This window comes from Polaromonas sp. UBA4122, assembly GCA_002381615.1.
In the GTDB taxonomy this organism is placed as follows: domain Bacteria; phylum Pseudomonadota; class Gammaproteobacteria; order Burkholderiales; family Burkholderiaceae_C; genus Polaromonas.
Window position 1 is genome coordinate 1 of record DFWY01000019.1, and the last position, 56155, is coordinate 56155.

The following is a 56155-nucleotide window of genomic DNA, read 5'->3' on the forward strand; positions in this document are numbered from 1 at the left end:
TGTTTTACGGAAACATCAATAGTAAGAATGGTGCCAACCAAGCGGCGATCGATGAGATTGATGCCAGCCGGGAACTCCTGATCGTGGTTCGTCATGCCACATAGCTCGACAACAGCGCCCAACAAGACCATCGTACGGTCAGGCGCGTGAGTTGACCGATGCGCAACTTTCAAGCATCTCGCTTGGCTAGAAATGTGGTGACCGAGATGTGGCGATTAGTGCGAGAGAAGCGCTGAATTGCCTTAACGAAACGCGGATCAAATCAGCTTTGACCACCCTGTGGCGTAGCGCGTATTTTTTGTTCACGCTACGCCAAGTTTTGGAGCCTGTCAGGAATTTTGTGTGTGAGGCCACCACTTGTTCCATCTTCTCCAGAAAGACTTCGCGCCGCGTACGCTTTTTCTTCTTCTCGTACTCGGCCTGAGAAAAACTGACTTGGCGGTCACGATCTGTCGGAATCAAACTGCAGCGTATGGTGCTGCGCATATTTCCTCCTCAACCGATACGGGTAGTCTTCCCAGCTTTTTACTGGAGCCGACATGCCCGATACCCGAAGAATCACTATGCGTAAGATCAAAGATGTCCTGCGTCTCAAACTCGAGTCCAAACTATCCCACGAGCGCATCGCCGCCTCGCTAAAAATCTCCAAAGGCGTCATTGGGCCTTGCACCAGAGAAACGTATTTCCTCGCTTGGAGGTGTTGCCAGTCACGATTCTCTACCGAGTTAGGGCTTCCGGTTCGATGCTGCCATTGACAGCCAACTCTGAATGTCCGCTGTCGAGCCTGTGTGAAAACTCAAAAACAGGCATCAGGGTCAAAAAATTGGGTGTGCCAAAACCATTCCCGACCATACGATCGTAGCTTGTGGGTCGTTCTACGAGGTCGATTTTTGCTACGCGTTTGCAATCGACATTGCCGAAGACGTTTTCACACAGCATCTCCGTCTTTTGCAGGCATAGGTTGGCTCACGGTTGGCCGTCTGCTGTTGGTCGAATCCGGCCAATTCAAGCTGTATTCAAGCCCGTCAACTGACAAAGCAACAGAACTACCGGGGAAGTGCTAAGTTCAATTGCGCTTTATTGGACTGCGCTTGAAAAATCAAGGTGATGCCTATTCTGTGGCGATAGGCGCAGTGTCGTGCCTCACTTGCAGAAAGCTGGCTTGCACCCGCGTCAATCGGCCAGCACGAAGTCGATAAACCCGCGTTCCACGTCCGTGGAGATGAGCTTGACTCGAAGCTGTTGACCCACTTTGAGCCCAGGAACGCCATGCACCAGCTTGCCCTCTGCCGGGGGCGTGAAAATGCGAACCCAGGTGTTGCCCGATGAGATGCCGGTGACGATCGCATCAAAGCGCTGGCCGATGTGCGAATCGAGGAGCAATGCCGCTTCTGATTTACGCACCTTGCGTTCGACTTTTTGCGCGGCGTCTTCCTGCGTGGTGCAGTGCGCCGCCAGTTTGCCCAGCTCGGCATTCGTATAGGGCGCTGGCGCCGCCGTCAGCACCGCCTTGAGCATGCGCGAGGTGATCAGGTCGGGGAAGCGGCGATTCGGCGCTGTGGAGTGGGTGTAGTCGCGCACCGCCAGGCCGAAGTGGCCCACCGGCTCGCCACCGGGCAGCTCGACCACATACTCACCGGAGCCCATCAGCTTCACAATCACCAGAGAGAGATCCGGGAAGCGCAATGGATCGGCCTTGCGCCGTTTCGCCAGAAAAATCTCCAGCGCCTTCGAGTCCGGCTCCGTCGGCAGCGATTCGCCCAGGCTCGTGGCCACCTCGACGATCCGCAGCCAGCGCTCGGGAGAGCGCACGACACGCCGCAGCGAGGCACCACCCCTGGCCGCCAGAAAGCGGGCCGTGCACTCATTGGTGAGGATCATCAATTCCTCGATCAGCTGGCGCGCCCGGTTTTGCACTTGCTGGCGAATGTCCACCACCCTGTCGCCTTCAAAAATCGCCTGGGGCTGGAAGGTCTCGAATTCGAGCGCGCCCAGGGCATGCCGTCGGGTGCGCAAGGTCTGTGCGACAGCGTCCTGCGTGCGCAACTGCGCGTCCATGCCACGAACTACTCTGGCCGCAGCCGGCAGTTCGGCCTGGCCCTCAATCCAGTCCGACAAAGCGTCATAAGCAAGCTTGGCCTTGTTGCGTACCCTGGCCCGGTACACCGACGAGCCGGCCAGCGTGCCATCGGAATTGACAATCATCTCGGTCACCAGGGCGAGCCGGTCCTGGTCCGGGTTGAGCGAGGTCAGATCGGTCGACAGTTGTTCGGGCAGCATCGGAAACAGACGTGCCGCGGTGTAGACCGATGTCGTGTTGGTTCGCGCATGCTCGTCAATGGCTGTGCCTTTCTTGACGAGGACATCAACGTCGGCAATGGCCACCAGGATCTTGACCGCGCCACGGGGCAGCAGCTCGCAGGCCGTGAGTTGATCGAGATCGCGCGAGTCGTCGTTGTCAATCGAGCACCAAAGCAGCGCCGTGAGATCGTGTATGTCTGCGCCAGCCTCGATACCGGGGCCGGTGATCTGCGCAAGTTGCTGCTGGACGTCTGCTGAAAATTCAGGCTCCAGCCCCCGTTCGGTCATGGCATCTGTTGCGATGCGGGCGAGGTCAGCCCGGGTATAGAAGCGCTTTGATTTCATGCGTGGCATGCGCTCACGTCGCGCCGTGGCACTTCTTGTATTTTTTGCCGCTGCCGCAGAGGCACAGGTCATTGCGGCCGGGCGTGGCCTCCTTGCGCACGGCTTCTACGCGTGGCCCCATCGTTGTCCACAGTTCGCGCAGGTCATACACCGCCCAGATCGCCTCGCCAAAGGCATTGAGCCGGGCGATGCTGGTGCTGGGGGTGCCGTCTTCGCTGAGGGGAGACAGTTCAGGCTCAGCTTCGTCATCTTCGGTCATGGCCACCACGGCCTGCAGGGCGCCGTCCAGCCATTTGGCTGCGTCCTTGTCGCGGGGTGCTGCCCATTCCTCGGGCCAGCTTTCCACGGCATACATGAACCCCAGCGCCCACACCTGCGCAAACGCGGGCAGGTCTTCACCCTTGAAAGCGGCTTGCTCGTCGGGTGGCATGTCGGCGACGGCACCGCGAATGTCCATCACTTCAGGGTGGTAGCAGTGCTCGTCTTCCAGCGAGTTCACCTCGGCATCAAGCGCCGTGACGACCTCGTTCCAGCGCTGGTTCCAGAGCGCGAGGAAGCGCTCGCGCTGCGCTTCGCTGGCGAATGAGCCGCTTTCAGCGTCAGGCTCCTCGCCCTCGGCGGGCGTGCCCAGCAGCACGGGCAGATATTCATTGGCGGCGATGGGGCGGCGCGAACAAATCACGGCAGCCATGAAGCCTTCACAAAACTCCCACTGCGGCGTTTCGTCATGGCGGGTGCGTAGGTCGTCAAGGATGGCCTCGAGTTCGTCAAAGTCCTCGATCTCCAACAAGGGCGTATCAGGCGTTGGGGGAACAGGCGCGTTGGAAGATGGGGGAGAGGATGGAGATGGGGTCTTCATAAGAATACAGTCTTGAGCCTCCCGTGAGGCTCTTATGATGCAAAGTGTATCTGCTACGCCGCAGCCAGGTTTGGTTTTTACCCGATCACGACGGTCGGCTGGCCAAGCGGCCAGGTCCAACGCCTCAACCCAAGCAATACGCTATCAATTAAATAGCTATTTGCGCCCGTACTCCTTGAGCAAGGAGCCTTTTTTCCATTGAAATCACGGCCCGGTCCTTGCTGAGCAACAAAGCTTGCCGGGCGACTGCCAGGTCGATGAATTTCTGGTCGTCCGGGTCGCTGCAGGTCACGCTGGCTTTGGCGGCTACCGCTGTCAGCCGGGCGTGCTGGTCAAAGGCCGCCAGCACGTCCAGCGCGCTCAGCTGGTAAAAAGCCAGGCGCGGGACGATTTTGGGGTAAGCCAGCACGCGTACCAATTCATCGCGCATGGCTTGCGTGGCCATCCAGTCGAGCTCGCCGGCTTCCAGCGCGCCCTTTAGCGGGCGCGCCGCCACATCGTTGAAGACAAACACATCGAGAACGATGTTGGTGTCCAGAACGATGGGTTGAAGCGCTTTAATCGTCATGGGGTCCAGCCGCCTGATCCGTCGGCCGCTCGCCGGGCTTTCCCCGTGCAGAACCGGCCACCATGTCAAAACGGAACAAGCGGCATTCAATCGGGCCGTTCCACATGGGCACACGGCGCGATTCCTTGAGGCGCATCTTGCCGGGCAGCTTCAGGTCGGGCGTCAGGATATATGCCGTCCAGCCGGCGTAATTTTTCTTCCAGTGCGCCGCCAGCCGTGGAAAGAAGTCGGAAGCCTCTTCGCCGCTGGCCGTCTGCGCCTGCTCGCGCCCCGGGTTGGCGGAGCGGTCGCGCGGGGTGTCGGCCGCAGCCTCGTAACGAGGTAGCGGCTGGCCAAACTCGTCAACGCCCTGGCGCCGCTCATCCCTTTGATTGCGGCCCTGAACACCAGAAATGCCGGCCACGCCCGCGACATCGATCCGCTCGCCATACGGCGGGTTGACCAGCATGATGCCCGCGGGAGCGGGGGGCATGCGCTGCAGTGCATCGCCGCCGCGCAACTGCACGGCGTGGGCGACACCCGCGCGCTCGGCATTGCGCTCGGCAAAATCCACCATCCGGAACGAGACATCGCTGCCAAACACGGGCGCGGTGGGCTCGGTGATGGCGGCCTCGGCCTGATCCAGCAAGCCGTCCCACACATGGCCCTGGAACGGCAGATATTTCTGGAAGGCAAAGCGGCGGTTGATGCCGGGCGCCATGTTGCAGGCAATTTGCGCGGCCTCGATCACGATGGTGCCGGAACCGCAGCACGGGTCGTACAGCGGCACGCCTTCCTTGCAGGCCAAGTCCCAGCCGCTGGCGGCAATCATGGCGGCCGCCAGGGTTTCCTTCAAAGGGGCGTCACCCTTGTCTTCGCGCCAGCCGCGCTTGAACAACGGCTCGCCCGAGGTGTCGATGTAAAGGGTGACGGTGTCGGTGGTCAGGTGCGCATACACGCGCACGTCGGGCCAGTGGGTATCCACATCGGGGCGCACGTCAAACTTGGCCCGAAAGCGGTCGGCAATCGCATCCTTGATCTTGAGCGCTGCAAAATTCAGGCTGGTCAGCGGGCTGTGCTGCGCCGTGATCTCGACCTTGAAGGTCTGCTTGGGCGTGAACCAGATCTCCCACGCCACGTTGGCGGCGGCGTTGTACAAGTCCTGCTCACTGCGGTATTGACTGTGCTGCAGCTCGATCAGCACGCGCTGGGCCAGGCGGCTGTGCAGGTTGAGCTGCAGGGCGTCGCGCCACGAGCCTTGCAACTGCACACCGGCGCGCCAGGCCTTGCCCTGAATACCGGTGACGCGCTGGACCTCGGTGGCCAGCAGGGCCTCAACACCGGCGGCGCAAGGCAGAAATAATTGAAGTTGATTCATAAGTGAGTTTTGAGATTTTTTTTGCGTGACGCCTGGCTTGAATCCTGCGTGGCGGTGACGTGAAGAGTAAAAAGGGCGTCGCCGCTTAAAGTGATTTGCGCAGGCTGGTGGGCGCTATGCGCAGGGCCTCGCGGTACTTGGCGACGGTGCGGCGGGCGCATTCAATGCCCTGCTCCTTGAGCATTTCGGAAATCTGGTTGTCGCTGAGCGGCTTTTTAGGGCTCTCGGACGAGACAAACTGCTTGATGAGCGCGCGTACCGCCGTGCTGGAGGCATTGCCGCCGGTTTCGGTTCCCAGAGCAGAACCGAAAAAGTATTTCAGCTCAAAGGTGCCGAAAGGCGTGCTCATGTACTTGGCCGTTGTCACCCGCGAGATGGTGGACTCGTGCAGGCCCAGCTCATCGGCAATCTCGCGCAGCACCAGCGGGCGCATGGCCAGTTCGCCATGCGTGAAGAAATTCTTCTGCCGCTCCACAATCGCGCTGCTGACGCGCAATATCGTGTCAAAACGCTGCTGGATGTTCTTGATGAACCAGCGCGCTTCCTGCAACCGCTGCTGCAGCGCCTGACCGCCCTGGCCTCCACCTTTACCGTTATGCTGCTTGAGGACGCTGGCATACAGGTCATGCACGCGCAGGCGGGGCATGACGTCGCGGTTGAGCGACACCTTGAATCCCCGGCCCGATTTCACGACGATGACGTCGGGCACGATGAGGTTACGTTCGACATTCACAAAGCGGCGACCGGGCTTGGGGTCCAGCCGTCCAATCACGCCAATGGCACCCTTGATCACGTCTTCAGGAAACCCGCACAGGTGTGACAGGCGCTTGACATCCCGCTTGGCCAGCAGTTCCATGGACTGCTGGCAGATGGCCATGGCCGCGCGGGTTTCTTCGCAGTCCTTGCAATCGAGCAACTGCAGGCCCAGGCACTCGGCCAGGTTGCGCGCGCCGACGCCGGCAGGCTCCATGTGGTGCAGCAGCTTCAAGGCCATGGCGAAGTGCTGTTCCAGCTCTTCGACTTGCTCCAGGTCGTCACCTGCAAGGCCTGCTGCCAGCGAGGACAGGCTGTCTTCGAGGTAGCCGTCGTCATTGAGCGATTCGATCAGGAAGTGCAGGGCCGCGCGGTCTTCGTCCGACAAGCGCAGGCCGAGCGACTGCCGGTGCAAATGGTCCTGCAGCGATTCGTGGCTGCCCGCCAGATCGGAAGCCTCGGCATCGCTGTCGTCCAGGTTGTTTTTGCGGGCTGGCGCGTCGCCGCCCCATTCGCTGTCGTCAGGCGCGGACTCGACCGTGCCGTCGCCGTCCCAACTTTCCTCCAGCTTGGGCTCCGAGCTTATTTCAGGGCCGGTTTCAGAGTCATTTTGGCTTGTAGTGCCCGTTATATCTGCATTATCAGCTATTGAATTTGTAGCAGACTCGAACTCCCGGTTGTCCTGACTGACCGGCGTGTTGGTGTACTCCAGGCCAAATTCTTCGCGCGCCGCGGCATCTTCGGCCACTTCCAGAAACGGGTTGTCATCGAGCATCTGCTCGACTTCCTGGCTCAACTCCAGCGTGGACAGCTGCAGCAGGCGAATCGACTGCTGCAGTTGTGGCGTGAGTGCCAGATGCTGCGAGACGCGAAGAGAAAGGCCTTGCTTCATCTCAGCAACCCGATCCGGACGCCGCCGTCTGCAAGGCGTCTCGCAGAGTATGCGGCGACAAGCGTGGGGGCCAACGAACGCAGCGCCGGGCCGCCCCAAGCAAGTTCAGCCCCCTCGGGAGGCAGCGCAGTACACGAAGTGAAAAGCGTGGGCGCCACATTCACATCTTGAAGTTTTCGCCGAGATAGACGCGGCGCACATCGGCGTTGTTCACGATTTCGGACGGCGCGCCGGCAGCCAGCACATGGCCGTCGCTGATGATGTAGGCGTGATCGCAAATGCCCAGCGTTTCGCGCACGTTGTGGTCGGTGATCAGCACGCCAATGCCGCGCGATTTCAGGTAGCCGATGATGCGCTGGATCTCGATCACGGCAATCGGGTCAATCCCGGCAAAGGGCTCGTCGAGCAAGATGAAACGCGGCTGGGTGGCCAGGGCCCGGGCTATCTCGACGCGGCGGCGTTCGCCACCCGACAGCGCCGGCGCCGGCGAGTCGCGCAGATGGTCAACCCGCAAATCCTTCAGCAGGGCATCCAGCCGCGATTGGATTTCGGCACGACCCAGCGGCTTGCCGGCTTTGTCCAGCTGCAACTCCAGCACGGCGCGCACGTTTTCTTCAACAGTGAGCTTGCGGAAAATCGACGCCTCCTGCGGCAGGTAGCTCAGCCCCAAGCGGGCGCGCCGATGAATCGGCATGTGCTCGACGGGCTGGCCTTCGATGGAGATTTCGCCCGCGTCGGCACGCACCAGGCCCACGATCATGTAAAACGACGTGGTTTTGCCCGCCCCATTGGGGCCCAGCAAGCCGACCACCTCGCCCTTTTGCACGCATAGCGAGACATCCTGAACCACCCTGCGGCTGCCGTAGGATTTTTGCAACCCCTGCGCGACAAGGCAGCTGGACGATGCGGCCCCGAACCGGGCCGTTAAAGTGTCGATCACCGCATTCATCTGTTGCAGGTTCTTTCTAGTTTTTGACATTGCCCAGCGTGGTGCTGGGACGCAGGCTGGGCGCGGGCCCAGCGGCTGGTGATACTGCGGCGCCCGGTGCCGACGCGGCGGCGCGCGGTGACAGCATGGCGCGAACCCGCCCTGTCGGGTTGGCGGCCGTGCGGTTTTCCGCTCCACCATCCACGGTGAACACATCGGTGTTGTTGTTGTAAACAATCAGCGCGCCCGTGGTTTCGTCGACCAGCGTTGCGCCGTTGTAGCGGCGCACCACGGCGCGCTTGATGAATTTGACGGTATCGGCGCGGCTGTCGTATTCAATACGTTCACCTTCGCCCTCAATATACTCATCGACCCCATCGCGTTTTTTGCGGTAAAAGGCCAGCTTGCCGGGCGCAGCAATGGCAACGGCCTGCTGGTAACCCTCGGGATCCTGGACCACATCCACCCGCTCACCGCGGACGATGGTGGTGCCCTTGGTGATGACCACGTTGCCGGTGAACACGCTGGTCTGCTTCAGGTCGTCGTAGCGCAAGGCATCGGCCTCGGCGTTCATGGGCTTGTCGCGATCGGCTGTTTCAGCCGCGACCGGAAACACCGTCCCCGCCGCCAGGGCGGCCATCACGATCAGGGAGAAAAAAGGGTGTTTCATAAGGCACGAATCTTGCTGCTTAAAGGGTCCTGTCATTGTAGCCATGCTGGCTGGGGAATGGCCCTGGTGGAAAAATTTTGATATTTTCCCGCACCCATCACAAACTTTTAGCCCCTTGGGCGGCGCTTCTGCCGGACCAGAATTTGAAAAATCCGGTCTGCGATCCGGTGAAAACGGCTGGAGAAGCCTGAAAAATTGAACGTATCCGAATTTTTCTGGCGTCCGGAAGGGCGCGCGTCTGGGCGCGACGGCCCATGAGCGGAAACTTACGCGTTCGAGAGACGGGGCGTCAGGTCCGTCATCACTTCGCAATATGGGTGCCAGATTGAGATACAACCAGCGCGGACAAAGGCGGGCTCGCAGTCTGCAGCCGCTCGCGCTCGTCGACGTCATACGACGCGAAGACTTTTTGCGCCGAGCGGGTTTCCGGCAGCACGTAGACAATGCCGTACGTCCCGGTAAAACCGTTCGTCCCGGTAAAAGCCGGGTGCACTACGCTCTTGAAGAATTCCGCCGGAACATTGATGCATCCATAGGAAATACGGTGGTCCAGCGGCGCCGGACTGTCCAGACGCTGCAGACGGCGCTCCTGAACGTTGCTCGTGATCACCGGATGCAGAGAAATCGCGGCTTTGTAGTCGACCCAGAGCACTTCCTCTCCGTGGAGATCGGGGTTCAGCGCGGCCACAAAGCGGCCCGCCGGCGTCGTGCGCTCTTCGGGGCGAATGGTTGCTAACTTTCGATCGCCGATGCCGGGGACGGAGTCGTCGCCCACCGCCAGGCCGAGCAGCGCGGGGGCTGCGCCGCGGAGGCGACCGTCCGCATGGAATACAAACACTTTGGCGTCTGTTTTGTCGACAATCACGAACGGCAAGCCGCGGTTGTCGCCCGAATCGACGACCCAGTCTGCCACGTGCCGAGCGTCCTGGGACGCGCGCTCCCGCTCGAAGTTCGCCCGTTTGGCACGATATTCCGACGCGGTCGTGGCGGGGGCTGCTGCGCCTTGATGCGCGGACAATGAGCGGCTCGGGTTGGCCAATGGCGCAACGTCGTTTGCCGCGAACGCTGGGTGCGCGCTAAAACTGGCGGCCAGCAGGCCCAAGCAAATTCCTTTGGCCAGGATCGCCGCGATCAAGCGCACGCTCCCTGAGCGCCTTGCGCACCGCATCGTCACCGAAACGCGCAGCCCGATCCTTTTTCTATTGCTTGTCATAGGATTGCCTTGGCACATGACTGCAAGTGGCCCCGGCGCGTATGTTTCATCCATCGGCGCAGAGGGCCTGCGGCTCTCAGTTGCGGCCTTGTTTGCGCGGACCAGGGGGCACCACGTAGATCATTGGCGGCGTCTTGGCAGGTGGCACGACAATCGGCGTTTGCTCGGGCACGACAACCGGCGTTTCAACTGGCACTGCGGCTGGTACAAGGGTCAGCAGCTTGGGCGGCGTCTGAGCCAGTACTACGGTGGGCCAGGCGACCGGCGTCACGGGCGGGACGATCTCCGGCGGTGTGAAGGGGGGCACTACAAGCAGCAGCGTCTCAGGGGGCGGTGGTGTTGGTGTTGGTGTTGGTGTTGGTGTTGGTGTCGGAGTCGGAGTCGGAGTCGGAGTCGGAGTCGGAGTTGGAGTCGGTGTCGGAGTTGGAGTCGGTGTCGGAGTTGGAGTCGGTGTCGGCACCACCGTCCATGTCGCCGGGACCAGGCAAACCTGCAGGCTGGGATAAGTCACTCCATTGGTGACCATGGTCCAGATGCTGGTGAAGTCCCAGGTCGGGCTCAAAGGCGCGTTGGCCGGCGTGGCAGAAGTGAAATTGAGCTGCTGTTTCATGTCGGCGGTGGGCATGCCCTTGACGCCGGCGCCGCCGGCGCTGAGGCCTTGAAGGGAGGTCGTGGTATCCCAGAAGCTGTTGCTGGCGGTGCCACCGTTCATGAACCCCACCAGCCCGCCGACGGGAACGGCGCCGCTCACGGCGCCTGCAGAGAAGCTGTTGCTGATGTTCCCGTCATTCCATCCAATGAGCCCGCCGACGTTGCCGCCTGCCGTCGTCACCGACCCGGTGGCGTAGCTGTTGCTGGTGGCGCCGGTGACCCATCCCGCCAGCCCGCCGACATAGAGCGCGGCGGCGTTCACCGTGCCGGTGGCGTAGCTCCTCGTGATGTTGCCGGTGATCCAGCCCGCCAGTCCGCCGGTGTAGCCGCCGGTGCCGGTCACTGGCCCGGTGGCGTAACAGCAGTCGATGTTGCCGGTGATCCAGCCCACCAGCCCGCCGACGTAATCGGCGCCGTTCACCGCGGCCGTGGCGGAGCTGTTGCTGATATTGCCCGTGTCCCATCCGACGAGTCCGCCGACGTAGCTGCCGGCACCCGTCACCGCCTGAGTGCTGTGGCTGTTGGTGATGTCGCCGTTGATGTGTCCGGCCAACGTGCCGGTGTACAGGCCGCCCGACACGCTGCCGCCTGCCAGCGTAACGTTTCTGAGCATGGCGCCGACGGGACTGACGACGTAACCGAACAAGCCCACATTGTTCGTCAGAGGCCGCGCGATCGTGAGCCCGTTGATGGTGTGGCCCAGCCCGTCGAAGTTGCCGGTGAAGGGGTTCGCAATCGTGTTGCCAACCGGGTTGAAGCCCGCGCCCGCGTTCCAGGGAATGGTCGGGCTGGCATCGATGTTGCCGCCCATGGCATAGTTTCCAGCCAGGTTGCCGGCCATGCCCTGCAGGTCGGTGCCGGTGATGCTGGTTGCCGCGCCCAGGCTGGTGATCACGGTGTAGTTGACAGGCACGCCATTCGAACCCAGCTGGGTGCTGAAATTAGGGCCGGCGGGAAGATTCACCGGTGCCAGCACGTTGTAGGTACTCGTATTACCTGCGGCCACGGCACCCTGGCCGTACAGTAGCGACAGGCTGGCTGTGCCCGAGCCCATCATGGCGCTGCTGATGTTGATGTTGTTCTGGGCGTTGAGGGTGAGCTTGTTGGCTGACCAGGTGACGACATCGGCGACGTTGATGTTGCCGTTGACGCCGACCGCGCCGGAGCTGCTGAGGATGGTGACGTTGCTGGTGGCAAGGTTGGCGCTGAGTTGGGCGCCAGTGATATCACCACCCGTCGCAGCGATGGTGTAATCCACCGGGTCGATCAGCCAGGTGCCTGACTTGCCTTGTGCGGATTGAGTGGTAACGATGGTGTTGTCGGCGACTTTGACGTGCGCCGCCGAGGTTTCGATGAAGCCGCCGTTGCCGCCAGTGGGCGCCGACGCATCAAGCGTGCCGCCCACGTTCACGGTGCCGCTTTGCATGTCGCCCATCAGCTTGATGCTGCCGTCTTTGCCGGTGACCAGCGTCTGCGCCCGGATCACACCGGTGTTGTTCACGGCGCTTGGCAGCAGACCACTGGCCGACCGCGCGGTCAGCAAGACCTGGCCGCCGTCGGCTTGGATCAAGCCGCCGTTTTGCACCAGCGCGTTCACCGCGCCCTGGTTCACTGTCACATTGAGCAGTCCGTCACCGGCGACGTCCAGCGTGATGGCGTTGCCAGCGGCGAGCGCCACCGTGCCGAGTCGGGCCGCAATGACGCCGTCGTTGCGGACGTTGGCACCCAGCAGCGCCACATAGCCGCCGTCGGCGTTGATCGTTCCCTGATTGAGGACCGTGCCATTACCCGCGCCAGAAAATTTGTAGCTGCCTGCCATGAAATCACTGTCAGTGATATTCAGGGTGGAGGCAACCAGCCCGCCGACATTGACCGATGCACCTTGGCCAAACAGGATGCCGTTTGGATTCACCAGAAACACTTTGCCGTTGGCCGACAGACTGCCCAGGATGCTCGAAGGATCCGAACCCAGCACCCGGTTGAGCGCTACCGAGTTGCTGTTGGGCTGCACGAACCGGACCGCTTCTCCCGGTGCGATGTTGAAGCTCTGCCAGTTGATCGCCGCGTTCTGCGTCGACTGGGTGATGGTCGTGCTGCCCGCTCCGCTGCTGATGCTGGCGCCACCTGCCGCTACGACGCCGCCTGCGGGTAGGGCAAAGACATTCGCGCCAAATGACAGCATCACGGAAACTGCCAGGGCTTGCAGGGTAAAACGTGCACTCGCATGCTTGGCACTTGTGCAGGACGAGGTTTTTTTGCCCGCGCTTTTGGCGTTTTCGGAAACGGCGACAAAGGTGCCGGTCGTGTCGTTCCAGATTGATCGGTAGGTACAGTTCATGGGGTCACTCCATTTCAGAAATATTTAACGGCTTGTATCCAGAATCGGCCCGACGCGTCCGGGGCTGACGTGGCCGCTTCATCGCCTAGCTTGAAGGCGTAATACGCCCTCACCATAAAATTGTTGGCGTCCGACCAGTTGAGTCCAACGCCGGCACCGCTCAGGGTTCTGCGGTTCGGCCCGGCCCCCGGCCAAGGGTTCTTGTTGATAGTCACACTGCCGGTATCGACAAAGCCGACCAACTGCACCTGCCCAAGCTGTCGTTCGGAAAACTTCGGCAGTTGCATTCTGGCTTCCAGAGTCAGTACATAGCCCTGGTCCGCATAGGCTTCTCCTTCCGGATAGGCTCGCACGGCGTACATGCCGCCGAGTTCCATCTTCTCCGAAATGTCCAGGTTCTTCGAGGCGACTTGCCCGTTGATAGCTGCGTAAAGCGAGATCGAGTCGGTCACGCTCTGGAGGCGGCTGACGCTGTATCCGAGCTTGTTGTAATGGCCGTTGCTTTGCGCCGTGGCCGCATCGCGATCCCGCGCTTCAGGAGTTTGTATGTCGAGGTTGCCAGCAAACCAGGTGAGCGAATAACTGGTCAGTCCACTGCCGCCAAAATTGTCACGGTGGTTGCCGTACAGGCTGGGCATCAACACCTGCGCCTTCTTGTCGGTGACGGACGGAGGCGAAGTCGCGTCTATCCTGTCTTGAAACGTCTTGGCATCAAAGGCAAGACCGGCGTAGAGATTGCTATTGCGCGACCGGATCAGGGGATAACTGCCATAGATGCTCGCAATCTTTGCCGTGCCGTTGGCATCCAGAGGTTCGAATTCATGACCCAGTTTGTATTTCAGATAGCTGTAGGCGACCCCGGCCGTCGCTTTACCGAATTGCATCTGGTACGAGGCGCGGGCATAGTTCAGCCCGGAGCCCGAAGTCATTGCGCGCAGCGAGGCGACGTCGCCGTGGCCCGCCAGATTGTTGAGGTTAACCGTCGCTCCCAAGCGGTATTCGCCAGTGTAATAGTTCCCAGCGTTGTCGGCATCGACTTCACCCGAGACGCGCGGCCCCGGTGTAACGTCAACGATCAGGTCGGATGCCCCCACGGAGGCACCTGGTACCAGGGTCGATTTGACGTTCACGCCGGGAAGGTCGGAAAGCAGCAGAAGACGGCTCTCGAGCGGAGCGGAGGTGACCGGGTCGCCGCTGTTGATACCCTCAAGCTGGCTATACACCAGCCCATCGGACAAGTTGCTCTGGTTGCGCACGGCAACCTTACCGTACTGGCCTTCGAGCACGGCGATGGTGACAGCACCGTCCTTGATGTCCTGCGCGGGCAGGTAAGCCTGCGCCACGAAATAACCATCATTGCGATAACGCTCGGTAATTTTCAAAGCCATGCCGCGCAGGTCGGCAAGGGTCTGCTCGCTGCCGGGCTTGAAGCCCGTGAGCGCGATCAGGTCGGCCTCCGGGTAGACGCGCGCGCCCGTCACTCTCAAACTGTTGACGGTTATTTTCACCGCGTCGGACGCTGCAGTAGCTGGCTCACTGCTGGGCTCGATGCCGATTTTTGGCGCAGCTTTTTGCGGAATGGGCAACGGGGGAATCTGCTGAAGCTGGCTGCCGGCACTGGGAGGCTGCTGGGCAAACACGCTTTGACTAAGCGCCAGGATCGCAAACGGCAATACTTTATTTTTAAACACCAGGTGACTCCTATGACATGAATAATTTATCGCTTCTAACCGCGCCGGTTAAGGCACGAAACGATGCTGGCAGGGATGAACAGACCGGGTGCTGGTACGTACGAGGGTCGTACTTTTGAGGTCTGTTCAGGCCTTGAGCCTTGCATTCATTAGGCGCGTAAAAGTTGTAACTGTCTGAAAGACGCCGTAGGACGCAGCGCCATGTCGGAGCGGGAAAAGAACGCGTCTGTCATGACACATAGCTGCACAAGGCGCGGTGCGAACGCCGCTCCTGTTGCCGTATTCAAGGTGCTGGAGGGTGACGGGGTGAGCGTGTGCGCCAATCAGGGCGTCAGGAAAGCCGAAAAATGACGGTTTTTATGCTGGCTTGATAGACTGCATGCCAAATAATGACAGGCATGAGCAGCTATGTAATTAGTAGCAATATTCAAAGCCCGACCTGCCGCTGGTCAGGGCTTTGAGGGGCTCAGGGTGTTCCCGTCGCCCGACTTGGCCTTACTTGGCTTTGCCGCGGGATTGCCCGATCAGGTAATCAGTAACCTGCAGCGCACGTTCCATGGTTTGAGTCAGTTCGGCGGAGGTGTAATAACGGCCGGCGATGCCCAGTGCCGGCACGCCGTCCACCTTGTAGCTGTCCATCAGCTGTGTGGACTTGCGCACCTTGGTGCTCACCGAAAACGAGTTGTACATCTCGACGAACTTGGGCTTGCTGATGCCCTGCTTTTCAGCCCAGGCCGCCACCTGATCTGCCGTATTGAGCGCCTGCCTTTCCACATGAATGGCGTTAAACACCTTTTTTTGGAGTTCATCAACCTTGCCCATTCCTTCGAGCACATAGTAAAGACGCTGCTGCGGCTCCAGATCGGGGCGGAAGGCCACCGGAGCGCGCCTGAGCGTCACGTCCTTGGGTAATTTTTTGCTCCAGGCTTCAAGTTGCGGCTCAAAGGCGTTGCAATGCGGGCAGCCGTAAAAGAAGAAGTCCACCACCTCAACCTGCCCTGCGGGGGCTTCGGTCGGCGCCGGCCTTTCCAGCGTCAAATAGTCAGCGCCGTCCTTGAAGGCTCGGGCCTGGGCTTGCGCGGCGGTGGGCAGCAGGGCTGCAGCACCCCAAGTGGCGGCAGCTGCCATGGAAGCGGCTGAAAGCGAAAACTCACGTCGTTGCATTAATTTTTCTCCTGGAATAACGGGGATAGCTGAGATAACCCGGCTGTTCCAAAACAGCCGCCACAGCAGCGGATTGACAATAAAGCATCAGTGCCGTGCCGAAGTTTGACACAGTGCCTCGGAAAAGTTCAACCAGCTTATCGCTGGACCCTGACTAAAGCCGTCTCAATCGAGTTGCTGTCCAGCCGTTCCTTGGCCTTGTCGGCGTCTTCCTTTTTGCCAAACGGCCCCACGCGCACGCGGTACACCGTTCGGCCCGACTGCTCTCGCTCAGTGACCTTGGCCTGCATGCCCAGCAGCAGCAACTTGGCACGCTGCTGCTCCGCGTCTTCCGGTGTGCGGAACGCACCGGCCTGGATGAAATAAGTGAACGGATCAACGCCCGAGCCTGATGACGGCGCGTCCATCCTGGCCTTGGCCAGATCGCCCAGCGGGTCGGCCGACACAGCTGGTTTAGCGGTTTTTGGGGGGGGCACCGCAGTGGAGTCGGGCACGGTGACACTGCTCACTTCGCCGGAAGCCGAGGGCGGCGGCTTGACGGAATTTTTCCCGGCCAGTGGCGCATTCGGGTTCCAGTCCTTGTTCTTTTTGGCTTCCGCGGCATCACTGTCGGGATTGCGCGGCTGGCTCTTGTTCATGAAAGGCACCGGCACCTTGGTGATGTACACCGCCACGGCCAGCGCGGCGCCAAGGCCAATCAGCGCGCCAATAATCAAACCCAGCAGGGTTCCGCCTCGTTGTTTATTCATACCTTGCCCAACTTCCTTGCCTTGGTTTCTGAGTGCTTGAATGTTTGAGTGCATCAAGCGCTCTTTACATTTTGCGAGGTGCACTGACGCCCAGCACCGCGAGGCCATTGTGCAACACCTGCGCGGTGGCCGCGACCAGCGCCAGGCGCGCCAGCTTGACCGCCTCTTCATCAACCAGAATCCGCTCGACATCGTAATAGCTGTGGTAGCAGGCCGCGAGTTCACGCAGGTAAAAAGCCACATCATGCGGTGCCAAACCGGCGGACGCATGGCTGAGCATGTCGGGGTACCTGGCCAGCAGCAGCATCAGCGCCTGGGCCTGCGGACTGGTCAGCGCCGACAGGTCCACCGCCTTCAGGCGGCTTTCATCGCCGCCCTGGCTGACCCATGTCGTAACGATCGAGCAGATGCGGGCGTGCGCGTACTGCACGTAGTACACCGGGTTTTCATTGTTTTTGGCCAGTGCCAGGTCAATGTCAAAGATGTACTCGGTGTCTGGCTTGCGGCTGAGCAGAAAGAAACGCACGGCGTCCGCGCTGGTCCATTCAATCAGGTCGCGCAGCGTGACGTAACTGCCGGCGCGCTTGGATATTTTGACCTCTTCGCCATTTCGCACCACACGCACCATGGTGTGCAGCACGTAGTCGGGGTAGCCCTGCGGGATGCCGGCGCCCGCCGCCTGCAGCCCGGCGCGGACCCGGGCCATGGTGCCGTGGTGGTCCATGCCCTGGATGTTGATGGCTTGGCTGTAACCCCGCTCCCATTTGGCCAGGTGATAGGCCACGTCGGGCACAAAGTAGGTGTAGCTGCCGTCACCCTTGCGCATGACACGGTCCTTGTCATCGCCATACTCGGTGGACTTGAGCCACAGTGCGCCGTCGTGCTCGTAGGTCTTGCCGGCGTCGTGCAGTTTCTTCACGACAGCATCGACCTTGCCACTGAGGTACAGGCTGGACTCCAGGTAGTAGTTGTCAAACTTGACGGCAAAAGCCTTCAGGTCCAGATCTTGTTCATGGCGCAGGTAAGCCACGGCAAACAGGCGGATGTCATCCAGCGCCTCCACGTCCCCCGAGGCGGTGAACTCGCGGTCATCGGACTTGACGGTTTTGCCGGCCAGAAAGTCGGCAGCGATGTCGGCAATATAGTCGCCGTTGTAGGCCGGCTCGGGCCAGCCGGCATCGCCTGGTTTGAGGCCTTTGGCGCGCGCTTGCGTGCTGGTCGCCAAGGTGTGGATCTGCACCCCGGCATCGTTGTAATAGAACTCGCGGTACACCTGCGCACCCTGCGTCGCAAACAGGTTGCAGATGGCATCACCCAGCGCGGCTTGCCGGCCATGGCCCACATGCAGTGGCCCGGTTGGGTTGGCCGACACAAACTCGACAATCATGCGCCGCTCGCTGTCGGCTGGCTGGCTGCCGTACAGCGCCCCGGCCTGCAATACCTCACGGACGGTTTCCTGCTTGGCGGCGGACTTGAGCCGGATGTTGATAAAACCCGGGCCGGCAATTTCAATTGCATCCACCCAGCGCTCGAAAGCGGGGGCCTGCAACAAGATGGCACGAAGGTTTTCAGCCGTCTGGCGGGGGTTCTGTTTAAGCGACTTGGCCAGCTGCATGGCGGCCGTACAGGCAAAATCACCATGGGCCGCCACTTTGGGGGACTCAAAGGCGGCCTTGTCACCCGCATCGGGAGAGAGTTGTTCCAGCCCGGCAGCCAACGCCGTGAGCAGGTCTTTTTTAATCGAGAGCATGGGCTTATTTTACGTTTAAGCCGGTCAGTGAATTTCCGGCCGACGGCGTTATGTGTTGGAACTCCAACTGGAACTCAACCCTGAATCCTCAACGCATTGGCGCCTCCATGAAAAAGCTGTTGTCCCTGATCGCTGCCGGTTTTGCTTTTTCGCTGAGTCTGTCACCACTAGCCCAAGCCGCAGACAGCCCAGCAAAACTGCCCAGCAAAGCAAAATGGCCAGGTGCAACAAGGACGCCAAAGGCAAAAAATGTGACGAGCGCAAGGCCTTCTTGAAGGCGTGCCCGAGCAAATCAGTCGGCGCGGCGGCCCACCTGGTTTGCCCAAACAGGTGCAAAAAAGCCCTGCCAGCCGTGCTGGACGGTTTTCTTTTGGCATGATGCTGTCATGACGATACCTTCCCTTTCCTTGCCGCCGGCCCGATCCGGGCATACCCCGTCCATCTCTTGCGTCATGCCCGCCTACAACGAGGCGCGCAACCTGAGCCGGGTTGTGCCCGAGGTTTTGGCCGTGCTGGCCACGCTGTCTGGCCAGGTGGAGCTGATCGTGGTGGACGATGGCAGCCGGGATGACACCGAACAAGTGATGCAGGGCCTGTGCGCGGCGCATCCTCAGGTGGTCTTTCTGAAACTCTCGCGCAACTTCGGCAAGGAACCCGCCCTGACCGCAGGCCTGGAAACAGCGCTCGGCGACGTGGTCATCCTGATGGATGCAGATGGCCAGCATCCATCGTCAATACTGCCTGAAATGCTACAAAAATGGAAGCACGGATCGGATGTGGTGTACGCCGTTCGCAAAACCCGGGTTGACCAGTCGGGCCTGCAAATTCGACTGACAGGCTTATTCTACAAACTGATCAACTGGGGCAACCGGGTGCAGATTCCGGCCGATGCGGGGGATTTCCGCCTGATGGACCGCAGGGTGGTGGAGGCCTTGAAAAGCCTGCCCGAACGCAACCGTTTCATGAAGGGCCTGTACGCCTGGGTGGGATTCAACAGCACGGCGATGGACTACGAACCCCTGTCACGTGTCGGCGGTATTTCCAATTTCGGGCTGCGTGGCTCCCTCTCGCTGGCGCTCACGGGCATCGTGGCGTTTTCCACTGCGCCACTTCGGGCCTTGACCTACCTCGGGCTGGCCCTGTCGGCCGTGGCCCTGGGGTATGGCGGCTGGGTGGTGGTGGACTATTTTGTGTCCGGCATCGCCGTCCCCGGTTACGCCACGATCGTGGTCGGCATGATGTTTTTCAGTGGCATCCAGCTGCTGTCTGTCGGCGTGCTGGCCGAGTACGTGGGCCGGATTTACGAAGAAGTCAAGCAGCGTCCGGCCTACCTCGTCAGCCAGCGCCAGGGATCCGGACTGAACCCGCCCGGGCCAGCCGATAACGCGCAAATCCTGCAGGCCCCGGCGCGGACCTCTTCACTGCTGTAACGGGTTTTTACCTTTGAATCCGTCAACCTTCTGGTTCCTCGCCGTGGGCGGCTGCGCAGCGCTGACCCACATGGGTGTATTTGCCCTGGCGCGCCACCATATGTGGCCTGAGTTGGCCAATGCGCTGGGATTTGGTGTGGCCTTTTTTGTGAGTTTTGCCGGACACCGGCTACTGAGCTTTCGCGATGCTGCAACCTCGGTGGCCACCAGTTTTGCCCGCTTTGTCGTGACGGCACTGGCTGGCTTTGTGAGCAACGAGCTGGTTTTTGTACTGCTGCTGCGGGCTTTGGGCTGGCCTTCGCTGGCAGCGCTGTTCACCGCGCTAGTGTTTGCAGCCGGCCAGACCTTTATGCTGAGCCGCTTCTGGGCGTTCCGCCGCTGAAGGCATAACAGGGTCCATGCGACCTGACCTGTAGAGTTTCCAGCCCGCGCCAGTAGCGAACAGTGTCCAGCCGTTCAGCCCGTCGGTCATGCCGGACTCCACTGGCATCACCAGCCAGTTGCCGGCTACCTTCCCTGCCGTAGCGAGGACCTCGGGCGACTGCAGCACTTTGGCCGCTTTCGCGTCAAAATCAGCACTTTCAAAGAGCTCGCGTTCCCAACTGTCACCCGCAGTGGCACGAAGCTGAGCCCAGTCCTGAAGCACCACCATGGGCTTGGCGGCCTGCGTGTAGAACGGCAAATCGTAGGGGAAACCATCTGCGGTGTAAACCGTATCGGACGGACTCGCCTCGCAAGCTAGAAGCTGTGCGATATCTTGCGAACGCCATGCCGCCGTCATACCACCGACCTTGAGAACAATCGCGGTGGCGATGCCAAGGTTCAGCACGCAGAGGGCCATGAACAGCTTGCCGGCCCAGGCACGGTGCGCCATGACGCGCTCCCAGCCCAGCGCCGCCAGCAATGCCACGGCCGGAATCACCGGCAGGATGTAACCCACCAGCTTGGAAGTGGTCATGGAGAAAAAGGCGGTAATGCACAACACCCAGATCCAGCACAGGCTCAGCCACTGGCGGGGCATGAGAATGGCGTCCGGCTCTGGGCGGGCCTTCGTGCGGAAATTCAGGCGGACCTGGGCCAACGCAAAAAGCGCCCAGGGAAACAGCAGCAAGCCCATCGCCAGCAGGTAGAACCACCAGGGCTGCGGGTTGTTGAAACTCTTGGCGGTATAGCGGGAAAACTGCTGGTATACGAACATGTAATTCAGCAGCTCAGGGTACTGTTGCTGTGCCAGGACAAACCACGGCGCCACAATGCCGGCAAACAGCAGCAGGCCACTGGCCCACGGCAGGTACAAAATTTTGCGGAGCTGGCGCGTCCAGACCAGCCAGACCAGCAGCACCAGGCCGGGCAGCACGAAGCCGATGAGCCCCTTGCTGAGCATGCCCAAGGCGCAGGCCACAAATCCCAGGCGCGCCAACATGGCCTGTGGCCTGTCACCAGCCATGAAGGCAAATGCAAAACACCAGATGGCTACGCTAATCCAGGCGGCCACCAGCATGTCGTGGTTTACATACTGGCCCCCCACCAGAAAGGCCAGACTGGTGCCCAGCATGATGGCCGCGCGCCGGGCAATGTGCTCCGTGGTGATCGCCCGGGCTGCAAGGTAAAGAGCCACCAGCATCAGGCCCACATGCAGGGCCGGTATCAGGCGCAGGGCGAATTCATTGATGCCAAACGTAGCCAGGGACAGTGCCTGCAGCCAGTATAAATAGGGCGGCTTGTGGAAAAATGGAAGGCCGTTGAGACGCGGCGTGAGCCAGTCGCCGCTTAGCAGCATCCAGCGGCCGACGTCGCCATAACGGCCTTCATCGGGCACCGCCAGCGGGCGCAGGACAGACAGTACCAGCAGCAGGGCCCATAGCAGGGCGAGGATCAGCCAGGATGTTTGTTGTTTGCTCGGAAATTTGTTCACACCGGGGATTCTAGTGGCCCGCTTCTTTGCCCCCCACTACCCCCGGTGTCGTTAAACCTTGCCAGCGTCACGTGCGCTTTCTCCAGCGCAGCGGGAAACGTCGGCCCAGCCAGATAGTCAAATTCCCGCAGCCGCGCCGCGCCGATGGTATCTTGCGGCTCCAGGCCCTGTGCCGGATGGCACATGATGATGCTGCCTGCGGGAGAGGTTTGCAGCCAGCCCTCCATGCACCGGGCATAGCGCTTGCCGTCACCTTCGAAATCATGGATGCCAGATAAGGCTACAGCCCCCGTCAAACCTGCTCTAGCAGCTATCATTTCAAGAGCATTTGCGCCCATGCCGGAGATGATGCGGCTCTTCAAGTCGGCCTGCCCCGGTGCTGCCCGCGAGATGCGCAGATAGGGTGCCGCACCGCGGTAACGGCTGCTGAGCGCCTGCACCAGCGCCTCACGAATGCCGGAAAACTGCTGCACGTGCTGGTGGCCATCCACATGGTCGGGTGGCGCTTTCCACTGCGCTTCAAACGCATCGAGCTGACGCTCTATCACGGCCCGCGCCGCCTTTTTATCAAAACCCACCACAGCGCCCCTGAGCATGGCCATGCCCAGCGACATGCCATGCCCGGCCCGGCGCGCAAAGTCGCTGGTCCAGTCCAGGTGCAGGCCCACGTCGATGCGCCCGCGCAGCTCGCGCAGCAGGGCGACGTCCTGGCCCCAGCGCGGTGACAACACCATGACGCTGGTGGCGCTGAGTCGCCCCATGGCGGCCAGCCTGGCAATGCCCAGTGATGCCTGGCCATGGACGGCAAAGTCGTCAGCGCAAAGGACCAGGCGCTTCGTGTGAGCCGTCGCGTGCGGTGTCATGATGCCCGCCAGAACCCCGACTGGCTGTAGTGATGCTTTAAAAAATCGATCCATAAGCGCACCCGCAGCGGCAAATGCTTGCGCTGCGGAAACATGGCGTAAATGCCATTGGGCGGTGCGGCAAAGTCTTCCAGCACCGCCACCAACCGGCCGGCCGCAATTTCCGATTCAACTTCCCAGGTGCTGCGCCAGGCAATACCGTAGTCGGCCAGGCACCAGTCGTGCAGCACCTGCCCGTCCGAGCAATCGAGCGGACCGCCGGGCTTGAGGTGCACCAGCTCGCCGCCCACCTTGAACGCCCAGCCTCGCGTCTGCGATGCATCGCTGGACAGCGTCAGGCAGTCATATTTTGCAAGCTCGCTGGGGTGCTGCGGCGTGCCGTGGGCTGACAGGTAGCGCGGGGTGGCCACGCACAGGCGCCGGTTGTCGGCCAGGCGCACACTGACCAGCGAAGAGTCGGGCAGGTCGCCCACCCGCACCGCGCAGTCAACACCCTCGCCCGCCAAATCCACCACGCGGTCGCTCAGGTTCAGCGTGATCGTCACGTCCGCATGCTGCTCGCGGAATTTCGTCACCAGCGGCGCCACATGGCGGCGGCCAAACCCGGCCGGCGCGGTGATGCGCAAATGGCCGCTCGCCTTCATGCCGCCTGCAGACACGCTGGCCTCCGCATTGGCCAGGTCAGCCAGGAGGCGCTGGCAGTCTTCCAGAAAAGCGCTGCCCTCGTGCGTGAGGGCGATGCGCCGCGTGGTGCGCACCAGCAGCTTCACGCCCAGCCGCGCCTCCAAGGCATCCAGCCGCCGACCCATGATGGCGGGCGCCACCCCCTCGGCCTTGGCCGCCGCTGTCAAACTGCCGCGCGCGACCACCGACACAAAAGATTCCAACTGTTTGAGTTTGCCCATGCGCTGCGATTATGCGCATAAAAGTTAGCAATCACGCGAGAAAAATCTTTCATTACGCCAGGCCCGGCCATTCGGCATTAGCCTGCGGATGCCAGTGCTGCCAGCGGTTCATTTTTGCAACACAAAGCGCCCGACTTGCAACCGGCTCCGAGCGCCTTTGCAGACCCGAGTTTCAAGAAAAAAGTGACTTTTGCCCAATAAGGACGGGCTCAAGCAGCTATTATTTTTATAGTACTCGGGGGCGCCTATGCTGGCGGTAAAGTGTGCGAACCCCGCCGCGCCAATCCCGACGATCAGCGCAGCCGGTCCTGGCTGCATGGGGACATGGCGGGGCTGATGGAGCGCACGCTGCAACACCCCGTTGCCCGTTGACCGTTGCCCGTTGCCCGTTGCCGACTATTTATTCGAGCGCGGTTACGGTCACGCCATGCTGGTCAGAAAATGCCTTGAGGATGGCTGCAATCTGCGGGTCTTGCAGCGTCGTTACCAGCTCCACAATTTTGTTGTCGCTGCCCTTGTGGCTGTCGCTGACCACCACGGCGGCCGCGCTGTCGTCCGCGGCAAACAGCGTCTGCAGCGAAGTCCCGAGGGAACTCATCACTTCATCGCGCTGCGCCTTGGCGATGTCTGACTGCGCAGGGTACAGCACCTCAAAAGAGAAGTTTGTTTTCAGACTCATTTTTTAACCTTTCATTTTCCGCTGTGCCGGGATGGTGGCTATTTGCGCAGGCTGCTCCATTATTGAGCGTTTAATAATTTACGACACCGTTCGGGCTTGACTGAACCGTAGCCTAGGCGGCGCCAGCTTCGTCAAGGTTTTTCATTTGCCAGACAATCCGCGCCAGCTCCGATTTGAGTTGTTTGCGCGCCTCCTCATCCAGACTCGACAGGCTTTTTGACAGGCGCATGGCGCGCGGCGAAATGGCTTTGCCTTTGGACGCAAACACAATGCTATTGCTTCTTTCCTCGGACAGCACTTCAACCGCGTTGCCGTTGAAACTGCGGCTGATGCGATCGACCAGCACCGGGTAATCGGGGTGGTCGTAGTGCAGATTGACCACCAGCACGCCGTCGGCGGACAGCGCCGCAAAGCAGTCCTCATAAAAACGCTGCGAGCACAACGCGGCAGGCTGCCCTTCATGGTCAAAACCATCGACCAGCAGCACATCAAACTGGGGCTTTTCGGTCTGTAAAAAAAGGGCTCCGTCGGCAGCGATCACCTGAAACCGCTCGTCGTCATCCGGCACCTGAAACTCCCGGCGCAGGGCAATCACATACGGGTTGATCTCCAGCACCGTCATCTTGCACACCGGCAATTGCCGGTAACAGAATTTGGCGAGTGAGCCACCGCCCAGCCCGATCATGCCGATGTGCGCCGGGGTCTGCTTGAACAGCAGAAAACCCATCATGGTCCGGGTGTAGTCCACCTCCAGACGCCAAGGCTGACGCGTGCGCATACGGCTTTGCAACTCGCCCAGCGTGAAATGCAGCGACTTGGCTGCGCCGTCGTCGCGCACAAAGGGCTTGACGTATTGCAGTGACTGAAAATCACCCGGCCGCGCGGTCTCAAGCGGCGCGGTGTTGGGTGCCACGGGAGGTTCATCGAGCGCTTCAGGCCAGGGTTTCACGGCAAGCTCCCTGTTGTGCGCAGGTCAAGCACCCCGGTCGGAAAAGCCATGGCCCCGGCCAACTGCCGATTGCTGCGGCGCGTGCGTTTGCTGGAGGTGAGCAGGCGCAAAAAGTTGCCGAAATAGAGAGTCAAATTTGCCTACGGTCCTTTATCAGCGGGAACAAACAGCTACTAAAATGATAGCTATTCAGGGAGTTTTTTTGGGTTTGCCCAGGCGCCCAAGCTGAGCGCCCAAGTGTCTGCTAGCACCGCCTCTTTGACCAGTCGGTCCAGCGCTTGGGCCACCACGCCATGCATCTCGACAGGGCGCAGCAGGCGCTCCCGGATCAGCCGCTCGCAGCTTCGTTGGGTCATCGAGTGCGGCTGACCGCCGTGGCTCACAAACATGAACAGCGTGCCTTTGCTGCTGGCCCAGATCAGCTGGGCGCGCAGCCAGCGGTTCCTGGAATACAGATCGACCCAGTGGCCCGCCCGCAGGCCAAGCAGTTGCTGCTCGGCGTCGCTCCGGGCCATGGCCGTGCCTGCGGCTGGCGATGCGGCTGGCTCGGGTGCCGGCGCTGCATGCTCGGCCGCATCGCCAGCCGCGGCGGCGCTTGGCACGGGAATCGCTGCGAGGCTCTCTTTTTTCTCTTCTTTTTCTTCTTCAAGCGGCGCGAGTTCACCTGGCGCGGTGGGCAGCGTGTCTTCAAAGCCGGCGGCGTCCAGGTCGCCCGGACCCAGCCAGGGCCCGGCGGCCGCTTTGGCCCGGCGCTGCCCTGGGCTTGCCGGGAGTTCTTCCGGCTCCAACTCCAGCGGCACCGCGCCGGATTCTTCCGCATCGCGTTGGCTTTTAAGGCGGCGCAGCTTGAGCACCGGCCGGTGCAAGTTCATCAGACCCTCAAAAAATGGCGCACTCTCGCGCGGGTCCTGTCCGAGCAATACCAGCCCCGCGTTCAGCTTGCCCAGCAAGCTTGGGATCATCTCGATCAGCTTGGCTGGCTGCTTCAGTGTCACGTCCCGCTTGACGCTCCAGAGTAGGTCGGGCACCACCGAGCCAAAGCCCTGGGGATCTAGCTGCTTGCGCGTGTCGGTGAGCTTGGCATGCGACATGGCCAGCGCCCAGGGGCCAAACAGAAAGTCGAGCACCAGGCCAGGCACCTTTTCAAGGTCCGAGCGCTTGCTCAGGTCAAAGGTAATCTGGTCGGCCTGCGTCTGACGCTCCTCTGCAAAGCGCAGGGCCTGCAGCGCGTGAATGCGGTTTTCCGTCTCGCGCTGGTCCTGCGCGTCCCAGCCAGACTCCAGCGTGGTCAGCGCCCGACCGAAAGGCTGCGCATTTTCAATGGACCGCCCGTTGAGTTCATTGAAGGCGCGCGTCACCGCCTCGAAAAAAGCCACGAACTCGGGGCTGAATTCATCGTTGTACTTGAAGCTGCGCTGGGCCACGCGCTCCATGAGACGCCGACCCGCGTGGCCTTCGTCACTGAAAAAGCGCGGGTCCACCATGGCCAGGCGCAGCAGCGACGGCTCCAGCGCCACAATGGCTTCGCGCACCGGCACCAGCAGCCGGGGATCCTGCGCCACCTGGTTCACCAGCTTGCGCACCACCTCCAGCCCCAGCACCTGCCCCACGCGCTGGGCTTCTTTTTTGAGCTGGGTACGGACCATGGCGCGTTCCCTGGGGCGCCCATAAGCGCCCCACACCTGCTGGCTCAGGGGACTGCGTTCATCGACAAAACGCTGCGGGCGGTCAAGCACCGGCACGCTCTGGTCGTCGGGCCGCGGCGCGGCGCGCGACTCTGCCAGCGGTACCGATGCCGATTCAGGCGCAGCTTTCAGGGCCGCCAGCTCTTCCTCAACGGTGGCGTAGTAAGCGGGCGCCAGCCCGTGATGGGCCTGGCTGCCGCCATGGAACAAAAAGTCCTGAAACAGCTCGCCCCTGATGTCGTCATTGGACAGGTCGGCGTACTGCGAAGGCTGCTGGACCATCGGCTCGTCGGACACATAAGCACCCGGGCCGCCGACCCATCCGCCGATGTTGCTGCCACTGCCGCCATTGCCAGAGCCCGGTCCGTCGCCATCGCCGGGCTTGCCACTTGCGCGGCCGCTGGCGGCGCTGGCAGGCGTTTGCAGCACGCGGTAGCTGGCGCCCTGCACGTTGGCCAGTTCCAGCTGGTTGACCAGCCGTTCATACAGCCGATTGAGTTCGCGCCCGAGCGGGTCGGCCAGGTAACTGATCCACAGCGAGGCGATGGCCGGCTCAGCGAGGGTTGCAGAAAGCATCTCGCGAAGCGTCTGCGCAAAAGCGTCAGGCCGCAGCGGATTGAGCTCTGGCCTGACATTGGGCAGGCCCTGCACGGTGCTGATCAGCTTGTTGAGCTCGGCCAGGGTCTGCTCAACCGCCGGCAGCACCTGCTGGAGCAGCCGCGATGATTCGATCGCCTGCAAGACATCGGCGTCGTCCACCAACGAAAAAGTGTCGTGCGACAGGAACCCACTCATTGAAGTGCCCGTTGAAACGGCATGCTGTGTCGGCGCGTGTTCTGCGGCGGGCGTTGCGGCAGGGGCCCAGGCCGCCTGCGCGGCTGCGACCACGTTGGCATGGAAAAGGTCGAGCAGGTCGGCGGGGTACTGGTCGCTCCAGGCCGCCTTGTTTTTCAGCAACTCTCTCCAGGCCGTGGCCAACGCATCGCGTTCGGCCACTTTCATGCTCTGGGTTTCAGCGACCTGAAGCGCGGCTACCGCGTCTTCAATACAGTGCTCCAGCGCGGGCCTGGCCGCTTTGGCCGCCTCCTGCAGACAAGATTGAAGAACGTCAGCTTGCGAGGTCATTTGCAGCGAAGATTACAGGAAAAGTTTGACGATTACCCCCAGCTAACCAGCTTGCTACCGTCAATGCCAGGGCGATGTAGAGGCTTAGCGTAAAGGGCAACGGAGATCGAATTGATATGCTTGCAGAATGTTTCAATTGGTTTCGACTGCATACATATGATTTAACCCTCGCTTGGCCTCGGCAATACCCCGCAACACGCCTGTTAAATCTCGCGGTGCGCACGCCTTGGCAAACCGTTTTTGTAAGATCAGCGCTTGTTTGCAAACGGTCGGTTTGGCACGACACTCGTTGCCAGAACGGCTCCGGCGTCCTGCGGGGTTTGAATTGAAATTTTCCTGGTTGTACCCTTTACCTCTTTCTTTACGGTTTCGGTTGGCCGTGCTGCTGGCCGGTGCGCTGTGGGGGTGCTCCAGTGCCTGGTCGCAGACGGTGCTTGAAAATGCCACCTTGCTGGGCATGACCCGCCAACAGATGGAGCCCGCGCTGGTGGGCGCCCTTCCGGTCCGCTTACCGCGCCGGCTTTCGTCGGGGGCTCTGGGGTCTTTGCGGGTGCCCGATGTGCTGTGCGAAGGCGCGCATTTTGAGCAGACCTTGTTTTTTACGCATCAGAAACTCGAACAAATGGACCTGGTGTTGCTGAACCCCGGTTCCGGCTCGAGCTCGGAGGACACTGTGACGAAGACCCAAGCTTCCCTCCTGCAGTCCTTGCGCGCGGAGCTGGGGCCTGAACTCGCCTCGTTCGCTTCCTCGCCGGAGGCTATGGCGGACATGGCCTCATGGGTCAGCGCCAGCGCCGACGTGATGCTGTTCCGCTCGGGCAAACCGGATCATCCCACCTTGCGGGTGGTGATCAAGCAACGGCAACGGGTGGATGCCAGCGAACTTTGAGGCTGCGGTGGTTCTGGTCTTTCTAGAGAAAGTTTCTTGATGAAATAGGCCATTCGCCCATATTTAATAGGCGCGACAGGCTATAAATTTAATAGCATTTATGGCCTTGGGTTACGGCGAACCGCAGACCGGCGCTTTAACGTGCAGGCCACATACGGAACAACCCATTGCAGGCCTTTCAGTTCGCGAGAATCCGCACTGCGATATCCAAACCGTGCAGGCTCAGGCCTGTAGTCGCGACTCGGCATAGCCAGATGTTGAAGGCACAATGCAACAACAAGCGACACCGCAACAAGAAAAACGGATTCCAATTCACATAATGGCTCGCATATTTGACAACATTGACCAGGATTTGCTGGGCGCGCTACGCGTCACCATGCAGGTCTCCAAGCGGTCCGATTTCTGTGTTGGTTGGCGTATGAGAACCGGTTTCCGCATATAAGCAGTTGGTTCCGTGCCGCGCCGGAGTTTGCACGTCGTCCTTGCTCACCACCCCCTTCACTATCCTGATCTCAAACGTCGCGCACACTTGGCGAACCAACTCCCTTACCCGTTCGGCAACTTCCCCAGTCAGAACTTTGTACCGGTATTTCGTCACCCACACAAAGTGATACTCAATTTGAAATACCGTATGGCTTCCATATCTGTAGTCCATTTCACACCTCCAGCTCCGTCATTTTCTCAGCTGAAGCTGACCGGCTGGAAGCCGGTGGATTTAACCTTGTGATGGACATTAAAAGTTTTAATTGAGGCGCGCAGCCCGGTTGTGGCGGTATTGGCGCGACCGGTCGAGGCTGCCAAGTTGCCTCCCCGAGTGGGCCAGGCCGTTGGCGCAAGGGATCATGTCCGTAGTGAGCGCTGTTACTGCTGCCACCCGGCTGACTGGAGAGGTCGCCACAGCGCGAAACAATCTTATCGCCCAACTGGCCACCCACATCGTGGTGGCCCACGCCAGCCCTGGCGGCGCGTTGGAAGGCATGTGTGCGCAGTGCCAAGCACAGGGATGGCAAGTCATTCGCCTGTCGAACATGTGAAAACGGCACCCCAAGGTGCAGTTTTCATGACGGGTTTAAGTACAAAATTGGCATCTAACCCCCGTCACTACTGCGCAAGCAGCTATCAATTAGATAGTATTTATCAGACGGACCCAGTCTTGACCTTCAGGTGCAGTTCGGGCGTGATCGGCGCCACGTCCATCCAGAGGGTCGGCACGATCAGCCAGTGCAGCAGAAAACGGTCAAGGCAGCTTACGGCGCATCGGTCTGGTTGCAGGCGGCGCAAATGCAGGCCTTGCGGCGCGCGTGTTCCGGGATGCGCGACAGCAATTCGGCCTCGAACTTGACGTCGTTGCACCAGCACGGCGGCTGCTTCACGCCGGTGGTGCGTTCCACTTCCCCGGCGCACTGGTTGGATTGCCTGCACAGCGGACACAGGTTCGGATCGGCGGGCAGGGCTACTTGCATGACGGGGCTCCAGCACCGGGAATTTCGGCATGCGTAAAGTGTAGCCAGCACTTAAGACTGCCATCTCGCAGACTTGTGTGTCTGCTTGACCGTGATACATTGAGGGATCTCGTTCCGGTCGCCGACCCGCTCTGACGAAGCGAGACCCGCCTTATTGGGAGTTATCCATCCAACCTGGGTGGCCAACGCACAGGGATCGTCATGGCAAATCAGCAAGCGATGAAGTCACCATGAGCTTCGAGGACGAGGCCTTGGACAAGGTGCTCTCCCGCCATGGGCGCGACCCGCATGCGCTGGTTCAGATCCTGCGTGAGATACAGGAGCAGATGGGCTGGCTGTCTCGGGACCTGCTCGGTGTAGTCGCCCGCGAACTGAAGCTGACCCTGGCCCACGTGGAAGGTGTGGCCAGCTTCTACCGCTTTCTTCACACTCGGCCGGTGGGCCGCTACCGCGTGCTGTTCAGCGACAACATCACCGACCGCATGCTGGGCAGCGTGGCCTTGATGGCTGATCTGTGCACTCGGCTGGGCATAGCGCCCGGCCAGGTCGGCGCCGACGGCCTGGTGAGCGTGGACCGCACCTCGTGCACGGGCCTGTGCGACCAGGGTCCGGCGCTGCTCATCAACCACCGCCATGTGATCACACGGCTCGACGCAGCGCGGGTGGCGCAGATGGCCGAGCTGATTCGCACCCAAGTGCCGGTATTGCAGTGGCCCGCGCCATGGTTCGCCATCGACGACGACATCCGCCGCGCCGACGTGCTGCTCGGCCCGCCGCTTGCGCGTGGCGCGGCCATCGCGGCGGCGCTTGCGCGCGGCGCGCAGACCATGCTCGACGACATGAAGCGTTCCAACCTGCGCGGCCGCGGCGGCGCGGGCTTTGCGACCGGTTTGAAGTGGGAGCTGTGCCGCAATGCGACCGGTTCGATGCCCGGTGCGGCGCACTACGTGGTGTGCAACGCCGACGAAGGCGAGCCCGGCACCTTCAAGGATCGCGTGCTGCTCACCCGCCAGGCCGACGACGTGTTCGAAGGCATGACCGTGGCCGCACTCGTCATCGGCGCCAGACAAGGCTTGGTCTATCTGCGCGGCGAGTACCGCTATCTGCTGGAGCACTTGCATGCAGTCTTGCAGCGGCGGCGCGAACAGCACCTGCTCGGTCCCGCCATCCTGGGCCAGCCGGGATTCGATTTCGACATCGACATCCACGTCGGTGCAGGCGCCTATGTATGCGGCGAAGAGTCGGCCTTGATCGAGTCGCTCGAAGGCAAGCGCGGAACACCGCGCATCCGCCCGCCGTTTCCGGTCGAGCGGGGCTACCTGGACCAGCCGACCACCGTCAACAACGTCGAGACCTACTGCGCCGCCGCACACATCGCCGTGCATGGCGGCACGTGGTGGGCGGGCATCGGCACTCAGAAGTCCACCGGCACCAAGATCCATTCGGTCTGCGGAGACTGCGAACGACCCGGTCTGTACGAATACCCGTTCGGCACGCGCATCGACCACATTCTCGAAGACTGCGGCGCACGCGACACGCAGGCGGTGCAGGTGGGCGGGCCCTCGGGCGTGTGTCTGTCGGCGTTTGAATTCAGCCGGCGCATCGCCTTCGAGGATGTACCGACGGCGGGTGCCTTCATGGTGTTCGACCGTTCGCGCGACATGTTCGAGGTGGCGCGCAACTTCGCGCATTTCTTCGCGCACGAGAGTTGCGGTTTCTGCACGCCGTGCCGCGTCGGCACCGAGCTGGTGGTGCGGCGCCTGGACAAGCTGGCAAATGCAACAGGCGGGGGCCGTGGCTCACGGTACGACATCGACGTGCTGTTCGAGCTTGATAAGTTGATGCACACCACCACCCATTGCGGCCTGGGCGCCTCGGCCTGCAACCCGCTGCGCGATACGATTGCCAAGTTCCGCCCAGCCTACGAGCGGCACCTGAAGTCGCTGCACTTCGAGCCCGGCTTCGATCTCGACGCCGAACTGTCGATCGCGCGCCGAATGACCGGCCGCGACGACGTCGGCGCCCATCTGGAGAACCGGCCATGACAGATGAAGTGAGCCCCGGGCAGAGCTTCTCGCTTGACGGTGAAGACGTGCCGTTCCGCCTCGGTGAGACCGTCATCCAGGCCGCCACACGCGCCGGCCGCTACATCCCGCACCTGTGCTGGCACCCGGAATTTGCGGCGCACGGCTCGTGCCGGCTGTGCAGCGTGAAGGTCAACGGTCGTGTCGGCGCCGCCTGCACCGTACGGGCCGCAGCCGCTCTGGAGGTCGAAAGCAACACCGAAGAACTCAACGGCCACCGCAAGACGTTGTTGCAAATGCTGTTCGTCGAAGGGAATCACTTCTGCCCGAGTTGCGAGAAAAGCGGCAACTGCCTGTTGCAAGCCACGGCCTACGAGATGGGCATGGAAGGGCCACACTTCGAGGAGTTTTACCCGGACCGCCCGGTCGACGCCAGCCACCCCGACATCCTGCTCGACTTCAACCGCTGCATCCTGTGCGAACTGTGCGTGCGCGCCAGCCGCGATGTCGACGGCAAAAACATCTTTGCGATCAGCGGCCACGGCATTCAGACGCACCTGCTGGTCAACAGCGCCAGCGGCCGGCTGGTCGACACGCCGATGGCGCTTGAGGACCGCGCCACGAGCATCTGTCCGGTGGGCGTGATCCTGCCCAAGCGACGCGGTTTCGCGATCCCGATCGGTGAACGCCGCTTCGATGTCAAGCCCGTCTCCGAGCAGTTGGACGGAGGCATTGCATGAGCGCTCCTGTTCCGCTGCACGCAGCGCGCAAGCTCAGAGTAGCCACCGTCTCGCTGGCCGGCTGCTTTGGCTGCCACATGTCCTTCCTCGACATCGACGAGCGGCTGTTCGAACTCATCGAGCACATTGAGTTCGACCGCTCGCCGCTGACCGACATCAAGCAAGTGGGCCATTGCGACATCGGTCTGATCGAAGGCGGCCTGTGCAATGCCGAGAACGTGATGCTGCTGCGCGAGTTCCGCGCACGCTGCAAGACGCTGGTGGCAGTGGGCGCCTGCGCCATCAACGGCGGCCTGCCAGCGCAGCGCAACCACCTCGACCTGGGCGCACTGCTGACTGACGTGTACCGCAGTCGGCCCGGCCTGAGCGGGGGCAGTGGTATTCCCGACGACCCCGAGCTGCCGCTGCTGCTGAACAAGGTGCACCCGATCCATGAGGTGGTGCATGTGGACTACTTCCTGCCCGGTTGCCCGCCCTCGGCCGACGCGTTCTGGCGCTTCCTGACCGATCTGATGGCCGGGCGCACACCGCACCTCGGGCCTGGCCTGATGCACTATGACTGACCATGACCCCATCGCTTGAAACCGCCGACCCTGCAGTCGTATCACAAGGCCTGCGCCGGGTCGCCATCGACCCCGTCTCGCGGGTCGAAGGCCATGGCAAGGTCACGATCCTGCTCGATGCGCAAAACCGGGTGCAGCAGGTGCGGCTACACATCGTCGAGTTCCGTGGCTTCGAGAAATTCATTGAAGGTCGGCCCTACTGGGAAGTGCCGGTGATGGTGCAGCGGCTGTGCGGTATCTGCCCGGTGTCGCACCACCTGGCGGCATCGAAAGCGTTCGACCGGGTGGTGGGGGCGCTGCCCGTGACGCCCTCGGCCGACAAGATCCGCCGGCTGATGCACTACGGGCAGGTGATGCAGTCGCACGCCTTGCACTTCTTCTACCTGTCAGCGCCGGATCTGCTGTTCGGCTTCGACTCCGAAGTGAACCGGCGCAACATCGTCGGCGTGGCGCAGGCGCACCCCGACATCGCCAGGAAGGGCGTATTGCTGCGCAAGTTCGGCCAGGAGGTGATTCGCGCCACCGCGGGCAAGCGGGTGCATGGCACCGGCTCGGTGCCGGGCGGTGTCAACAAGCATGTCAGCCTGGAAGACCGTGCGCTGCTGCAGCGCGACGTGGCGCAGATGATCGCCTGGGCGCAAGACGCCGTGGACATCGCCAAACAACTGCACGCGCAGAACCCGGCGCTGTACGACAGCTTCGGCAGCTTCCGCTCCAACATGCTCTCACTGGTGCGCGCCGATGGGGCGCTGGACCTGTACGACGGTGTCATCCGGGCGCGTGACGCGGCCGGCAAGATCCTCTTCGACGGCGCCAGCGATCAGGGCTACCTCGACCTGATCGAAGAAGAAGTCAAGCCCTGGACTTACATGAAGTTCCCCTTCCTCAAAAGCCTGGGGGCCGAGCTGGGCTGGTACCGGGTGGGGCCGCTAGCGCGGTTGCAAAACTGCGACTTCATCCCCAGCCCGCTGGCCGAAGCGCAACGCCGCTTGTTTCTGGACTGGGGCCAGGGCGAGCCCATCCACGCGACGCTGGCCTACCACTGGGCGCGCATGATCGAGGTGCTGCATTGCATCGAGGTCATCAAAGAGTTGCTCGACGACCCCGACATCCTGTCCGGCGAGTTGATGGCCTTTGGTCCGCGCCGGCGCGGCGGCGTGGGGGTGATCGAGGCGCCGCGCGGCACGCTGATCCATCATTACGAGGTCGGCGACGACGACCTGGTGACGAGGTGCAACCTGATCGTCGCGACCACCCACAACAACCAGGCGATGAACGAAGCGGTGCGCTCGGTGGCGCGCGAGTACCTCGACGGGCGCGAGCTAACCGAAGGCCTGCTGAACCACATTGAGGTGGCCATCCGCGCCTACGACCCCTGCCTGTCCTGCGCCACCCATGCGCTGGGGCAGATGCCACTGGATGTGGCGCTGCTCGGGCCGGAGGGCGAGCTGATCGACCGCGTCGTGAAGTCGCACGACGGTGTCTTCCTGCATGACCTGGGTTCGCCGGTGGGCTTGCCGACATGATGGCACAGCCTGCGTCGGTGGCGCCGCTGCTGGTGTTCGGGTGGGGCAATCTGAGCCGCGGCGACGACGCGCTGGGGCCCTTGTGCATTGAACGCTTGCGCGCCACGCTGGTGCCTGCCGCAAGTGTGGAATACCTCGATGACTACCAGTTGCAGATTGAACATGCCCTCGACCTGGTGGGCCGGCAGCGCGTGCTGTTTGTCGATGCCAGCCTGAGTTGCCGCGCGCCGTTCGAGGTGACGCAGCTGCGGGCTGCGCAGGATGCGAGCTTCATCACGCACGCCATGTCACCGCAGGCGCTGATGCAGGTGTTTCGCGACCTGCGGGGCGAAGAGCCGCCGCCTTGCACGCTGTTGGCGATTCGCGGCGAGCGTTTCGAGCTCGGCGAGCCGCCCAGCGTCGGTGCGCTGGATCACCTGGCCGCAGCACTGCAATGGGCCGAAGTCTGGCTCTCCGCCCATGCATGAGCTGAGCCTGGCCGACGAGATCGTGCGCATGGTGGAGGCAGCCGCCGCGCGCGCGCATTTCAAGCGTGTGGCCACGCTGCGACTGGAGGCCGGTGCGCTGGCGGGCGTGGAAGTGCCGGCGCTGCGCTTTGCCCTCGACGCCATCGTGCCCGGCACCTGCCTGGAGGGGGCGCAGATTCACATCGATCAGCCGCTCGGGCGCGCCTGGTGCGCCCGCTGCGGGGCCGAGGTGACGATCACCAGCCGTGCCGACCCCTGCCCGCGCTGCGACGGCTATCCTGTGCAAGTTACCGGTGGCAGCGAATTGCGCGTGCGCGACCTGGTCGTGTTGAACGATTGAAGGAGACAACGATGTGTGTCGTCTGTGGCTGCAATAACGCGGAGGATCATGGCGCGCATGAACATGCCGCGCCCGTGGCGCTGGACCCGTCCAGCGGCGACCTGCACTATGGCGCGGTGCCCGGGCTGAGCCAGGCGCGCACGGTCAAGCTCGAAGCCGATGTGTTGGGCGCCAACCAGCGCCTGGCCGACCGCAACCGCGCGCATTTCACGGCGCATGGGGTGACCGCGTACAACCTCATGTCCAGTCCAGGCGCGGGCAAGACCACCCTGCTGTGCGCCACGATTGAGGCACTGCGGCGCCGCGCACCGGAACTGCCGCTGGCGGTGATCGAAGGCGACCAGCAGACCCGCCTGGACGCCGAGCGCATCCGCGCGGCCGGGGCCCCGGCCATCCAGGTCAACACCGGGCGTGGCTGCCACCTCGATGCGCAGATGGTGGGCGACGCCTTTGCCCGCCTCGATCTGCATGCTCAGGCCCACCCTCATGGGCACCGGCACGAACATGCCCACGAGCACACCCGCGAACACCACGGCCCCGAGGCGCTGCTGTTCATCGAAAACGTCGGCAACCTGGTCTGCCCGGCGCTGTGGGATTTGGGCGAGGCCGCCAAGGTGGTGATCCTGTCGGTCACGGAAGGCGACGACAAACCCCTGAAATACCCCGACATGTTCGCCGCCGCCACGCTGATGGTCATCAACAAGATCGACCTGCTGCCGTATGTCAATTTCGATGTGGCGAAATGCATCGAATACGCACGCCGCGTCAACCCCCGCATCGCGGTATTGCAGCTCTCGGCCACGCGCGGCGAGGGCATGCAGACCTGGCTGGACTGGCTGCTGCGTGAAGACGCCGCGCTGCAAGAACGTCCATGAACGAGCTGGCCCATACGACCCGCCTGCCGCGCGCTGCACCCGCGCGCGTGCTGGCCTGTGGCGCCTACCTGAAGAACCGCACCTGCCTGGTCGATGGCGACCAGGTTCATTGGTCACCTTTGCATGGCGACTTGGGCGAAGCCGCGAACTGCGCGGCACTGGAGCGCTCGATCGAGTCGCTGCTGTCCCGGGCGTTGGGCCCGCTGCAGGCGGTGGCGCACGACCTGCACCCCGACTTCCACAGCACCCGCGTCGCTTTGGCGCTGGCCGAGCAGATGCAGGTGCCGGCCATCGACGTGCAGCACCACCACGCGCACATCGGCGTGGCCCTGGCCGAACACGCCGTCGCAGGCCCGGTGATCGGCCTGGCGCTCGACGGCGTGGGTCTCGGCGACGACGGCAGCGCCTGGGGCGGGGAGGTGCTGTGGGTGAATGGGCTTGCCGCGGCGCACCAGTGGCAGCGCCTGGACCATCTGGTGCCGCTGGCCTTGCCCGGCGCAGACGCGGCGGCACGTGAGCCCTGGCGCATGGCTGCGGCTGCGCTGTTTGCCCTGGGCCGCGGTGACGAGATCGAGGCACGCTTTGCGCCGGCGGTCGGCGCGCCGGCGGCGAGAGGGGTGCACACGCTGCTGCAGCGCGACCTGCAGTGCCCACGCAGCAGCAGCGCAGGCCGCTGGTTCGACGCCGCGGCCGGCGCGCTGGCCTTAAGCGTGCGCCAGGCCTTCGAGGCCGAGGCGGCCATGACGCTGGAGGTGCGGGCGCGCGAGTGGCTGCAGGCGCACCCCGAATTCGAGCTGCCATGGACCTCGCTCGACTTGCGTCCGCTGCTGGCCGAGTTGTTCACCCTGGCGGGCAGCGGCAGCCAGGCGCAGGCGCAGGGTGCGGCCATGTTCCACCTGGCCTTGGCCGCGGGCCTGGCGCATCGTGCCATCGAGGCGGCACGCACCCACGGCACGCACACCGTGGTGGTCGGCGGCGGCTGCTTCGCCAACCGGGTGCTGACCGAGCGCCTGGGCGCCGCGCTGCAGCGCGCCGGACTTGGCGTGTTTCAGCCGCAAGACGCAGGCTGCGGCGATGCCGGCCTGGCATTGGGCCAGGCCTGGATCGCGGCGTGCGCCGTGCGGCATGGCCAGGCTCTGGCTGTGCAATGCGCACCGTCCGTTGCGCGGGAAGCCTGACCATGTGCCTCGCCCTGCCCGCTCGCATCGTGAAACTCATCGACGCCGAGACTGCCATCGTTGACCTCGGCGGCGTGCGCAAGCAGATCTCCATCGCCCTGGTACCCGAGGCGAAAGCGGGCGACTACGTGATCGTGCATGTGGGCCATGCCATCGGCACGCTCGACGAGGCAGAGGCGCAAGCCACGCTGGCGTTATTTGCCGAACTGGCCCGGAGCCCGACATGAACTACGTCGATGAATTCCGTGATGGTGCGCTGGCGCAAAACATCGCCCGGCGCCTGCAGGCCGAGGTGGACCCGTCGCGCAACTACAGCTTCATGGAGTTCTGCGGCGGTCACACCCATGCGCTGGCGCGTTACGGCGTCGTCGATCTGCTGCCGGACAACGTACGCATGATCCACGGCCCCGGCTGCCCGGTGTGCGTGTTGCCGATCGGCCGCATCGACATGGCCATCCAGCTGGCACTGGACCAGGGCGTGATGCTGTGCACCTATGGCGACGTGATGCGCGTGCCGGCCTCCGAGGGCTTGTCGCTGATGCGGGCCAAGGCCCGCGGCGCCGACATCCGCATGGTGTATTCGCCGGCTGACGCCTTGACGCTCGCGCGCGAACAGCCCAGCCGCGACGTGGTGTTCCTGGCGATCGGCTTCGAGACCACCACGCCGCCCACGGCTCTGGTGATCCTGCAGGCCGCGCGCGAGGCAGTGAAAAATTTCAGCGTGATGTGCTGCCATGTGCTGACGCCGAGTGCCATCACCCACATCCTGGAGTCGCCCGAGGTACAGCAGTACGGAACGCTGCCGCTGGACGGGTTTGTCGGCCCGGCGCATGTGAGCATCATCATCGGCTCGGCACCGTATGAGCCCTTCGCACGGGCGTACCGAAAGCCGGTGGTGATCGCCGGTTTCGAACCGCTGGACGTGATGCAGGCCATTGTCATGCTGGTGCGCCAGGTCAATGAAGGCCGCGCTTGTGTCGAGAACGAATTCACCCGGGCCGTGACGCCGCAGGGTAATGCCGCAGCGCAGGCCGTGATGGCGCAGGTATTCGAGTTGCGCGACAGCTTCGAATGGCGGGGACTCGGTGAGGTGCCGTCCAGTGCCCTGAAGATTCGCCCCGGGCTCAAAGCCTTCGATGCCGAGCAGCGTTTCGATCTGAACTACCAGAGCGTGCCCGACCACAAGCAATGCGAGTGCGGCGCCATCCTGCGCGGGGTCAAGCGGCCAACCGACTGCAAGCTGTTCGGCACGGTCTGCACGCCCGAGAACCCGATGGGATCGTGCATGGTCTCGAGCGAGGGCTCATGCGCGGCGCACTATACCTATGGGCGGTTTCGGGACATTCCGGTGGGGGCCGCATGAGCACTCGCTGGGCCGCCCCAAGAGTGCTCGCTCCCCCTCGGGGGGAAGGCGCGGAACGCGCCAAAGGGGCCACATGAGCAGCGCGAAGAGGGACTACATCCGCCCGCTCGACTTCAGGCACGGCCGCATCGACATGAACCATGGCGCCGGCGGCCGGGTGTCGGCGCAACTGATCGAGGAACTGTTCGTGCGCGCCTTTGACAACGACGTCCTGCGCCAGGGCAACGACGGTGCGCTGCTGCCGGTGCCGCCGCCCGGCCATCGGCTGGTGATGGCCACCGACGCGCATGTGATCTCGCCGCTGTTCTTTCCCGGCGGCGACATCGGCTGCCTGGCGGTGCATGGCACGATCAATGACGTGGCGATGCTCGGTGCGACGCCGCTGTACCTGAGTGCGAGCTTCATCCTCGAAGAAGGCTTCCCGTTGCTGGACCTCCAGCGCATTGTCGAGTCCATGGCAGCGGCGTCACGCGCGGCCGCTGTTCCCATCGTCACCGGTGACACCAAGGTGGTTGAACGGGGCAAGGGCGATGGCGTCTTCATCAGCACCACCGGCCTGGGCGTGGTGCCCGAGGGGCGTGACATCGGTGGCGCCAACGCGCAGGCGGGCGATGCGGTGCTGCTGTCGGGCAGCATCGGCGAGCATGGCGTGGCGGTGCTGTCGCAGCGCGAGTCACTGCAGTTCGAGACCGCCACCCTATCCGACAGCGCGGCGCTGCACACACTAGTGGCCACTATGCTGGCCGCCGCCCCCGAGGGTGCGGTGCGCGTGCTGCGCGACCCGACGCGCGGCGGCCTGGCCACTACGCTCAACGAAATCGCGCGCCAGTCCAGGGTGGGTATGTTGTTGCAGGAAGCAGCGATACCAGTGCTGCCGCAGGTGGCTGCGGCCTGCGAGTTGCTCGGGCTGGACCCGCTGTACATCGCTAACGAGGGCAAGCTGGTGGCGATCGTCGCGCCCGAGGCCGCCGATGCGGTGTTGGCGGCGATGCGTGCACACCCGCTCGGTCGCTCGGCAGCCCGCATCGGCCACGTCAGCGCGGACCCGCACCGCTTCGTGCAGATGACCACGGCCTTCGGGGGGCGCCGGGTGGTGGACTGGTTGAGCGGCGAGCCGCTGCCACGCATCTGCTGAACGCAGCGCATCGATCTCGCCTTCATCGTGCAGTGCCTTCCACGTGTACACGGTTTGCCGGGCTACGCCACTAGGGGCGAGGTGAAAGTGGTGTTTATTCCGGCGATCCATTGCTCAACCGTGAGGGATGAGAATGGCAAGGACATCCACGAGGGCGGCAACCCGGGCGGATTTCTGATCACGGCGACGTCACTTTTTGCGTTCGCGAGGCTGGGTGTTGCGGCTTTTTCCGGCTTTTTCCAACGAGATTGCAACCGCCTGTTTGACCGCTTTTTGCTTCGTCGCGGGATGGCTGCTGCCTATCGATCCTTCCTTTTCCCACTCATTCACCAGCGTCTTGATATTGCTGCTGACGACTGCCTGGTTTGTCCCTTTTTTTAGTGGCATGACATTTCTCCAATCCGTAGAATTAAATTCAGCCAAATTGCGCCAACTGCGCGGACGTGTCCCGCGAGTTGGTTTGACGATCATTCAGCGCTAATGACCACACCTCAATGTGATATTGCAAGGGGTTCTAACGCCATCGATCGTTCCCCTTATTTTCTACTTCGCAGCCCGTACACACTATGCGCTTGCGCACATTCGGCAAAAGATTTTCTACTCTCGCAGCACGGCGAAATTAGCCGGGCGAAAGGGGCCAAGACCTGGGAGATGTCTGAGATTTTGCCTTTTCATTTCCCCCGTGACCCACACGAAAGCCGGATGAACCTTATTTTGTAAACGGCCCGGGTGCGCATGCGTCTCCCTAAATCGAAGAGTGATCGACGAACACGCCTCTTTCCTCCATCACTCCCTCCAGATGCCGGTAGCTCGACGGAGCCTGTCATTCGCAGTTCCACTCGGGGCTTTGCAACTGAATGAAGATGCCGAAGTCCTGTGCAATGAAATGGACTTGCTGGCCAGCCAAAATAATCATCAGTTCCAAGTCAGTCCTAAAGGACTCCTGTACCTTGAAGGGCATCGAGAGTCTGTGTCATCCATCGGCTTTTGCGCTATGTCGTTCAGTCCGGAAGTGCGCCAGTTATGGACGGATGTTATTAAACTGGCAACACGCGCGGCGGGCTATGAGCCATTGCGCATCGACTCAAAGCAACATAACGGCAAGATTGACGATGGAATCATGGCGTCCATTCGTGCGTCAAGGTTTGTGGTGTCAGATTTCACAGGAAACCGAGGCGGTGTTTACTACGAGGCCGGTTTTGCGCACGGGCTTGGATTGCCGGTGATCTTCATGTGCCGTGAAGGCGATGAGCTTCACTTTGATATTCGGCAATACAACTGTATTTTCTGGAAGCCGGAAAACTTTGAAGATGCGCAGTCACGGTTGAAGAATCGGATTCTGGCAACTCTGGGGCAAGGGCCAAAACTCGTTCAATAGATCAGATCCGCAAAAACGGCACCCGTAGATGCCGTTTTTGCAGTGACTTTATGGCAATTTTATATGCCAAATTGACCTCTATCCACCATCCCTATTACGTAGGCAACTATTAATTTGATAGCTTTTCTCAGACCGTCGCTGCCGCGGCAGCCGCTTTCACCTTCAAGCGCCAAGCGTGCAGCAGCGGCTCGGTGTAGCCGCCGGGTTGTTCCAGACCCTTGAACACCAGATCGCACGCTGCCTTATACGCCATGGACGTGTCGAAGTGGCCAGCCATGTTCTTGTACAACGGGTCGCCAGCGTTCTGCTTGTCCACCACGGCAGCCACGCGTGCGCCAGCCTCGGCAATGCAGGCCTTGAGGTTGACGCTGGTGCGGCGCTCTTCGTCCATGATGCCCAGCTTCACGGTGTAAACGGAGCCCTAATGAAATATGCACAAGCAGCTCCTAAATCAGGAGCGCTTTATAGGTCCAGGTTTGCCCCTCGTTGCCGTAACCATTCTTTTCGCTCGCGGTAATTGGGCAGAACTTTGTCCACCTCATTCCAGAACGCTTCGGAGTGATCACGGTGGTGCATGTGGCACAGCTCATGCACCACTATGTAATCAATCACCGTAAGCGGTGCCATCAGGCACTTCCAGTGAAAATGCAAATCGCCGTTGGACAGACAGGTTGCCCAGCGGTAGCCCAAATCCTTCACTTGCACTGCGCCAGGCGATACACCCACCCGGCTCGCAAAATGGGCCACACGAGCGTGTAGGCGAGGGAGCCCCTTGGTTCTAAAAAATTCCTCAAACGCCTGCTGGGCACCATCGCTCCCTCGCATCTCCACTACTGTGCGCAGCAACTGAAACCGTCCATCCCTGAGCTTCAGAAGTTCATCTTGTTGATCCACTAGCAACAGCCGGTAGCTGCTGCCCAAGTACAAGAAAGACTCACCGTTCACCCACTCTCGCACAACTTTGGTCGCATTTAGGTCGCGCCACTCCGCCAAGTTGCGGTAAATCCACATGCGTTTGGAAAACACTGTCTCATCCACCTGCTCGGGAGTCATCCGCAGGGGTGGGCGGACGCTAATTGCACCGTCCCGTTCAATCACGATATCGGTGGTCCGCCTCTCAGCGCCAGGCAACAATTGATATTGAATGTCATGAACTTGGCGTACTTGCATTTACGCTCCCTTTGCCTTGTGGCTACGAACCAGCTCATCGTGGCGGTTCTTTGCAAGCTTCATTACTTCTACCGTAACGCGTTCACGGTTCGTCTTTAGCTCTTCTATGCCCGCCTTGGCAATTTCGGTTTTGATGGCACCTCGCACACGTTTTTGCTTGTCAGCGTTGACCCAGAAATCCAGGCTGCCTATGGTGTCTGCCAGAATAGCCACCAGCTTCTCCATCAGCGCTTTTAGCGCGGCTATTTCTGCCTCAGGCACCGAGCCTCTGGCAAATCCCACTTGCACAATGTGCTCATAAAAAGTGGTGGCCTCGCGGCTCATGCCTTCAATACCTTGTTTGCGCCCGGCAACAGCCTCGGTCCGCAGCTCGGCAAGTTTTTCCGCCAGTAGATCCCACTGGTCATGGTGCTTTTCAATCAGCGCATCCACTTTGGCGGACAGACTCTTGAAGAAAGCTGGGTCTTCATCATGGTGCACCGTGCAATGCTTGCGGATTGCATGCTCCATCTCGCTGGCTTTGGCCTCGGGGTTCTTGCCTGCATGTGCGGCCAATTTGGCCATAAAGTCGGGGGCCAGCAGCTCCACGGGTTCCACTTTTGGGTTGATGCCCAAGCTGATCAGGTGCGCGTTGATCAGTGCCTTCACCTTTTCGCCTGCATCGCCCAGGTTCAGGCTGCTGTCCTTGTAGCGCTCCTTGGCCACCGCCATGATGTAAGCAAAGCGCCTTGCTGGCACACGGTAGGGCTGCGCGGACGCATGCGGCAACACAATGTCCATGCTCATCAGAAATTTCTTCAGGTACACGTCAAAGTCGGCCCGTTGTTTCTCATTCTTGAGCGCCGTCACCGCAGCATGCACCACAGCCGCCCCGGCCTCCAGGTTGGACAGCTCGCCATTCACAAACGGCTTGATTTGCTTGACCCCCATGCCCTCAAAGTGCTGCAGCAAGCGCTGGTATCGCTCGTCCAGCACCGGTAGTTCTGCGGTGATGTTCTGCAAACCACTTTGCAGCTCCTGCAATTCATCACTGGCGGCATAAAGCGTCAAGGCTTCGGTCAGGTGATTGGCCAGACCAATGTAGTCCACGATGTAGCCGCGCTTCTTGCCTTTCTTGACCCGGTTGGTGCGCGCTATGGCTTGCAGTAGTGTGTGCTCACGCAGCTTCTTGTCGATGTACATCACCTGCTCAATCGGCGCATCAAAGCCGGTGAGCAGCATGTCGCACACAATCAAAAAGGCAATCCCGGTGTTGGTTGCATCCGGGTCTTGCTGGTCAAACGCCTTGCAAAAATTATCTTTGGCGCGCAGCCGTGCGGCTTCTTTGCGGGCTTGGGTTACAAAGGCCGCCTCATTGGTTCCGTCCGACGAAATCACCACGGCAGTTTTCAAAAACTTCAGCTTGCCAATTAGCTCCTCGTCCGGCGCTGCCTTGAACTGTTCATTGGCAATGCGCTCTGCCAGCGCAGCCTTGATCCCGTTTTGGTAGCGAATGCACGCCAGCTTGGAGTGGCACACCACCTGCGCCTTGAAGCCGTTGGGCAAAATGTTGTCCACATAGTGGCTCACCAAATCTTTGGCAATGGCGTTGATGCGGTTTTCGGCCTCCAGCAGGTCTCCTGTAGCGCCGTATTTCTTCTTGATGGCCAGCAGGTCTTCCGCACTGCGTTCTTTGAACAAGTCTTCAAAGGCGGTGTCAAACGCATGCTTTTCATTCAGTGCGGTATCGGCAGTCTTGCCTTCGTACAAAATTTGCAGCGTCACTTCATCGTTCACCGCGTCCATCAGGCGGTAGGTGTCTATGTACTCGCCAAAGCGCTTGTGCGTTTTGCGCCCGCCGTGCCGTTCGGTAATCAGCGGCGTGCCGGTGAAAGCGATGCGCGCGGCGTTGGGGAAGGCTTCAAACAGGTTGTCGCCCAAGTCCGAGCCCTGCGTGCGGTGTGCTTCGTCAATCATCATGATGATGCGCTCGGACGCATTCACCACGCCAAAGGTCTGGGCCGCCGGTATGGCCAGGTAGGTGCCCAGCGCCTCGGCCACTGTATTGGTCAGCGTCTCCTTGCGCTCCTGAAACTTGTGCACCATCACCATATTGATGTCGGAGCTGTCGGTCGCCAGTTGGTAGCGCAGGTCTTGGCGCGTCTCGATCACGTTCACTCGACCGCCTATCAGCGTGGCGGTTTCACCCAACTGCTCTTCGAGGTCGTTGCGGTCATTCACCAGCACAATTTTGTAGTCGTTCAGGTCGCCGCTGGCGCGCAGCATACGCGCCAAAAACACCATGGTGAGCGACTTGCCTGAACCCTGCGTGTGCCACACCACGCCGCTGCGTTCGGCACTGCTGTTGCCGTTGCGCAGACGCTCCATGATCCTGGCCGCTGCCCGGAACTGCTGGTAGCGGCACACCACCTTGATGCGTGGCCCGCCTTCGGTGTCTTTGAATACGGCGCTGGTGCGCAGTATCTGCAGCAAGTTGGTCTTGGTCAGCATGCCCGCTACCAGTCGCTGCTGTGCATTCATACTGGCTAGCGCAGCGTCGTCTTGGGGGTGGAGCGTTTTCCAGGTGTAGAAGTGTTCGTCGCCCGAGGTAATGCTGCCGTAGTCGGCCTCCAGCCCGCAGCTGCGCACCAGCAGCAGGTTGCTGTGGAACAGCCTTGGTTCGCCCTCCTTCAGACCAGCGACCGCTGTCTCGGGGCGCTTGTTCAGGTAGCGCTGCAGCTGCACAAAGGCCTCAGCCATCGGGTTGGCACATACCTCCGAGCCTTTTTTGCATTCCACCACGCACAGCGGTATGCCGTTGATCAGCAACACAATGTCTGGGGTGATGAATTGCCGCACGCCCCCCGGCGTGTCAATACGAAACTGGTTGATGGCGTGGAACACATTGTTTTCAGGCGTCTGAAAGTCAATCAGCTTCACCACCGGATCGGCCTCACCGCTTAGCTCGTTCACATCCACCTGCGTCTTGATCAGCAGCGCCTGAATGGCCTCATTGGCTTCCAGCAAGGTTCGGTTGGGCTGGCGCAAAAGTTGGTTGCGCAGGTCTTCCAGTTGCCGGTCGGTCAGCCAACTGCGGCCATCGGGCAGGGTATTGATGCGCCGCACGGCTGCATAAAATACGTCGCTCAGCAGCCACTCCCTGAAGTTGCGGCGCAGGCTGATGCTTGCGTCTTGCGGTACGCCCGTGCCTTGGTCGATCACCGTCCAACCCTGGGCGGCGAGCTGTTGCAAAAAGGGTTGCTCTACTTCGCTGTATTCGCTCACGGCTTGCGCCCCTCGTGGCTTACCAGCCATTGCTGGCCTTTGGGAGTCAGTCGGTAGCGCTGTAAACGGCTATTGGGTTGGTCTGGCCGTGTCATTTCCAGCAAATTTGCAGCCATGGCTGGCATTAAATAGGCCTGCCGGAAATGTGGTGCGTGTTTCAGACCCAAGGCATCTTGCAGGGCGCTACGGGCTTGCTCGCCCAGTGCAGCTACCCGCAGCAGTCGAGCGACTTCCTCGGTGACTTGGTCGGTGACTTGGTCGGTGACTTGGTCGGTCGGCGCCTCCGGCTGTTCAGACAAAGGGTGCGCCGGTAGCCGAACCATGTAGGCCAGTCGGTCATCGTCGGTTTCAAACTGCGGCGCAGGTGAGCCATTGGCCGCCATGGCGCGTAGCATCTTGGGCACACCGGTTGAGCGGCCCTCGGTCAGGTCCAGTTCTTTTAAGAACTCGCCAATTCTCCGATTGCGATAACGGCGGCTCACTGCGCGGCCTGCCGCGAAGTCTGTCAGTTTGATAGAGCGGTCTGGCCCTGGAACGCTCAACACCACCAACTCTTTGCGGTCTATGCGCACCTCAATGGGTTCGCGCTCTTCATACGAACGGTGATACACCGCATTCACCAATGCCTCTTCAATGGCGGCATACGGAAAATTCCACACCCGCGTGGCCTGCGCCCGGTCAGGGTGCTTCACCACGGTTTCCACCAGGTAATTGCGCTGGATAAAGCCCAGCGCATCGCGCACCATGCGCGCAAGTGGCCCCTTGAATACCTTTTCATCAAACCGGTCACCCCCGGCCCCCTCGGGAAACCACACCACATCAATCTGCGTGTAGGGGAAAAAGCGCTCTGGTGTCTCGTTGAAAAACAGCAGCCCCACGTTCTTGGATCGGGGTGCTTCGCTGGGGCCACCCACCACATTCAACTGCCGCCCCAGCTCTTCCACCGTCATCTGCGGCGCATCGGTTGCCAGGGCGCTGCCCACCTCGGTCAAATACTCCACCATCAGCGGCTTGGACAAATCGCTCACTTGCGCCTGCAGGGCAAAGCGGTCATCCCACGGCACCTGTGCAGTCAGGCTCAGCAGCTCCTGCTCGGTTTCTCCCTTAGCCTCCACTGTGCTGCTGTAACGGCGGATGTAGTAGTGCCAGCTCTTTTGCTTGGCGCTCACCGATGCGGGTGCTTTATAAGGCCGGTGCATGCCGCCCGGGGCTTGCAACACGATCAGCTGGCGGCCTTCCACTTCTTGAACGGTCAGGGCGGGAAAGTAAGGCGGCTGTATCAGCTGGCAGGCCGCCAGCAGCTCCTGCTGAATCTTGTCGAGCTGGTTGATTGCCAAACCCACCGGCGGAAAGATGGGCTGGCCGTTGGCATCGCAGTCTTGCCCTATCACCACATAGCCGCCGCCCAGGTTCTCAAAATCATTGGCAAAGGCACACAGCGTGCGGATGATGGCATCCGGGTTCCAGCCCGCTTTGTATTCGATGCGCTCGCCCTCCACCGTGCGCTGGCGCAGCAGATCGAGCAGGTTGATGGGCAGCTTATTAGGCATGGGCTGGAGCATTGTCCGGGGAATTCACCTTGACCGCGACTTTGCCGGTGAGCAGGTCTTGCATGAGGCCGAGTTTTTGTGCACGCAAAGCCTCCATGCAGGTGATTTGGGCGCGGATAGTTTTTTGCATCGCATCGAATTTTGAAATGATGCGATTCTGTTCGTCAAGGTCAGGAATGCAAGCTGCAACTCGTTTCAAGTTGCCGGTGTTGATGCGAGGTCTTGTGACTCCTTGTTCAAACCGTCGCATTTGCCGCCGCGCCAACTCGGAATTGAGAAAGAGCATGAAAAACTTGTTCTCCATCACAGTCGATTTGCAACGAGCGCGAAAGCAGTCCGCCTTGTTGACGGCAGAAGGAAGTTCGGCTGGATAGCAGCACGCCCTACCGACAGCATATCGCTCATCACCTAGCCCGGCTATCAGCACATCCCCGCTGACTACCTTATTTCGGATGAGGAAACACGCATGCCGGTTGGAGATGTAGGCTTTGTCACTGTCGTCGTATTCATACTCCGCAATATTTTGAAGACGTACAACTTGAACACCGGCATCGGCGACATAGTGCTCAGTCTTCAAGTTTGATCCAAACGGACCGTCTGCAACCGATTCAAGTGCGACTTCCACATTCTGAAATCGCCACTCCTTCGGAATCCACCCAATCGCCGTTTCCTGGTACAGCTCGGGCGCTTGTTCGCGGGGTGGGCGCAGTTGGCCGGTGGGGAGCACGCCACGGGTGAAGAGGTCGTGCATCAGGCCGGCTTTGATGTGCTGGTATTTCTCGATCAGCGCTTCTGTTTGTTCGATGGCGGTGTCGATGCTGGAGAGGATGGCGGCGATTTTGTTCTGCTTTGCACAACCGAAAACCGGTATCGGTACCGTCCGTACGTCGTCTGTTGAAACTGCCGCAAATGTGGAGCCTTGGCTGCGCCGATGGAGGTAGCCTGCGCCGTGCTCTACCGCATGCTTCAAAAAGACAGTATTCGCTATGTTTGGTTTGGCTTTGAAGGAGCCTAGCCCCCGACCGATGCAATAGTCCTGATCGGCATAGTTCATTGTTCCTACCGGAGCACGCACGCTGATCAGCACAGACTCTGCCTTCGCGCTGCGCAGCGGTGGATCGCAAAAAACAAACGTATGCGGATTGCGTGCACCAAATTCCGCGCACCCCTGCAAGAACGGCAGCCCCTTTCCATCTGCATTGCAGAGTTCGGTCCCTGGCGATTGGCCCATGGTGACATCAGCAAAGCTGGCAAGGGGGGCGAAGGTCACCTCACTCATATCCCAACTCCACCAAAAACTTCTGCAGCGCTGCTGCTGCCGCCTCCCGCTGCACTTCAATCTGCTGGGCCGTGACCGCGTATTTGCGCCACAGGTTTTCAATCGCCGCCACGCAGGCACGCTGGTCGGCGCGCAGGTAGTGTTGCACGCTGGCAAACAGCACTTTGCGCAGGCGCACCACGATGATCTGACGCGCTTCATCGGCGCTGATCTTCAGGCGGGCTTGGGCCACCAGTTCGTCCTTTTTGGCGCTGGTGGTTTTGATGTGGGCTTTGAGGGTTTTGGCTTCATCCTCCAGCGCTTTGTGGCGCTGGAGCTGCGCTTCAATGCGGTCGGCCTCGGCTTGCAATGCTTTGGCATCACCCAGCGATGGGTCGCGCTTGGCCAATTTCATCATGCCTTTGGCATCTTTCCGTGTGGCTTTGAGTGCCTTGACTTCGTCAGCGGGCAGCACGCCGGTGTCTTCTGTGTCTTCAAAGTCTTCTTCGCTGGCGGCGGTAAACAGGGCTTGCAGCTCGGCCAGGCGGGCGTGTTGGGCCTCCAACTCGGCCAGCACTTGGGGAAACTGGCTTTGCAGAATGTCGTCGTCGGGTATCAGTTCCGGCCCCCAGCCGCTGGCGGCGATGGATTTGAGGTCGGACGCCAGCGCTTGGTAAAAGTTGGCAAATGCGCCGCGCACCTGATAGCGTGTGAGCAGGTGCTGGTCGGCAAAGGTGCGCTCTATGCCGTCCAGCAGGGCTGCGCGCACGGCGTAGACGTTGCGGTGGGTGGCGTGCTGGTTGCTTGCGTCCGGTGCCAGGGCTTCGATGATGGGCAGGTGGGCTTGCCACCAAGTGCCTAACTGCGCCATGAACCGGGCCTGGCGCTGCTGCACGCCGGGGTGCTGGGCCACGTGGTCGGCAATGGCGCATTTGTCTTGCAGGGCTTGGGTGAAGTCGGCGTAGTGCGTTCCATGTTCGGCAGCCGCGCGCAGCGTAAAGCAGCTATCGATGAGGTCGGGGTAGTTTTGCCAAAAATGAACCAGGTTGCCGATCTCATTGACCGGCACGCCGCCGTGCAGATGCGCGCGCACGTCGTGTGGCTCGGGTGGCGGGGCGTTGTCCACATAGCGGCGGATGTTGCAGTTGTATTCTTCCGCCTTGATTTCTGCCACCGGCACGCGGCACGCATACGCCGGGATGTCTTGCCCCGCGCGGTAGGCATGGACGATTTTGTCGATGTCTTCGGCGCGCAGGTGGTTCTGGGCTTTGCCTTCGCGGTATTCGCGGTCGGCGTTGATGAACAGCACATGGTCGCGCTGCGCCGCGCCGGCTTTGTTCAGTACCAAAATGCAGGCCGGGATACCCGTGCCATAGAAGAGGTTACCCGGCAGGCCCACCACGGCCTCCAGGTAGCCTTTGTCGATAAAGTGCTGGCGCGCCTCGCGCTCTTCGCCACCCCGAAATAGCACGCCGTGCGGCATGACGGTGGCCAGGCGGCCATCGCCTTTGAGCACGGCCAGCATGTGCTGCACAAACATGAGGTCGGCCTTTTTGCCTTTTTCGGGCATCCACACTGGAAAGCGGCCGGGGAACTTGATGTCTTTCTTGATGTAGTTCTGGCTGAAGGGTGGGTTGGCCAGCACGCGGTCAAAGCGGCGCAGGTTGCCGGTTTCATCCTGGTGCTGCGGCTCGCGCAGGGTGTCTTGCTGGCGGATGTCGGCGTCGGGGATGCCGTGCAGCAGCATGTTCATCTTGCAGATGGACCAGGTGGTGCCCATCTTCTCCTGGCCAAAGAGGGATACCTTACTGGCATCCAGCCCTTTTTCGCGCACGTAGTCGCGCACCTGGATCAGCATGCCGCCCGAGCCGACCGTGGGGTCGTACACGCGCATGCCGTCTTCGGGGTTGCAGATTTCCACGCAGATGCGCACCACTTCGGCGGGGGTGTAGAACTCGCCTGCCTTTTTGCCCGCAGAGTCGGCAAAGTACTTGATCAGCCACTCGTAGGCGGCGCCCAGCAGGTCGGGGAATTCGAAGTCGCTGTCTTTGAGCGGGATCTTGTCAAAGTTCTGGATGAAGTCGGCCAGCGTGTCGTCGTCCAGCGTGGTCTGGCCGATCTTGCGGTTGAAGTTGATGGTGCCTTTGAGCACGTCCTGCAAGGCGTCGGCGTTTTCATCTTCCAGGGCCTCCAGCGCTTTGTTGAGCATGGAGCCCACATTGACCTTGGTGTGCTTGAGTTCGCTCCAGCGGGCGCGGGGCGGCACGTAGAAATATTTGCCGGAGTATTGGTCTTTGTCTTCCAGGTTGAGGGCAATGTCGGTTGCGCTCAAATTTGCGGCCTTGCCTTCTGCTTTGATCGCTTCGCGGCGCTCGTCAAACAGGTCGCTGGCACGCTTGAGGAAGAGCATGCCGAAGATGTATTCCTTGTACTCACTGGCGTCCATGTTGCCGCGCAGGGCATCACAGGCGGTCATCAGCAGGTTTTCGAGGCGGGAGAGAGTGAGTTTGGCAGCTGACATGGGGAACGATGGTACCAAGAAGCCAAGCTTTGGTGGTCAAAATGCAAAACGGCACCCGCAGTGCCGTTTTAGGGGTTTTTATAACAAAACAGGCCTCTAGCGCTTATATGACGGGCGTAAGCAGCTATCTAATTAATAGCAACTGACCGCGCCCGCATCAGGCCGTGCCCGCTTTCACCTTCAAGCGCCAAGCGTGCAGCAGCGGCTCGGTGTAGCCGCCGGGTTGTTCCAGACCCTTGAACACCAGATCGCACGCTGCCTTGTACGCGGCGCTGGTGTCAAAGTGACCGGCCATGTTCTTGTACAACGGGTCGCCAGCGTTCTGCTTGTCCACCACGGCAGCCATGCGCTCGAAGGTTTCCCTGACTTGCGCCTCTGTGACGACGCCGTGGTGCAGCCAGTTGGCCATGTGCTGGCTGCTGATGCGCAGCGTGGCACGGTCTTCCATCAGGCCGACGTTGTGGATGTCAGGCACTTTGGAGCAGCCCACGCCCTGGTCGATCCAGCGCACCACGTAGCCGAGAATGCCCTGCGCATTGTTGTCGAGCTCTTGCTGTTTCTCGGCGGCGCTCCAGTTCGGATTGACGGCCACAGGGATGGTCAGCAATCCATTGAGCAGGTTGTCACGCTCCTTGGTGGCGTCGATTTTTTCCAGCTCTTTTTGCACGTCACTGACCAGCACCTGGTGGTAGTGCAGCGCGTGCAGCGTGGCGGCGGTTGGGCTGGGCACCCAGGCGGTATTGGCGCCGGCTTTGGGGTGGGCAATTTTCTGCTCCAGCATGGCCGCCATCAGGTCGGGCATGGCCCACATGCCCTTGCCGATCTGCGCCTTGCCGCGCAGGCCGCAGGCGAGGCCCACGAGCACGTTGTTCTTTTCGTAAGCGTCAATCCAGGCGCTGGTTTTCATGTCGCCCTTGCGGATCATGGGACCGGCCTGCATGGCGCTGTATATCTCGTCGCCGGTGCGGTCCAGGAAGCCGGTGTTGATGAAGGCCACGCGCGCGCCAGCCTCGGCAATGCAGGCCTTGAGGTTGACGCTGGTGCGGCGCTCTTCGTCCATGATGCCGAGCTTGACGGTGTTGGCGGGCAGGCCCAGCAGTGCCTCCACGCGGCCAAACAGCTCGGAGGCAAACGCGACTTCGGCGGGGCCGTGCATCTTGGGTTTGACGATATAGACCGAGCCGGCGCGTGAATTTTTGATGCCTGGCTGGCCCTGGCGTTTCAGATCGTGCAGGGCGATGGTCACCGTGACGACGGCGTCCATGATGCCCTCCGGAATTTCCTTTCCGCCGTCATAAAGGATGGCCGGGTTGGTCATCAGGTGGCCCGCATTGCGCACAAACATCAGCGAGCGGCCATGCAGCGAAACCGGCTTGCCGTCGGCGCCCTGGTATACGCGATCAGGGTTCAGGCCGCGGGTAAAGGTCTTGCCGCCCTTGCTGACTTCTTCGGTCAGCGTGCCCTGCAAAATTCCGAGCCAGTTGCTGTAAGCGTGCACCTTGTCTTCGGCATCGACCACGGCGACCGAGTCTTCCAGATCCAGGATGGTGGAGAGTGCGGCTTCGAGCACCAGATCGCTGATACCGGCCAGATCGGTTTGCCCGATGGTGGTGCTGCGGTCGATCTCGATGTCAATGTGCAGACCGTTGTGCTGCAGCAGCACCGACGACGGCGCGGCTGCATCGCCCTGGTAGCCCACAAACTGGGCCGGGTCGGCCAGGCTGGTGCTGCCGCTCTTGAGGGCCACCATCAGCTTGCCGTCTTCGATGCGGTAGCCGGTAGAGTCCTTGTGCGATCCTGCGGTCAGCGGAGCCGCCTGGTCCAGGAAGTTGCGGGCAAATTCAATCACCTTGGCGCCGCGCACGGGGTTGTAGCCTTTGCCTTTTTCGGCGCCACCTGCTTCGGAAATCGCGTCGGTGCCATACAGCGCGTCGTACAGCGAGCCCCAGCGTGCGTTGGCCGCATTGAGTGCGTAGCGTGCATTCAGGATCGGCACCACGAGCTGCGGCCCGGCCTGCACCGCCAGCTCGGCATCGACGTTGGCGGTGGTGGCGGTAACCGTTGCAGGCTGCGGCACCAGGTAGCCTATTTTTTCGAGGAAGGCGCGGTAAGCGGGCATATCCTGAATCGGGCCGGGGTGGGCACGGTGCCAGCCGTCCAGCTCTGCCTTCAAGCGGTCGCGCTCGGCCAGCAGGGCGATGTTTTTAGGTGCGAGATCGGCCACGATGGCATCAAAGCCTTGCCAGAAATTGGCGCTGCTGACGCCAGTGCCGGGCAGGACGCGGCTTTCAATGAACTGGTGCAGAACGGTCGCGACTTGCAGGCGGTGCGTTGGGGTACGTGCGGTCATAGTGTGAAACTTCAGTTAAGGGAGGAGGTTGGAAAAAAGTGCAGCACATCGCGCAGGGTGCTGCCGGTGTACATGGGTTGCGTGCCCAACTCTTCAAAGGGCAGCTGGTAGCGGTTGACCCACAGCGTTTGGTAGCCGAACCAAGTGGCGGCCAGCGCATCCCAACTGTTGCAGCTCACAAACGCGATCTGCCGCGCTTCAAGGCCCGTGGCCTGCAGGCCCAGTGCGTAGGCGTCTGGATGGGTCTTGTATTTGCGGATGGCGTCCACGCTGATGATATGGTCCAGCAGGCCCTCCAGCCCAGCGGACTTGACGGCCACGGCTAGCATGGCCGGGTCGCCATTGGACAGGACGCCGGTGACGATGCCTTGCGCTTTGAGGGCCTGCAGCACGTCCTTGTTTTCAGGCAAGGCCGACAGATGCAGGTACTGATTCATGAGCTGCTGCTCGCGCTCCGCGGTGAGCATCAGCCCCAGGCGTTTGCAGGCATAGCGCAAGCCAGCGCGCGTCAATTCCCAAAAAGGCTGGTAGTGCGCGCCGCCGTTGCTGGTAGTGACCAGCCGCGTGTACTCAATCTGCTTGTCGCGCCACAGCACGGCCAAGGCCTGGCCCTGGCCTGGAAACAGCTGCTCCGCCAGCAGGCCCACACTGTACACATCCAGCAGCGTGCCATAAGCGTCGAACAGCACTGCGCGAATAACGGCAGGCGGGGCAGAGCGAGGATTTTCCATGGGCTCTACTTTATTTGATACTTGTCCAATGATTAATGAACGATGAAACGTTATATTTGTGACTTTTATATTAGTAATTGGGTGTGCACCCCGAAGGGGAGTAACAGCTAAATGCGAACAGGCGAAAGCCGCTAACCATGTCTGTTCGCCAAGTATTGATCAGCGAGGTTGACCCTCGCGAGATCAGGGTTTTCGCGTTCGCCTCATCGTGCCCTGCACGCCCGGCGGCGCTACCGCACGGTCACGCGCCACATTGCGCTAACAGCCATGAGTTCTAAACAGAACGCAGCACGTCACCGACGTTAAACTGGGTGATCTTTTTTCGCAGCCGACTCCGTGCCACGACCCTCCATCCAGTTCATCACGCCCGACACGCCCCAGCAACTGGCCGCAACGCGCCTGATCTTTATCGAGTATGCGGAGCAGCTGGGCATCGATTTGTGCTTCCAGAATTTCGAGGTCGAGCTGGTCGATTTGCCCGGCGAGTACGCCGCCCCGGAAGGCAAGCTGCTGCTGGCCTTGGTGGATGGGGAACTCGCGGGCTGCTGCGCGCTTCGTGCCCTCGACTCGGTGGACTACCCCAATGTCGGTGAAATGAAGCGCCTTTTTGTGCGCAAGGCTTTTCGCCGCTTTGGCTTGGGCAGGCAGTTGGCCGAAGCGGTGCTCGACGCGGCGCGCATCGCGGGTTACCGAGGCGTATTGCTGGACACACTGGACGACATGGAGTCAGCCCGCGCCCTGTATGCGGAACTCGGCTTTGTGGAAATTCCGCCTTACTACCCCAATCCGATTGCCGGGGCCCACTATCTGAAGGTGGATCTATAAGCCAGGATTTATAAGCAAAAAATGCCTCTACCCCAAACAAGGCGGGAGCAAGCAGCTATTAAATTCATAGCAATTGGCGCCTTTACAAAAAAAGCCACCGGTCTTGCGAGCGGTGGCTTTTTTGGCAGGCAACGGACGTGCGTGCAAATGACCGTCAGGCTTTGGCTTGCGCCAGCAGAGTGGCCGCATCGCTGACTTCGAACTTGCCGGGACCTTCAATATTGAGGCTCGCCACTTTGCCGTCTTTGACCAGCATGGAGTAGCGGTTGCTGCGCAGGCCCATGCCCTTGCCTGTCAGGTCCAGCGTCAAGCCAGTGGCTTTGGCGAAGAGGGCATCGCCGTCGGCCAGCATACGCACTTTGCCGTCGGTTTTCTGCTCACGCGCCCAGGCGCCCATGACAAACGCGTCGTTCACGCTCACGCACCAGATCTCGTCGACACCGGCGGCTTTGAGCTCAGCGACCTTCTCGACATAACCCGGCACATGTTTGGCCGAGCAGGTTGGCGTGAAGGCGCCTGGCAGCCCGAACAGTGCAATGGTTTTGCCAGCCGCGGCTTTGGCCACATCGACCGGGTTGGGCCCGATTCTGCAGCCGCCCTCTGCAACGTCTGAATATTCCATCAGCGTGGCTGCGGGAAGGGTGTCGCCTACTTTGATCATGGGGTGCTCCTGGTTGGGATAAACGAAAAAAGGAATCGGTAACTCCTATTTTCACTCACGCAGAAAGCCTTGGAGTGGACAACGGTCTTTCTGCGGCTCGTCCC

The 56155-nt window shown here is 61.3% G+C and carries 51 protein-coding genes and 2 pseudogenes; 20 read left to right on the top strand and 33 right to left on the bottom strand.

The window, feature by feature from the left end; translation table 11 throughout:
- Positions 1 to 186: 186 nt before the first annotated feature.
- The 9 genes from B3F77_RS02495 to lptA all read right to left on the bottom strand — a co-directional run bounded on the left by B3F77_RS02495 (position 187) and on the right by lptA (position 8673).
- The gene (locus B3F77_RS02495; protein ID WP_293603481.1) at positions 187 to 486 is read right to left on the bottom strand and encodes a hypothetical protein; all 300 of its coding nucleotides are present in this window, start codon (positions 484 to 486) and stop codon (positions 187 to 189) included.
- 231 nt (positions 487 to 717) lie between these two features.
- Positions 718 to 939, bottom strand: coding sequence for a hypothetical protein (locus tag B3F77_RS02500; protein WP_293603482.1), 222 nt, complete (start codon positions 937 to 939; stop codon positions 718 to 720).
- A 234-nt stretch (positions 940 to 1173) separates the two neighbouring features.
- Positions 1174 to 2646: an RNB domain-containing ribonuclease gene (locus B3F77_RS02505; RefSeq protein ID WP_293603427.1), complete on the bottom strand. Its 1473-nt coding sequence runs from the start codon at positions 2644 to 2646 to the stop codon at positions 1174 to 1176.
- Positions 2647 to 2659: 13 nt separating this feature from the next.
- The gene (locus tag B3F77_RS02510; protein WP_293603428.1) at positions 2660 to 3505 is read right to left on the bottom strand and encodes a UPF0149 family protein; all 846 of its coding nucleotides are present in this window, start codon (positions 3503 to 3505) and stop codon (positions 2660 to 2662) included.
- A 148-nt stretch (positions 3506 to 3653) separates the two neighbouring features.
- Positions 3654 to 4073 carry a putative toxin-antitoxin system toxin component, PIN family gene (locus B3F77_RS02515; RefSeq protein ID WP_293603429.1) on the bottom strand — a complete coding sequence of 140 codons (420 nt, stop codon included), beginning with the start codon at positions 4071 to 4073 and terminating at the stop codon, positions 3654 to 3656.
- Positions 4063 to 5430 carry a THUMP domain-containing class I SAM-dependent RNA methyltransferase gene (locus B3F77_RS02520; RefSeq protein WP_293603430.1) on the bottom strand — a complete coding sequence of 456 codons (1368 nt, stop codon included), beginning with the start codon at positions 5428 to 5430 and terminating at the stop codon, positions 4063 to 4065. Before B3F77_RS02520 ends, B3F77_RS02515 begins: the two co-directional genes overlap by 11 nt.
- 85 nt (positions 5431 to 5515) lie before the next feature.
- Complete coding sequence (locus B3F77_RS02525) at positions 5516 to 7075, bottom strand: RNA polymerase factor sigma-54 (RefSeq protein WP_293603431.1); 1560 nt, start codon at positions 7073 to 7075, stop codon at positions 5516 to 5518.
- Between the two features lie 160 nt (positions 7076 to 7235).
- Positions 7236 to 8024, bottom strand: a complete 789-nt coding sequence (gene lptB / locus B3F77_RS02530) for an LPS export ABC transporter ATP-binding protein (protein WP_293603480.1) — start codon at positions 8022 to 8024, stop codon at positions 7236 to 7238.
- Between the two features lie 16 nt (positions 8025 to 8040).
- A complete protein-coding gene (gene lptA, locus B3F77_RS02535; RefSeq protein WP_293603432.1) occupies positions 8041 to 8673 on the bottom strand; it encodes a lipopolysaccharide transport periplasmic protein LptA in 633 nt (210 codons plus the stop codon).
- Positions 8674 to 8716: 43 nt separating this feature from the next.
- On the opposite strand from lptA, the gene B3F77_RS02540 reads away from it, so the two are divergent.
- Positions 8717 to 8872: a hypothetical protein gene (locus B3F77_RS02540; RefSeq protein ID WP_293603433.1), complete on the top strand. Its 156-nt coding sequence runs from the start codon at positions 8717 to 8719 to the stop codon at positions 8870 to 8872.
- 102 nt (positions 8873 to 8974) lie between these two features.
- On the opposite strand, the gene B3F77_RS02545 is transcribed toward B3F77_RS02540, so the two are convergent.
- The 6 genes from B3F77_RS02545 to argS all read right to left on the bottom strand — a co-directional run bounded on the left by B3F77_RS02545 (position 8975) and on the right by argS (position 18229).
- Positions 8975 to 9808: a hypothetical protein gene (locus B3F77_RS02545; protein ID WP_293603434.1), complete on the bottom strand. Its 834-nt coding sequence runs from the start codon at positions 9806 to 9808 to the stop codon at positions 8975 to 8977.
- A 154-nt stretch (positions 9809 to 9962) separates the two neighbouring features.
- Positions 9963 to 12875: a filamentous hemagglutinin N-terminal domain-containing protein gene (locus B3F77_RS02550; protein WP_293603435.1), complete on the bottom strand. Its 2913-nt coding sequence runs from the start codon at positions 12873 to 12875 to the stop codon at positions 9963 to 9965.
- A 14-nt stretch (positions 12876 to 12889) separates the two neighbouring features.
- Complete coding sequence (locus tag B3F77_RS02555) at positions 12890 to 14566, bottom strand: ShlB/FhaC/HecB family hemolysin secretion/activation protein (RefSeq protein ID WP_293603436.1); 1677 nt, start codon at positions 14564 to 14566, stop codon at positions 12890 to 12892.
- Positions 14567 to 15061: 495 nt separating this feature from the next.
- Complete coding sequence (locus tag B3F77_RS02560; protein WP_293603437.1) at positions 15062 to 15730, bottom strand: thiol:disulfide interchange protein DsbA/DsbL; 669 nt, start codon at positions 15728 to 15730, stop codon at positions 15062 to 15064.
- A 137-nt stretch (positions 15731 to 15867) separates the two neighbouring features.
- Positions 15868 to 16479, bottom strand: coding sequence for an SPOR domain-containing protein (locus B3F77_RS02565; protein WP_293603438.1), 612 nt, complete (start codon positions 16477 to 16479; stop codon positions 15868 to 15870).
- 64 nt (positions 16480 to 16543) lie between these two features.
- Complete coding sequence (gene argS / locus B3F77_RS02570) at positions 16544 to 18229, bottom strand: arginine--tRNA ligase (protein ID WP_293603439.1); 1686 nt, start codon at positions 18227 to 18229, stop codon at positions 16544 to 16546.
- Between the two features lie 107 nt (positions 18230 to 18336).
- On the opposite strand from argS, the gene B3F77_RS02575 reads away from it, so the two are divergent.
- Genes B3F77_RS02575 through B3F77_RS02590 form a run of 4 tightly spaced genes read left to right on the top strand, consistent with a single transcriptional unit; the run spans position 18337 to position 20041 of the window.
- Entirely contained in the window at positions 18337 to 18504 is a 168-nt protein-coding gene (locus tag B3F77_RS02575; protein WP_293603483.1) for a hypothetical protein, read from the top strand.
- Positions 18444 to 18608, top strand: a complete 165-nt coding sequence (locus B3F77_RS02580; protein ID WP_293603440.1) for a PsiF family protein — start codon at positions 18444 to 18446, stop codon at positions 18606 to 18608. The genes B3F77_RS02575 and B3F77_RS02580 overlap by 61 nt, the downstream gene beginning before the upstream one ends.
- 7 nt (positions 18609 to 18615) lie before the next feature.
- The gene (locus B3F77_RS02585; protein WP_293603441.1) at positions 18616 to 19659 is read left to right on the top strand and encodes a glycosyltransferase family 2 protein; all 1044 of its coding nucleotides are present in this window, start codon (positions 18616 to 18618) and stop codon (positions 19657 to 19659) included.
- Positions 19660 to 19672: 13 nt separating this feature from the next.
- Complete coding sequence (locus B3F77_RS02590; RefSeq protein ID WP_293603442.1) at positions 19673 to 20041, top strand: GtrA family protein; 369 nt, start codon at positions 19673 to 19675, stop codon at positions 20039 to 20041.
- Here the strand turns inward: B3F77_RS02590 and B3F77_RS02595 are convergent.
- The 6 genes from B3F77_RS02595 to B3F77_RS02620 all read right to left on the bottom strand — a co-directional run bounded on the left by B3F77_RS02595 (position 19982) and on the right by B3F77_RS02620 (position 27780).
- A complete protein-coding gene (locus B3F77_RS02595) occupies positions 19982 to 21574 on the bottom strand; it encodes an ArnT family glycosyltransferase (protein ID WP_293603443.1) in 1593 nt (530 codons plus the stop codon). The two genes, B3F77_RS02590 and B3F77_RS02595, sit on opposite strands and share 60 nt — an antisense overlap.
- On the bottom strand, positions 21571 to 22437 hold the full coding sequence (locus tag B3F77_RS02600; protein ID WP_293603444.1) for a ChbG/HpnK family deacetylase: 867 nt from the start codon (positions 22435 to 22437) through the stop codon (positions 21571 to 21573). Before B3F77_RS02600 ends, B3F77_RS02595 begins: the two co-directional genes overlap by 4 nt.
- Entirely contained in the window at positions 22434 to 23342 is a 909-nt protein-coding gene (locus B3F77_RS02605) for a LysR family transcriptional regulator (RefSeq protein ID WP_293603445.1), read from the bottom strand. Before B3F77_RS02605 ends, B3F77_RS02600 begins: the two co-directional genes overlap by 4 nt.
- A gap of 400 nt (positions 23343 to 23742) precedes the next feature.
- Complete coding sequence (locus B3F77_RS02610) at positions 23743 to 24021, bottom strand: hypothetical protein (protein WP_293603446.1); 279 nt, start codon at positions 24019 to 24021, stop codon at positions 23743 to 23745.
- A 112-nt stretch (positions 24022 to 24133) separates the two neighbouring features.
- The gene (locus tag B3F77_RS02615; RefSeq protein WP_293603447.1) at positions 24134 to 24970 is read right to left on the bottom strand and encodes a fused MFS/spermidine synthase; all 837 of its coding nucleotides are present in this window, start codon (positions 24968 to 24970) and stop codon (positions 24134 to 24136) included.
- Between the two features lie 185 nt (positions 24971 to 25155).
- On the bottom strand, positions 25156 to 27780 hold the full coding sequence (locus B3F77_RS02620; protein WP_293603448.1) for a DUF1631 family protein: 2625 nt from the start codon (positions 27778 to 27780) through the stop codon (positions 25156 to 25158).
- A gap of 325 nt (positions 27781 to 28105) precedes the next feature.
- Between B3F77_RS02620 and B3F77_RS02625 the strand changes: the two genes are divergently transcribed.
- Entirely contained in the window at positions 28106 to 28669 is a 564-nt protein-coding gene (locus B3F77_RS02625; protein WP_293603449.1) for a hypothetical protein, read from the top strand.
- 472 nt (positions 28670 to 29141) lie between these two features.
- Here B3F77_RS02625 and tnpA read toward each other — a convergent pair.
- Positions 29142 to 29324: pseudogene (gene tnpA / locus B3F77_RS02630) on the bottom strand (IS200/IS605 family transposase); the annotation flags it as partial.
- Positions 29325 to 29511: 187 nt separating this feature from the next.
- On the opposite strand from tnpA, the gene B3F77_RS02635 reads away from it, so the two are divergent.
- Entirely contained in the window at positions 29512 to 29703 is a 192-nt protein-coding gene (locus B3F77_RS02635) for a hypothetical protein (protein ID WP_293603450.1), read from the top strand.
- A 213-nt stretch (positions 29704 to 29916) separates the two neighbouring features.
- Here the strand turns inward: B3F77_RS02635 and B3F77_RS02640 are convergent, their stop codons facing one another.
- Positions 29917 to 30132 carry a cysteine-rich CWC family protein gene (locus tag B3F77_RS02640; protein ID WP_293603451.1) on the bottom strand — a complete coding sequence of 72 codons (216 nt, stop codon included), beginning with the start codon at positions 30130 to 30132 and terminating at the stop codon, positions 29917 to 29919.
- 230 nt (positions 30133 to 30362) lie between these two features.
- Between B3F77_RS02640 and B3F77_RS02645 the strand changes: the two genes are divergently transcribed.
- From B3F77_RS02645 to hypE, 11 genes are all read left to right on the top strand, one after another.
- On the top strand, positions 30363 to 32177 hold the full coding sequence (locus B3F77_RS02645; RefSeq protein WP_293603452.1) for an NAD(P)H-dependent oxidoreductase subunit E: 1815 nt from the start codon (positions 30363 to 30365) through the stop codon (positions 32175 to 32177).
- Complete coding sequence (locus tag B3F77_RS02650; protein ID WP_293603453.1) at positions 32174 to 32896, top strand: 2Fe-2S iron-sulfur cluster-binding protein; 723 nt, start codon at positions 32174 to 32176, stop codon at positions 32894 to 32896. Before B3F77_RS02645 ends, B3F77_RS02650 begins: the two co-directional genes overlap by 4 nt.
- Complete coding sequence (locus tag B3F77_RS02655; RefSeq protein ID WP_293603454.1) at positions 32893 to 33459, top strand: NADP oxidoreductase; 567 nt, start codon at positions 32893 to 32895, stop codon at positions 33457 to 33459. The genes B3F77_RS02650 and B3F77_RS02655 overlap by 4 nt, the downstream gene beginning before the upstream one ends.
- 2 nt (positions 33460 to 33461) lie before the next feature.
- Positions 33462 to 34985, top strand: a complete 1524-nt coding sequence (locus tag B3F77_RS02660; RefSeq protein WP_293603455.1) for a Ni/Fe hydrogenase subunit alpha — start codon at positions 33462 to 33464, stop codon at positions 34983 to 34985.
- Positions 34982 to 35452, top strand: a complete 471-nt coding sequence (locus B3F77_RS02665; RefSeq protein ID WP_293603456.1) for a hydrogenase maturation protease — start codon at positions 34982 to 34984, stop codon at positions 35450 to 35452. The genes B3F77_RS02660 and B3F77_RS02665 overlap by 4 nt, the downstream gene beginning before the upstream one ends.
- Positions 35445 to 35792, top strand: coding sequence for a hydrogenase maturation nickel metallochaperone HypA (gene hypA / locus B3F77_RS02670; RefSeq protein WP_293603457.1), 348 nt, complete (start codon positions 35445 to 35447; stop codon positions 35790 to 35792). Before B3F77_RS02665 ends, hypA begins: the two co-directional genes overlap by 8 nt.
- An 11-nt stretch (positions 35793 to 35803) precedes the next feature.
- Complete coding sequence (hypB, locus tag B3F77_RS02675) at positions 35804 to 36667, top strand: hydrogenase nickel incorporation protein HypB (protein WP_293603458.1); 864 nt, start codon at positions 35804 to 35806, stop codon at positions 36665 to 36667.
- The gene (locus B3F77_RS02680) at positions 36664 to 37845 is read left to right on the top strand and encodes a carbamoyltransferase HypF (RefSeq protein WP_293603459.1); all 1182 of its coding nucleotides are present in this window, start codon (positions 36664 to 36666) and stop codon (positions 37843 to 37845) included. Before hypB ends, B3F77_RS02680 begins: the two co-directional genes overlap by 4 nt.
- Positions 37846 to 37847: 2 nt before the next feature.
- A complete protein-coding gene (locus B3F77_RS02685) occupies positions 37848 to 38072 on the top strand; it encodes a HypC/HybG/HupF family hydrogenase formation chaperone (RefSeq protein WP_293603460.1) in 225 nt (74 codons plus the stop codon).
- Positions 38069 to 39208: a hydrogenase formation protein HypD gene (gene hypD, locus B3F77_RS02690; protein ID WP_293603461.1), complete on the top strand. Its 1140-nt coding sequence runs from the start codon at positions 38069 to 38071 to the stop codon at positions 39206 to 39208. The genes B3F77_RS02685 and hypD overlap by 4 nt, the downstream gene beginning before the upstream one ends.
- A gap of 73 nt (positions 39209 to 39281) precedes the next feature.
- On the top strand, positions 39282 to 40343 hold the full coding sequence (gene hypE / locus B3F77_RS02695; protein WP_293603462.1) for a hydrogenase expression/formation protein HypE: 1062 nt from the start codon (positions 39282 to 39284) through the stop codon (positions 40341 to 40343).
- A gap of 189 nt (positions 40344 to 40532) precedes the next feature.
- Here the strand turns inward: hypE and B3F77_RS02700 are convergent, their stop codons facing one another.
- A complete protein-coding gene (locus tag B3F77_RS02700) occupies positions 40533 to 40730 on the bottom strand; it encodes a hypothetical protein (RefSeq protein ID WP_293603463.1) in 198 nt (65 codons plus the stop codon).
- Positions 40731 to 41100: 370 nt separating this feature from the next.
- On the opposite strand from B3F77_RS02700, the gene B3F77_RS02705 reads away from it, so the two are divergent.
- The gene (locus B3F77_RS02705; RefSeq protein ID WP_293603464.1) at positions 41101 to 41721 is read left to right on the top strand and encodes a hypothetical protein; all 621 of its coding nucleotides are present in this window, start codon (positions 41101 to 41103) and stop codon (positions 41719 to 41721) included.
- Between the two features lie 127 nt (positions 41722 to 41848).
- Here the strand turns inward: B3F77_RS02705 and B3F77_RS02710 are convergent.
- From B3F77_RS02710 to B3F77_RS02750, 8 genes and pseudogenes are all read right to left on the bottom strand, one after another.
- A pseudogene (locus B3F77_RS02710) lies at positions 41849 to 42055 on the bottom strand (hypothetical protein); the annotation flags it as partial.
- Positions 42056 to 42183: 128 nt separating this feature from the next.
- Positions 42184 to 42891 (bottom strand): M48 family metallopeptidase, encoded by a 708-nt coding sequence (locus B3F77_RS02720; RefSeq protein ID WP_293603465.1) that lies wholly within the window; start codon positions 42889 to 42891, stop codon positions 42184 to 42186.
- Complete coding sequence (locus tag B3F77_RS02725) at positions 42892 to 46185, bottom strand: type I restriction endonuclease subunit R (protein ID WP_293603466.1); 3294 nt, start codon at positions 46183 to 46185, stop codon at positions 42892 to 42894. It lies immediately after the preceding gene.
- On the bottom strand, positions 46152 to 47705 hold the full coding sequence (locus B3F77_RS02730) for a Fic family protein (protein ID WP_293603467.1): 1554 nt from the start codon (positions 47703 to 47705) through the stop codon (positions 46152 to 46154). Before B3F77_RS02730 ends, B3F77_RS02725 begins: the two co-directional genes overlap by 34 nt.
- On the bottom strand, positions 47698 to 48984 hold the full coding sequence (locus tag B3F77_RS02735; RefSeq protein WP_293603468.1) for a restriction endonuclease subunit S: 1287 nt from the start codon (positions 48982 to 48984) through the stop codon (positions 47698 to 47700). Before B3F77_RS02735 ends, B3F77_RS02730 begins: the two co-directional genes overlap by 8 nt.
- Complete coding sequence (locus tag B3F77_RS02740; protein WP_293603469.1) at positions 48977 to 51484, bottom strand: HsdM family class I SAM-dependent methyltransferase; 2508 nt, start codon at positions 51482 to 51484, stop codon at positions 48977 to 48979. Before B3F77_RS02740 ends, B3F77_RS02735 begins: the two co-directional genes overlap by 8 nt.
- A 157-nt stretch (positions 51485 to 51641) precedes the next feature.
- The gene (locus tag B3F77_RS02745; RefSeq protein ID WP_293603470.1) at positions 51642 to 53834 is read right to left on the bottom strand and encodes a malate synthase G; all 2193 of its coding nucleotides are present in this window, start codon (positions 53832 to 53834) and stop codon (positions 51642 to 51644) included.
- A gap of 11 nt (positions 53835 to 53845) precedes the next feature.
- A complete protein-coding gene (locus B3F77_RS02750; protein ID WP_293603471.1) occupies positions 53846 to 54565 on the bottom strand; it encodes a haloacid dehalogenase type II in 720 nt (239 codons plus the stop codon).
- Between the two features lie 336 nt (positions 54566 to 54901).
- On the opposite strand from B3F77_RS02750, the gene B3F77_RS02755 reads away from it, so the two are divergent.
- Positions 54902 to 55390 (top strand): GNAT family N-acetyltransferase, encoded by a 489-nt coding sequence (locus tag B3F77_RS02755; protein WP_293603472.1) that lies wholly within the window; start codon positions 54902 to 54904, stop codon positions 55388 to 55390.
- 154 nt (positions 55391 to 55544) lie between these two features.
- Here the strand turns inward: B3F77_RS02755 and B3F77_RS02760 are convergent, their stop codons facing one another.
- A complete protein-coding gene (locus B3F77_RS02760; RefSeq protein WP_293603473.1) occupies positions 55545 to 56051 on the bottom strand; it encodes a peroxiredoxin in 507 nt (168 codons plus the stop codon).
- Positions 56052 to 56155 lie beyond the last annotated feature (104 nt).

What these genes read in the sequence shown, in the direction of transcription:
- B3F77_RS02650 (WP_293603453.1), top strand. Translation starts at nt 32,174, where the DNA reads ATGACAGATGAAGTGAGCCCCGGGCAGAGCTTCTCGCTTGACGGTGAA.
- B3F77_RS02720 (WP_293603465.1), bottom strand. Translation starts at nt 42,891, where the DNA reads ATGCAAGTACGCCAAGTTCATGACATTCAATATCAATTGTTGCCTGGC.
- hypB (WP_293603458.1), top strand. Translation starts at nt 35,804, where the DNA reads ATGTGTGTCGTCTGTGGCTGCAATAACGCGGAGGATCATGGCGCGCAT.
- B3F77_RS02495 (WP_293603481.1), bottom strand. Translation starts at nt 486, where the DNA reads ATGCGCAGCACCATACGCTGCAGTTTGATTCCGACAGATCGTGACCGC.
- B3F77_RS02640 (WP_293603451.1), bottom strand. Translation starts at nt 30,132, where the DNA reads ATGCAAGTAGCCCTGCCCGCCGATCCGAACCTGTGTCCGCTGTGCAGG.
- B3F77_RS02505 (WP_293603427.1), bottom strand. Translation starts at nt 2,646, where the DNA reads ATGAAATCAAAGCGCTTCTATACCCGGGCTGACCTCGCCCGCATCGCA.
- B3F77_RS02665 (WP_293603456.1), top strand. Translation starts at nt 34,982, where the DNA reads ATGATGGCACAGCCTGCGTCGGTGGCGCCGCTGCTGGTGTTCGGGTGG.
- lptB (WP_293603480.1), bottom strand. Translation starts at nt 8,024, where the DNA reads ATGAATGCGGTGATCGACACTTTAACGGCCCGGTTCGGGGCCGCATCG.
- B3F77_RS02565 (WP_293603438.1), bottom strand. Translation starts at nt 16,479, where the DNA reads ATGAATAAACAACGAGGCGGAACCCTGCTGGGTTTGATTATTGGCGCG.
- B3F77_RS02585 (WP_293603441.1), top strand. Translation starts at nt 18,616, where the DNA reads ATGACGATACCTTCCCTTTCCTTGCCGCCGGCCCGATCCGGGCATACC.
- B3F77_RS02605 (WP_293603445.1), bottom strand. Translation starts at nt 23,342, where the DNA reads ATGGGCAAACTCAAACAGTTGGAATCTTTTGTGTCGGTGGTCGCGCGC.
- B3F77_RS02610 (WP_293603446.1), bottom strand. Translation starts at nt 24,021, where the DNA reads ATGAGTCTGAAAACAAACTTCTCTTTTGAGGTGCTGTACCCTGCGCAG.
- B3F77_RS02560 (WP_293603437.1), bottom strand. Translation starts at nt 15,730, where the DNA reads ATGCAACGACGTGAGTTTTCGCTTTCAGCCGCTTCCATGGCAGCTGCC.
- B3F77_RS02645 (WP_293603452.1), top strand. Translation starts at nt 30,363, where the DNA reads ATGAGCTTCGAGGACGAGGCCTTGGACAAGGTGCTCTCCCGCCATGGG.
- B3F77_RS02550 (WP_293603435.1), bottom strand. Translation starts at nt 12,875, where the DNA reads ATGAACTGTACCTACCGATCAATCTGGAACGACACGACCGGCACCTTT.
- B3F77_RS02750 (WP_293603471.1), bottom strand. Translation starts at nt 54,565, where the DNA reads ATGGAAAATCCTCGCTCTGCCCCGCCTGCCGTTATTCGCGCAGTGCTG.
- B3F77_RS02700 (WP_293603463.1), bottom strand. Translation starts at nt 40,730, where the DNA reads ATGCCACTAAAAAAAGGGACAAACCAGGCAGTCGTCAGCAGCAATATC.
- B3F77_RS02740 (WP_293603469.1), bottom strand. Translation starts at nt 51,484, where the DNA reads ATGTCAGCTGCCAAACTCACTCTCTCCCGCCTCGAAAACCTGCTGATG.
- B3F77_RS02500 (WP_293603482.1), bottom strand. Translation starts at nt 939, where the DNA reads ATGCTGTGTGAAAACGTCTTCGGCAATGTCGATTGCAAACGCGTAGCA.
- hypE (WP_293603462.1), top strand. Translation starts at nt 39,282, where the DNA reads ATGAGCAGCGCGAAGAGGGACTACATCCGCCCGCTCGACTTCAGGCAC.
- B3F77_RS02620 (WP_293603448.1), bottom strand. Translation starts at nt 27,780, where the DNA reads ATGACCTCGCAAGCTGACGTTCTTCAATCTTGTCTGCAGGAGGCGGCC.
- B3F77_RS02575 (WP_293603483.1), top strand. Translation starts at nt 18,337, where the DNA reads ATGAAAAAGCTGTTGTCCCTGATCGCTGCCGGTTTTGCTTTTTCGCTG.
- B3F77_RS02635 (WP_293603450.1), top strand. Translation starts at nt 29,512, where the DNA reads ATGTCCGTAGTGAGCGCTGTTACTGCTGCCACCCGGCTGACTGGAGAG.
- B3F77_RS02680 (WP_293603459.1), top strand. Translation starts at nt 36,664, where the DNA reads ATGAACGAGCTGGCCCATACGACCCGCCTGCCGCGCGCTGCACCCGCG.
- B3F77_RS02760 (WP_293603473.1), bottom strand. Translation starts at nt 56,051, where the DNA reads ATGATCAAAGTAGGCGACACCCTTCCCGCAGCCACGCTGATGGAATAT.
- B3F77_RS02685 (WP_293603460.1), top strand. Translation starts at nt 37,848, where the DNA reads ATGTGCCTCGCCCTGCCCGCTCGCATCGTGAAACTCATCGACGCCGAG.
- hypD (WP_293603461.1), top strand. Translation starts at nt 38,069, where the DNA reads ATGAACTACGTCGATGAATTCCGTGATGGTGCGCTGGCGCAAAACATC.
- B3F77_RS02525 (WP_293603431.1), bottom strand. Translation starts at nt 7,075, where the DNA reads ATGAAGCAAGGCCTTTCTCTTCGCGTCTCGCAGCATCTGGCACTCACG.
- B3F77_RS02540 (WP_293603433.1), top strand. Translation starts at nt 8,717, where the DNA reads ATGCTGGCTGGGGAATGGCCCTGGTGGAAAAATTTTGATATTTTCCCG.
- hypA (WP_293603457.1), top strand. Translation starts at nt 35,445, where the DNA reads ATGCATGAGCTGAGCCTGGCCGACGAGATCGTGCGCATGGTGGAGGCA.
- B3F77_RS02515 (WP_293603429.1), bottom strand. Translation starts at nt 4,073, where the DNA reads ATGACGATTAAAGCGCTTCAACCCATCGTTCTGGACACCAACATCGTT.
- B3F77_RS02600 (WP_293603444.1), bottom strand. Translation starts at nt 22,437, where the DNA reads ATGACACCGCACGCGACGGCTCACACGAAGCGCCTGGTCCTTTGCGCT.
- B3F77_RS02725 (WP_293603466.1), bottom strand. Translation starts at nt 46,185, where the DNA reads ATGGCTGGTAAGCCACGAGGGGCGCAAGCCGTGAGCGAATACAGCGAA.
- B3F77_RS02735 (WP_293603468.1), bottom strand. Translation starts at nt 48,984, where the DNA reads ATGAGTGAGGTGACCTTCGCCCCCCTTGCCAGCTTTGCTGATGTCACC.
- B3F77_RS02730 (WP_293603467.1), bottom strand. Translation starts at nt 47,705, where the DNA reads ATGCCTAATAAGCTGCCCATCAACCTGCTCGATCTGCTGCGCCAGCGC.
- B3F77_RS02745 (WP_293603470.1), bottom strand. Translation starts at nt 53,834, where the DNA reads ATGACCGCACGTACCCCAACGCACCGCCTGCAAGTCGCGACCGTTCTG.
- argS (WP_293603439.1), bottom strand. Translation starts at nt 18,229, where the DNA reads ATGCTCTCGATTAAAAAAGACCTGCTCACGGCGTTGGCTGCCGGGCTG.
- lptA (WP_293603432.1), bottom strand. Translation starts at nt 8,673, where the DNA reads ATGAAACACCCTTTTTTCTCCCTGATCGTGATGGCCGCCCTGGCGGCG.
- B3F77_RS02520 (WP_293603430.1), bottom strand. Translation starts at nt 5,430, where the DNA reads ATGAATCAACTTCAATTATTTCTGCCTTGCGCCGCCGGTGTTGAGGCC.
- B3F77_RS02510 (WP_293603428.1), bottom strand. Translation starts at nt 3,505, where the DNA reads ATGAAGACCCCATCTCCATCCTCTCCCCCATCTTCCAACGCGCCTGTT.
- B3F77_RS02580 (WP_293603440.1), top strand. Translation starts at nt 18,444, where the DNA reads ATGGCCAGGTGCAACAAGGACGCCAAAGGCAAAAAATGTGACGAGCGC.
- B3F77_RS02660 (WP_293603455.1), top strand. Translation starts at nt 33,462, where the DNA reads ATGACCCCATCGCTTGAAACCGCCGACCCTGCAGTCGTATCACAAGGC.
- B3F77_RS02655 (WP_293603454.1), top strand. Translation starts at nt 32,893, where the DNA reads ATGAGCGCTCCTGTTCCGCTGCACGCAGCGCGCAAGCTCAGAGTAGCC.